Origin of the sequence: Nocardiopsis sp. ATB16-24 (assembly GCF_030271535.1) — a bacterium.
Classification (GTDB): Bacteria; Actinomycetota; Actinomycetes; order Streptosporangiales; family Streptosporangiaceae; genus Nocardiopsis.
The window spans coordinates 115344-173014 of record NZ_JASCXJ010000007.1; the positions used below are offsets into that span (position 1 = coordinate 115344).

The following is a 57671-nucleotide window of genomic DNA, read 5'->3' on the forward strand; positions in this document are numbered from 1 at the left end:
CGGCCGCGCCGAGGCCGGAGCGGCGCAGACCAGGAGGAGGAACGCCGTCGAGAGCAGGAGGACGGCCGCCGAGGGAAGCCGGAGGAGGGGGCTGATGGGGCCGGACATACGGCGAGGATATCGGGTATTTACCACAAATGAGCATGTAGGACCCCTTTGAGGACTCTTCTGGACGTTCTGGGGCTCCGACAGGAGAGACGACACACCGTGCTTCCGCGCGGGCCGGCGACCACTACCCTCCCCGCTCGCCCGGTAACCCGCTCCCCCTCTGCCGGGCCTCCGGTGAATTTGGGAGTTCACGCAGGTCGAAGGTGTTCTTTCTTGGTCACTGCTGGCGCACTCTAGACATCGGGGACAAAGCGGAAGCGTCCCTCCTCAGATGTGAACCGCGTCGAGGGAGGACCACACCCGCACGGCCACTCCCCGAAACAAGCCACGAAGGGAATCCACTGCTATGCAGAAGAAGACCCTGCGCCGAGTCGCTTTCACCGCCGTCATCGCGCCCGCCCTGGCGCTGGGGGCCTCCACCATGGCCTCCGCGGACGCCTACTACGTGTCCGAGACCAACAAGGCCGGCCCCGACGGGGCGTACAGCCACCTGCTCAAGGCCAAGTCCGGGGACGGCGAGACCTGGTTCCACGAGTCTCACTCGAAGGCCAACGAGGACGGTGCTCACTCCTCCTCCACCACCAGCGGCTCCGACTGACCCACGCAGGTCGAAGAACGGGGCCCTCGGTGCCGCCCAGCGGCGCCGAGGGCCCCTTCGCCGGCTCCGCCCCTCCTCACGGAGGTGGCGGAAAGGCTATTGGGGTGGAGTTATAAGGCATTTGCCCCCGATGGCGGAATAAGGCCTCTCTCGCGGCGCCCGCGCTCACCCCTCCGAGCCGCCGCGCGCGCGACAGACCGTGGTACCACGCGGATCCGCCGGTGTCCCTCCCCAGATCGTCCGGGCCGGGAGGCGTCCTCCACGCCCCACCCCCGATTTTGGGGTTTGCGCATACGCCCAGTGTTCCTTCTTGGGCCGCTCCGGCCGCAGTGTGGAGAACGAGGACGACACACGACAGTCCCACACACCTTTTTCTCTCACAGGGTGCCGAAGGAGGACCGACCCGCAGGGCCGCTCTCCGAACAGAAACCGCGAAAGGAACCCGCAGCCATGCAGAAGAAGACTCTGCGTCGCATCGCGTTCACCGTCATCGCCGCACCGGCTCTGGCGGTCGCGACCCCGGCCCTGGCCTCGGCGGACGCCTACTACTCGTCCCACTCCTCGGGGGCCGGCCACCACGGGGCCTACAGCCACACGGTCAAGGCCTACGCCGGAGACGGCCACGCCTGGTACTACGAGTCCTCGTCCCACGCCGGACCTCACGGCGCCTACTCCTACCACGTCAGCAGCGGCAGCCATCGCTGAGGCCCTCTTCGGAAACGGTCCGGCCCCCGCACCGGTGAACGGTGCGGGGGCCGGACCCTCGTCGTCCCACGACCCCACCAGGGGTCCACGGGAGCGGACTACTCGGCGATCAACTGGCGCAGCACGTACTGGAGGATGCCGCCGTTGCGGTAGTAGTCGGCCTCGCCCGGGGTGTCGATGCGCACCACGGCGTCGAACTCCACACCGGTGTCGGTGGTGACCTTCACCGTGGCCGGCACACGGCCCTCGTTCAACTCGGTCACGCCGGTGATGGAGAAGGTCTCCTCACCGGTCAGACCGAGGGAGTCGGCGGACTGTCCCTCGGGGAACTGGAGAGGAAGCACGCCCATACCGATCAGGTTGGAGCGGTGGATGCGCTCGTAGGACTCGGTGATGACCGCGCGCACCCCCAGAAGACGGGTGCCCTTGGCCGCCCAGTCGCGCGAGGAGCCCGAACCGTACTCCTTGCCCCCCAGGATGACCAGCGGGACGTCCTGGGCGGCGTAGTTCTGCGCGGCGTCGTAGATGAACGTCACCGGGGCGTCGGGCCGGGTGAAGTCACGGGTGTAACCGCCCTCGGTACCCGGCGCGATCTGGTTGCGCAGGCGGATGTTGGCGAACGTACCGCGGATCATCACCTCGTGGTTGCCCCGGCGGGAACCGTAGGAGTTGAAGTCACGACGCTCCACGCCGTTGGCCTTGAGGTACTCGGCGGCCGGGGTGCCCGGCTTGATGGCACCGGCCGGGGAGATGTGGTCGGTGGTGACCGAGTCGCCCAGCTTGGCCAGCACGCGGGCACCGGTGATGTCGGTGACCGGCTCCGGCGTGGTGCCCATGCCCTCGAAGTAGGGAGGCTTACGGACGTAGGTGGAGTCCTCCTCCCACTCGAAGGTGTTGCCCGTGGGCGTGGGCAGGGAGCGCCAGCGCTCGTCACCGGCGAACACGTCGGAGTAGGCGGCCTTGTACATGTCCGAGGCGATCGCGGTGTCCATGACCTCCTGGATCTCCTCGGCGCTCGGCCAGATGTCGGACAGGAAGACGGGCTTACCGTCGGTACCCACGCCCAGGGGCTCGGTGGTGAGGTCCATGTCCATGGACCCCGCCAGCGCGTAGGCGACCACCAGCGGCGGCGAGGCCAGGTAGTTCATCTTCACGTCCGGGTTGATCCGGCCCTCGAAGTTGCGGTTGCCGGAGAGGACCGAGGTGACAGCCAGGTCGTTCTCGTTCACCGCCTTGGAGATCTCCGCCGGCAGCGGACCGGAGTTGCCGATGCAGGTCGTGCATCCGTAACCGACCAGGTTGAAGCCCAGCTTGTCCAGGTACGGGGTCAGGCCGGAGCGCTCGAAGTAGTCGGTGACGACCTTGGAGCCCGGAGCCAGCGAGGTCTTGACCCACGGCTTGCGGCTCAGACCCTTCTCCACCGCCTTCTTGGCCAGCAGGGCGGCGCCCAGCATGACCGAGGGGTTGGAGGTGTTGGTGCAGGAGGTGATCGCGGCGATCACCACGGAGCCGTGGTCGACCTCGGTCTCGGTGCCGTCGGCCAGGGTGACCTTGACCGGCCTGTGCGGACGGTCGCCGTTGGCGCTGTAGGTGGGAGAGTCGGAGGCGGGGAAGGACTCCTCGGCCGCCTCGTCGACGACGTCCTCGACGTAGTCGCGCACGTCGTGGCGCCAGATCCTCCGGGCGCGGGAGAGCTCGATACGGTCCTGCGGGCGCTTGGGGCCGGCAATGGAGGGGACCACGGTGGCCAGGTCGAGCTCGATGTACTCGGAGAACTCGGGCTCCTCGGCCGGGTCGTGCCAGAAGCCGTTGGCCTTGGCGTAGGCCTCGGTCAGGGCCACCTGCTTCTCGGAACGGCCGGTCAACCTCATGTACCGGATGGTCTCGTCGTCGATCGGGAAGATCGCGGCGGTGGAGCCGAACTCCGGGCTCATGTTGCCGATGGTGGCGCGGTTGGCCAGCGGCACGGAGGCCACGCCCTCGCCGTAGAACTCGACGAACTTGCCGACGACACCGTGGTCACGCAGCTTCTCGGTGATGGTGAGCACCAGGTCGGTGGCGGTGGTGCCGGGCGGGAGCTCACCGGTCAGCTTGAAGCCGACCACGCTCGGAATGAGCATGGAGATCGGCTGGCCGAGCATGGCGGCCTCGGCCTCGATGCCGCCCACGCCCCAGCCCAGGATGCCCAGGCCGTTCTGCATGGTGGTGTGGGAGTCGGTGCCCACACAGGTGTCGGGGTAGGCCTGGCCGTCCCGGCTCATGGTGACGCGCGCCAGGTGCTCGATGTTGGCCTGGTGGACGATGCCGGTACCGGGCGGGACGACCTTGAACTCGTCGAAGGCGGTCTGGCCCCAGCGCAGGAACTTGTAGCGCTCGTAGTTGCGCTCGTACTCGATCTCGACGTTGCGCTCGAAGGCGTCGGGACGACCGAAGAGGTCGACCACGACGGAGTGGTCGATCACCAGCTCGGCGGGAGCGAGCGGGTTGATCTTGTCGGGGTCGCCCCCCATGTCGCGCACGGCCTCGCGCATGGTGGCGAGGTCGACGACACAGGGCACGCCGGTGAAGTCCTGCATGATCACCCGCGCGGGGGTGAACTGGATCTCCTGGCTGGGCTGGGCCTTGGCGTCCCAGTCGCCCAGAGCACGGATGTGGTCGGCGGTGACGTTCGCACCGTCCTCGGTGCGCAGGAGGTTCTCCAGCAGCACCTTCAGGCTGTAGGGAAGCCGCTTGGAGCCCTCAACGGCATCCACGCGGAAGATCTCGTACGACTCGTCGCCAACGCGCAACGTGTCACGGGCGCCGAAGCTGTTCGCGGACACGGTGTCTGCCTCCTGATCTCGCCACTTTGTTCCCAGCATCCTGCCTCATGAGGCAGGTGCGGAACCTACTGAGGCCGCCCTGACCGGGTACCGGGCAGAGGGCCGCGGGTGCCCTGGCCGGGGTTCGTCGACCATCACCGGACCCGCTCTGACCTGAGGCGACACCACTCGCCATCGGCCGGCCGACCCACGGGACGCGGGCATCCACGCCATCGGAGTCCGGGCGCCGCCAAGCGATCGACTTCACACACCCGGACCGGCGCGGGCCGGGGAAGCCCCACTTTTATCTTGATGTCAAGCTATCTAACTTGTATCTCGATATCAAGTTATCGGACGGGTACCGCACGCGTGCACCCGCCCCCCGGAAGTGCCCGCCGGTCTCGCCCGTAGGCCTTCCTCCTCCGGGCGTCACACGGCGAACACCGTGTCGGAGCGTTCTGGGGGGGGCGGGACGCCTCGGGTCCTCTCCCACCCCATGCCCACCCGTCACCCTCCACCAACCCTCAATCGCCGGCCTCCGGCCCCAGCACCCCCACCCGTCACCCTCCACCAACCCTCAATCGCCGGCCTCCGGCCCCAGCACCCCCGGCGGCGCGCTCTCAGCCCAACTGCGGAACGACCTGGGACGCGACCAACTCCAAGTGGTCCAGATCGGACATGTCCAGCATCTGTAGGTACATACGTTCAGCCCCCGCCTCGGCGAACCGGCCGATCTTGTCCACCAGTTCGTTCGGGGTACCGGCCAGGCCGTTCTCCCGTAGCTCGGGGACCTGACGACCGATCCTCCCCGCGCGCCGGGCCACCTCCGCCTCGTCCTTGCCCGCACACAGCACCTGGGCGGCCGAGTAGACCATCGGCGTGGTACGCCCGGCGGCCCGCACGGCGGCCCGAGTGCGTTCGAAGGCCGCGGCGGTGTCCTCCACCGAGGTGAAGGGCACGTTGTACTCGTCGGCGTACTTCGCGGCCAGTCGCGGAGTCCGCTTGGGTCCGGTCCCACCGATCAGCACCGGTGGACGGGGTTCCTGCTTCGGCTTGGGCAGAGCGGGCCCCTCCGACAGTCGGTAGTGCTTGCCCTCGTACCGGAAGGTCTCTCCCACCGGGGTCCGCCACAGTCCGGTGATGATGTCCAACTGCTCCTCGTAGCGGTCGAAACGCTCACGGGCCGTGGCCGGAAAGGGAATTCCGTAGGCGGTGTGCTCCTCCTCGAACCAGCCCGCGCCGAAGCCGAACTCCACCCTCCCGCCGCTCATGTGGTCGACCTGGGCGACGGAGACGGCGAGAGGGCCGGGGTAGCGGAAGGTCGCCGCGGTCATCAGTGTGCCCAGGCGGATACGGGAGGTGTCCCGCGCCAGTCCGGCGAGGGTGACCCAGGCATCGGTGGGCCCCGGAAGGCCTCCGCCACGATCCCCCATGTACAGGAAGTGATCGGAACGGAACAGAGCGTCGAAGCCCAGGTCCTCGGCGGCCCTGGCGACGGCGAGCTGGTCCTCGTAGGTGGCCCCCTGTTGGGGCTCAAGGAAGATCCTTAGACGCATACACCCCATTTTCTTCCACCACACGAGGCGAACCGAACTCGCCGCGCGGTCATCGTGGAAAAGGCGGGCCCCGGCCCCGCCCGCCTCCGTAGAACCGAACCGTGCCCCCGTCGCGATAGGCCCCACGTGAAGCTGTTCCGTCGCGCGCGCCGCCGCGCACCCGACCACGGGCCCGACAGCACCGACGCCGTGCTGCTGGCCGCCGTCGCCGCGGGTCAGACCCGAGCGCTGGAGATCCTGCACCACAGGCACGCGCCATGGTTGCGGATGCGACTGCGCTACCGCTGCTCCGACACCGACCAGGTCGACGCCGCCCTCCAGGAGACCTTCCTGGCGGTGTGGCGCAACGCGGGCTCCTTCACCCCCCGCCCCGGCGACGCCGACGCCGGGGCCTGGTTGTGGACCATCGCGATCCGTCAACTCATCTCCCAACTGCGCAAACGCACCAACCAGTGGATAGCCGACGGTGACACCGACTACGAGATCATCGGCGACGCCTCCGCGGAGGACACCGTGCTGCTCAACATCGAGCACGGACCGCTGGGCACCGCCCTGCACTCCCTCTCACCAGAGCTGCGCTCGGCCATTCAGGCCACGGTGCTCGACGGACTCACCGTCCGGGAGGCCGCGCAGATACTCCAGATCCCCGAAGGGACCGTCAAGACACGGGTCATGCGCGCCAAGGCGCGCCTACGGGAGGCACTGACATGAACTGGCACCTGACCCCCGCCCAGGCACACGAATACGCCGCCCACCGCTCCGACGACGTCACCGCCATGTCCGTGGAGGCCCACATCACCGGCTGCGCACCCTGTCGTGCCCTGCTGCCCAGCGACGAGGCCTGGCTGGCCAGGAGCTGGGCGGACCTGCGCGACGTGGTGGACCGTCCCAGGCGCGGAGCCGTCGAGACGTTGCTGTCCTCACTGGGTGTGCGCGAGGACACCGCCAAACTGCTGGCCACCACCCCGGGGCTGTACCGGGCCTGGCTGCTGGCCACGGTCGCGGTGCTGACCGCCGCCCTGCTGGCCGCCCACCACCTGCCACGCGGCTCACTGATGTTCGTCTTCAGCGCCCCGATCGTTCCTCTGGCGGGCGTGGCCATGGCCTACGGGCGCGGTGTGGACCCCGCACACGCGCTGACCTCGGTCACGCCGTTGGCCGGTCCACGGCTGCTGTTCCTGCGCACCTGCGCGGTGCTACTGCCCGCGCTGGTGCTGTGCACCTCGGCGTCGCTGCTGCTGCCCTCGACCCACACGCCGTGGTCGGCGGCCCTGTGGCTGCTGCCGGCGCTCACCCTGGTGACCGGTTCCCTGATCCTCAGCCGCTGGATGCACCTGGGCCTGGCCGGCGCCGTGGTGGGACTGCTGTGGCTGGTCGCCCTGACCATCTTGGGCGTGGTCGAGAACACCACGCCACTACAGCTGATCGCGCCCCGGACACAGATGTGGTGGGCGGGCGCGCTCGCCGCCTTCCTCATGACCCTTCTGTGGCGGGTGAGGACGGCGTGAACACCACGACCGTCCCGTGTCCACGTGCGCGGGCTGGTGCGCCGCTACGGTACGCGCACCGCGCTGAACGGCGTCGACCTGGCCCTGTGCCCGGGGGTGACCGGACTGTTGGGCGTCGAACTCCGGAAGACCTCCTCCCCTCCCGCGTCGGTCGAGGACTGGGAGAGGCTCTATCCCGAACTCGGACACGAGTACCTCTCGATGGCATCCCCAGGCACGCACCGTCACACGTGCCGCTGACGGCCCCTTCCGTCCCGGCCGGGACGGAAGGGGCCGGTGCCCGACGGGTCCGTTCCCGCACGTCCGGTCCTAGGATGGTGGACCGCGTCGACACGCCCGACCCCTCCCGGTCGGACGTGTCCACCGCTCCCCCGCGAAGGCGGCCCCACCGGGTCGAGTGCCGCCGTGTGCCCGTTGCCTCCTCCAACCCCGTGACGAAGGGCCACGACCTTGCCAGAGCGCCTCACACCCCTGCCCCGGGCCTCCGCCACGGCGGCGCTGGGCCGCGGACCCCTGCCGATCCTGGCCTCGGCGGTGTTGTGGGGTACGACCGGCACCGCCGCCTCCTTCGCTCCCGCGGGCGCCACCGCCGCCGCCGTCGGCTCGGCCGGCCTGGTCCTGGGCGGGTTACTGCTGTTCCTGACCGGACGGGGTGCGCTGTCCCTGCTCAGGCGCGGTGACAGAGCCACACGGTGGAAGCTCGTCCTGGGTTCTCTGGCCGTGGCCGGCTATCCGCTGGCCTTCTATCCCGCCGTGGCACAGGCGGGCGTGGCGGTCGCCACGGTGATCACCCTGGGCAGCGCTCCGATCTTCGCCGGCCTGCTGGCCTGGGTGACCGAACGGACCCGACCCACGGCCCGGTGGTCGGCGGCCACTCTGTCGGCGGTGGCGGGCTGCGCGCTGCTCGTGCTGGGCCCGCGCGTCACCGAGGCCGACGCCGCAGCGCACCCCACGGGCGTCCTCCTGGCCCTGGTGGCGGGGGCGTCCTACTCGGTCTACACGCTCATCGCCGAACGACTGATCCGACGCGAGCACCCCTCGAGCGCGGTGATGGGCACGATGTTCGCGGGAGGCGGCCTCACCGTGCTCCCGGTGGTCCTGATCGCCGGACCGGCCTGGTTGGGCACCGTCGGCGGTGCCCTGGTGACCCTGCACCTGGCGGTGTTCACCGTTTTCCTGGCCTACCGGCTGTTCGGGTTCGGGCTGCGGCACACCACCGCGTCGGTGGCCACCACCTTGACGCTGGCCGAACCGGCCGTGGCCGCGCTGTTGGGCGTGTTCGTGGTGGGCGAGCGCCTTCCCGCGGTGTCGTGGGCGGGCCTGGCCGTCCTCGCCCTGGGGTTGACCCTCCTACGCGCTCCGGTCCCACGCCCGTTTCGTGGATGGACGGTGCGGGGCCGCCGGGCGACCCCGCACCGTTCTCAGTCGCGGTGACGACGGGCCGGGTGCACCGGTTCCAGTACCGCCAGGCACTCCACGTGATGCGTCATCGGGAAGGCGTCGAAGGCGCGAAAGTCGACCAGCCGGTACCGCGCACGCTCGAACTCGGCCAGGTCCCGGGCGAGCGTGGCGGGATCACAGGAGACGTAGGCCACCCTGCGGGGACGGGTCGCGGCCAGCGAGCGCACCACCTCGACGCCCGCGCCGGCCCGGGGCGGGTCCAGGACGACCACGTCGGCGCGCACGTCCGCCCACTCCCGCAGCTGGGCGGCCACGTCGCCGTGTTCGACGCGTACCTGCTCCATGTCCTTGAGGTTGTACCGGGCGTCGCGCACGGCGTCGGCTCCGCTCTCCACGCCCATGGCCCGCCCCTCCGGGCCCACGGCCTCGGCCAGGGCCCCGGTGAACAGGCCGGCGCCGCAGTACAGGTCCAGGGCCGTCTCACCGGGCTCGGGTTCCAGGGCACGCATCACCGCGTCGGTGAGGACGTCCGCCGCAGCCGGATGCACCTGCCAGAACCCGCCCGCGCTGACGCGGTGCTCGCGTCCCGCGGCGTTCTCACGCACTCCCCTGCGTCCACGCACCTGCTGGAGGCGTCCGCCCTTGAATCGGCGCAGAACCGCGCTGGAGGTGCCCAGTTCGGGCAGGGCGCCCAGTTTGGCCCCCGTGGGGGTGACGACGACGGCGCGGTCGGCGCAGGAGGCCGAGGCCACCGCCTCCACGTCCCGGACGCCCTTCCAGGTCACGTCGGTCACACCGAGCTCGGTCACTCCGGGGTGGGCGATCAGGCAGCGGTCGACCGGTTCGATGTCGTGGGAGCGGTGACGGCGCAGCCCCGCCCTGCCCTGCGCGTCCACGGCGAAGCGCACCCGGGTGCGCCAGCCCAGTCCGTCGGGCGTCCCCGGCAGCTCCTCCACCACGACCTCGCGGTCGATCCCGGCGATGCGGCGCAACTGGTCGGCGACGACCTTGGCCTTCAGCGCGCGCTGGGCCTCCAGGGAGGCGTGCTGCCAGTCACAACCACCGCACTTGCCGGGACCGGCGAAGGGGCAGGGGGCCTCGACCCGGTCGGGGGAGGCGGTGAGGACCTCGACGGCCTCGCCCCGCAGGAAGCGGGAGGTCTCCTCGGTGACACGGACGCGGACGCGCTCGCCGGGAAGGGCGTGGCGCACGAAGACCACCTGCTCGTCTCGGCGGCCCACACACCAACCCCCATGGGCGACGTCGTCAACGGTCAGTTCGAATTCAGTACCCACACGGGTCATAGACAGGTTCCTCAGAAGGTGATCGGTCCGCGATTCGGGTGACCCTGCGCGCACAGTCACCAACCATCCCCAACCTATCCGCCCCCGGACACCGCCGGTGCCGCCCCCTACGGCCCGGATCCACCGCGCACGACGGTCACATGTGTGCCAAGGTTGGAGATGGACGCGCGCGGTACGCGCGGCGGTCGGCTATCTCGACGGGAGTACGGGCGAGGTGCACATCGTGATCATGGGGTGCGGCCGGGTGGGCTCCACCCTGGCGCACACCCTGGTGGACCTGGGACACACGGTGGCGGTGATCGACCAGGATCCCGAGGCCTTCCGCCGTCTACGCGGGTCCGTGGCCAAGCACGCGGTCCGGGGCGTGGGCCACGACCGGGCGGTCCTGCTCTCGGCCGGGATCGACCACGCGGGGGCCTTCGCCGCGGTCAGCAACGGCGACAACTCCAACATCATCTCGGCCCGGGTGGCGCGCGAGGCCTTCGGGGTCGAGCACGTGGTGGCACGGATCTACGACCCCCGCCGCGCCGAGGTCTACCAACGCCTGGGCATCCCGACCGTGGCGACGGTGCGGTGGACGGCCGACGCGATCCTGCGGCGCATGGTGCCGGGCAACGGACGGCTCACGGTGGGCCCGGAGTGGCAGGACGCCTCCGGGACCCTGGCCATGAACGAACTGACCCTGCCTCTGTGGTGGGCGGGCCGACGCGTCCGCGACGTCGAGGACCGGGCGCCCATGCGGGTGGTCTACCTCACCCGCCGGGGCCGGATCGTCCTCGCCCGCTCCGACGACCTTCTGGAGGAGGGCGACGTCCTGCACGTGGTCTCCCACGGCCGGGACCTGGCGGAGCTTCCCGAACGGCTGCACGATGACGAGACGGGACGTGGGTGAGATGCGGATCGCCATCGCGGGAGCCGGGAGCGTGGGACGCTCCATCGCGGCGGAACTGGCCTCCAGTGGGCACGACGTGCTGCTGATCGACCGGGACACCCGGGCCATCGGGGTGGACGACCTGCCCCAGGTGGAATGGTTGTTGGCCGACGCCTGTGAACTGGCCACCCTGGAGGACGCCCGTCTGGGCGACTTCGACGTGGTGATCGCCGCCAGCAGTGACGACAAGGTGAACCTGGTGGTGTCCCTGCTGTCCAAGACGGAGTTCGCGGTGGAGCGGGTCATCGCCCGCATCAACGACCCCGACAACGAGTGGCTGTTCAACGATTCCTGGGGCGTGGACCTGGCGGTCTCCCCACCCCGTCTGATCGCCGACCTGGTCGAGGGTCTTCCGGAGGAGGAGACGGAGCCGGAGGGGGTTCTGCCCCCGCTGCCGGGTGCGGAGATCGCCGAGTCGGTGCTGCACGCGGAGAGCCCGTTCGCGGGTGGGCCCGAGAGCGACCTGACGGACTCGCTTCCTCCAGGGGCGGCACTGGTGGCGGTGGTCGGCCCCGGCGGTGTGCGTCCGCCCGACCCCGGGAAGACCCTGTCGGTGGGCAACACGGTGGTGTTCCTGGCCGAGCCCGAGGCGCTGACCGCTCTGGAGGAGCTCCTGTCACCCCAGGAGGAGGGAACCCTCGGCACATGAGGGGGAGGCGCCCTCCCTCCGCCGTGCCTCCGGTCTCCGGCGTCCGGGTGTCCACGGACGCCGGGAACCGTTGGACGGATCGTCCTACTCCCCCTCTGCACCACCGGTGTCCCGGTCGGCCAGGGGGGTGCGCCCTCGGGCGAGCAGCCACACCATGGCGCCGAACGCCGCGACCTGTAGCGGCCACCCCATGGCGATCTTGGACAGGCCCAACAGACCGAAGGTGTCGGCCCAGCCGTAGGTGTCGGCCATCCACAGCGGATACTGCACGAGCACGCGGATCACGCACGGCAGCACCAGCAGCCAGGTCAGGCGCGAGGCCAGGGAGACCACGGCCGGATCGGCACGCCAGGAGGTGAAGTCCTCCTTGGCGCCGATGAACGGGCCGATCATCAACCCGATCGCCGGCCAGCGCACCAGGACCGAAAGACTCAGCACCACGGCGTAGACGGCGTTGTAGATGATGCCCGGCAGGAAGGCGTCGGCGGCGTTGCCGCTGCGCATGGCGAAGACCGCGGCGATGCCGATGCCGAAGAGGCTGGTGACCACGTACTGTACCGAGGAGCGCTGGAGGAGTCGGATCGCGCCCAGGAACAGGGCCGCGGCGGCACCGAGGCCGATGGACAGCCGCAGCTCCGAGGTGAGGATGTAGGAGAGGGTGAAGGTCAGGGTGGGTATGGCCGTCTCGACCATGCCGCGTTTGCCGCCCAGCGCCTTGGCCAGTTGGGAGCGTACGAGTGCCTCGACCGTGTCCTCCGTGACCTTGGGCCTGCCGGCCCCCCTCCCGTCGGATCCGTGGTCGGAGCGCCTTTCCCCGGAGTCGTCCACCGCGGGCCGTGCCTCCTCGTCCGCCCCGGTCGCCCGGGTGGCCTCCCCGGCGACCCGCCGTTGCTCAGTCATCCTGCTCCCCGGTCGATCGGTCCATAGGTGGTGGGTCTCCACCGTGTACTGCGGCCGGTGCCGGCCCGACCACAGAAGGCCCAGCCTATGCGACCGGTCACAGAGGGTGCGGCATCTTCGGTAGTCGTGTGACCGCCCTCCGTCCCGCTTGCCCATGCTCGACACCGGATCGTCCCGTACGTCCCCGAAACGGGGCCGCTCCGCTTGCGGTCGGGACCTCCCACCACGATATTTAACTATAATTTTTATAGTTAAATTGCCCTGGCGAAACGACGTCGAGGGGGGAGGGGGAGCATCGCTTCTTCAATACTGCGCACCTCATGCCTTCGTGATCATCGCTTCTTTTCGGAAACAGGGGACTGACGTCGCCCTTCGCCCACCGCACCCTCCGGGCAGCCCTCGGAATCACCTTTGACAGCATGGATGATTTATTTTCTTATAGTCATGTCCTGCTCCTCTCACCTCCGGGAGAGACCACATGACGATCCAGCACACCCCGACCGAGAACACGGGCATCACCGCGTACGTGCCGCCGAACCCGGCGCGTTACAACGACCCCGCGGAGTACATCGACTTCGCCCGACCGATCGCCGAGAACTACCTGCCCTTCGACAGCCGCTCCAACGGCGAGCTGGAGGAGGCGGCCTTCGGCGAGAAGACCGCCCTGGAGCGTGAGCGTGCTCTGTGGGAGCTGGCCGACCGCGCCTCCGCCCAGGCGTTGCCGACCATCGCACGGTTCCTGGCCCAGGAGAGCGACTCCCACGCCCGACAGGGCTCCCTGTGGCTGGCTCTGAAGACCGCGGGAAAGGAGGCGGTGCACCTGCTTCGGGGCCACCGGGACGATGAGGACCCCGAGGTCGCCGACTGGGCGCGCGTCCTGCTCACCGACGCCACCGGCCGCTCCGAGGCCCGGGTCTACACCTCGGCACGGGTCGAGGAGACGGGCGGCTTCGACCAGACGGTTCCGCTGGTGATCAGTGGCAGCGTCATCGTCGACCTGCCCGAGACCGGCCCGGTGCGCGCGGTGCTCTCCCCTCAGTGGTTCGAGTCGCTGTTGGGGCGGGTCCTGGCCTCGACCAACGTCGAGACCATCCGTACCGACCTGACCATCGAGAAGCGCATCGAAGGCTTCAACGAGGACGGGTCGCCGCACCTGGAGATCTATCCCTTCCGCGGCACCTCCGTGCCCTACGGAGACCGCTACCTGGAACACACCTATCTCTCCGAGACCCTGCGCCCCTACTTCCCGAGTGGGATCGTCGGCCAGGGCGAGGCGGTGGACGTCCCCATCGCCCTGTCCCGGGTCGCCATGACCGGCTTCGCCCGACGGGGCGAGGTCGACATCCAAGGCTCCGGTGTCCGGGCCGACCGCCTGCGCGCCGCCGAGATGCCGTTCGTCCAGAGCGTCCGTGGCCGTTACTTCGGCTGGGCCGCCGTGAACCTGGAGGCGACCATGGAGGCGGGCCGGGTCGAGGCCGGCCACGTGCAGTTGGGCAACCCCACCGACCCCATCGCGGGCGAGCGCACCAACGCCCGTCTCTACGGGACCTTCCGCGGTAAGTCGGGCGATTACACCGGCGAGGGCCGGCAGATGACCCTCAACACCGAGAAGTGCCACGGTTCCCCGGACGGCCGTATCGACGTCCTGTCCGAGGAGGAGGCTCAGGCCTGACCCTCATGTGAAGGCGGCCCGCGCCGGGCGTTCGCCCGGCGCGGGTCCTTCGCGCGCTCTGGACACGACCACGGACACCGGACAGGAGACGATCGATGACCGACACCACGGAGAGATCCGAGAGCCCCTACAGCGGGCTGGCCGCGGTCTATGACCGATGGATGGCCGCCGACCGCGTTCCCTATCAGGCCTGGGCCGCCTACATCATCGACCGGTTGAAGGAGGCCGACAGGCCCGTACGCAGCGTCCTGGACCTTTGCTGCGGCACCGGGATGACGTTGGCGATGCTCCAAAAGCACGGTTACGAGGTGACGGGAGTGGACGCCTCGGCGGAGATGCTCGCTCACGCGCGCCGTCGTGCGGCTTCGGGAACACGGTTCCACCAGGCCTCACTGCCCTCGCCGTTGCTCACCGAGATCGGCCCTTTCGACGCGGCCACCTGCTGCTACGACGGGATCAACTACTTCGTTTCACCGGGCCAGATGGCATCGGTCCTCGCCCAGGTGTACGAGGCGCTCCGGCCCGGCGGCGTGTTCGTGTTCGACCTGAGCACCAGACTCACCTTCCAGGAGATGACCGCGCTCGGCCGTACGGGTGAGGATTTCGGCGACTTCGCCTATCTGTGGGACACCCGCCCGGTGGAGGGGGCGCCCTGCTTCGACTACCTGGTCACCGTGTTCACCAAGGGTGAGGACGGCCGCTACTCGCGCACGGACGAGATCCACCACCAGCGCTGGTTCTCCCGCGAGGAACTGGAGGAAGCGGTCACGGCCGCGGGGCTGCGGACGGTGTGCGTGAGCGAAGACTACGGAACGAAGGAACCCACCGCCGACACCCGTCGAGAGACGTGGACCGTACGGCGTCCGCTCTGAGGGGCCCGCACACGGCACTCGTGCCCGGCCATGGCCGGGCACGAGCGGGACGGACCCCGCCGCCCACCTTCGGGTCAATGAGCGCCGGCCCCGTCGCCCGCCCTGGTCGCCGCGCGCAGATCGCGGTCGACCTCGACGATGGAACGGTCGAAGGCCAAAGCCACGGTGAGCACACCGCAGATCAGGACCAGGACCATGGCCATGTCCAACGAGGTCCACTCCGCCAACCACCCGTAGACGGTGGGCGAGAGGATGAAGGCACCGTAGGCGGGCATCATGATGGCCCCGGCGATCGCGCCGGTGTGCGCCGGTGCGATGCGTGAGGCGGCACTGATACCGGTGGGCTGGACCCCGGCGTTGGCCAGACCTGCCAGGGTGAAGGCCAGGAGTGAGGTCCACACCCCGGCACCCAGCATGAGCACCGCACCGGCGACCGCCATGCCCGCCCCCGAGAGCAGGAAGGACATGCGCACACCGGCTCGGGCCACGAGCCAGGCGTTGCCCATACGGCCGATCAACATGGTGAAACTGAACATCGCGAAGGCGGCGCCACCGACCACGATCGGGACGTTCATCAACTGGTCGACGTAGATCACCACCCATACCTGGACGATGCTCTCCACCGCGATGCCCAGGGCGGTCAGCGCGAACACGACCCGGAACAGGCGACTGTCGGCCATCAACGCGCGTACCCCGAAGTCGGGCGCGTCGGCCTGCTCCGCTTCGGGGGCGTCCTGAGGCACGGGGTAGCGGACCACGAAGGTGGCGATGAGGAACGGGGCCATCACCACCGCGCCGACCAGCAGTACCCAGCGGTAGTCCATGCCCAGACTGATCAGGGCTCCGCAGCCCAAGGCGCTGATGACCGTTCCACCGCTGTTGACCGCGTACATCACGTTCGCGACATCGCGTCCGGAACTGTTCTCCAGGTCCATGAAAACGCTGTTGGTGGAGGTGTCGATCAGCGCGCTGGCGACACCGGCCAGCGCGAAGGCCGCCAACAGACCGCCAACGCCGTCCGCCCACGCCAGGGTCATGAACATGGCGATCATCGCCACCTGTCCCCAGACCGCGAGATCACGGTTGCCATAACGGCGGTAGAGGTACTTGGTGCCCAGGAGCGTCAGCAGCGCGGCAATGGGCAGCAGGAGGTGCACCGTGCCGAACAGGCCCTCGCTCAGGTCCAGGGCGATGAGCACTTCCGCCCACATGACGGTCATGACCCCGATGGCGAAACCGAAGGCCAGGAACTGTCCCCCTGAGACCCAGGCCAGGGCCCGAGTGCTCGAAGGCGGCCGGACGGACCGGTCAGGGCTGTTCTGCATGATCGGGCTCCTCGGGGATCCTGGACTTCCACACGGGCTGGGGCGCGGTGAGATAGGTACGGAACTCCTCGGAGTTCATCACATGGTAGAGGCTGGAGAACTCACCTCGTACGATGCGCCCGATATCGGTCATGGCCACCAGTTCGTCGTAGAGCCGCCCCAACTCGGGATCGGCGTCGACCAAGGGCATGACCCTGTCGAAGTGGGCCCGGTCGTGGAAATAGTTGAGCTCGGCGTAGATCGCCTCGTCCGGTCTGATCTCGACCGAGTCCTGGATCGCCCCGCAGCCGTACTTGGCCTGGGGGTCGGCGACCTCGAACACACTCCCGCCGAGTGCTCCGTGCCTCACGAAGACCTCGATCGCCTCGTGAACGAGATCGGCGAAGGCGGCGGACCGCCGAAGGGGGACGCGGTGGAGGAACCAGATGATGTACATGGGGCCGCCTTCGCTCCGAAGTCAATGAACTCATCGCAGGACGACGCTATAAGAACAGATAGTATCCTGCAAGACATGATGACCATTCAGGCAGGGAACCCAGGAACGTCATGACCAACAAGCGCGACTACGGCCAGTTCTGCGGCCTGGCCGCCGGTTTGGACATCGTGGGCGAGCGCTGGACGCTGCTCATCGTGCGCCAACTCCTCATCGGCCCCGCCCGGTTCAACGAACTTCTGCACGACCTTCCGGGGTTGGCCCCGAACCTGTTGTCGGAGCGACTGCGCACCCTGACCGCCTACGGTCTGGTCAGCGTCTCGGCCGCCCCGGGGGATGCCCGTGGAAAGGTCTACGAACTGACGGAGGAGGGAGTGAGCCTGCGCGAGCCGGTACTCGCCCTGGCACGGTGGGGACTGAGTCAACTGAGCAAGAAGGAGGTCATCGGCGGCGTGGTACGGGCCGGCTGGGGCTTCCTCGCGATCCAGGCCATGACCATTCCCGAGTTCATTCCACAGATCAGTGAACGATACGAGTTCCACATCGACGATGAGGTGTTCGGTGTCCGCGTGGGCGGTGGCGAGGCCGAGTTCGTCCGCGGCCCCCTTTCCCCTCCCGACCTGGTGATCCACAGCTCCGCGGAGACCTTCGTCCGTGTCGGAACCAAGATGCTGACCCCGTTCGAGGCCCTGGCCACCGGCGACATGCGGGTGGAGGGCTCGGCGGAGGCCGTCCACCGGTGCAGCCGCATGCTCGGCCTGGCCTGAGAACGGCGGGCGGGACACGCGCCCGAACACAGGGTGTTGAACTTCTTCGCTATAGATGATTATAGTGACCTGGCTTACGAGCGAGCGTAACAGGCCCTGTCCCCACCGGGGACGGCCGGAGATCGTGGTGCGGGCCCCTGTCCACCGGTGGAGGAGCCGGCCCCCGTGTTCGGTCTCGCCGTCGGTACCGAGCACGCCCGAGGAGGTGACACGTTGACCGCGTTCCACGCGGACCGGAGAAGCCGCCAGGACACACCCTTCCGCCGTTCCGCCACGGATTCCACGCCGGCGGTGTCGTCGCCGGACGGTGCGACCCTCCCAGAACGCGAGGACACGGCGGACAGAGGAGGGCGCCCTCCACGGTCCCCGACCGTTTCCACCAAGAACTCTCGGACAAGCCCGTCTCCGCCTCCGCGGACGAACGGCCACACCCACACCACACAGAAGGAGGCAGGGGCCTCCTCCGCCTGAAAGGCGGGGGCGTTCGCCCCGTACACCGGATGAACACTCCCACGCTCTACTCGACGGTCGCCCCTGATCGCACCTCGATGCGTCTGGTGCGACGCCTGCCCGCGCCTCCCGAACAGGTGTGGGCCGCGTGGACCCGGAACGAACTGCTCGAACTGTGGTTCGGTCCCGCCCTGAGCGGCGAACCGGGCCCCGACAGCCGCTTCGTCCTGGAGGGGCGAGGACAGCACGGTGACACCATCGCCTGCGAGGTACTCGTGTGGAAGCCGCCCCACCAGATGGAGATCACCTGGCGCTACACCGGGGAGCACGACTCCAGGGTCAGGCTGAACCTGGCCCCCGCGGGCGAGGACCACACCGATCTCACCCTGGAACACCACCAGCTCACCGCACCGGCCGACCCGGTCGACTACGCCGCAGGGTGGCACATGTACAGCGACTCGCTCCACGCCCATCTCACCGGCCGCCCACCGCTGGTCGACTCCGACGCGCGCTATGCGGAACTGTTCCCCGAGTACGCCAAGCTCGCCGGGAGCTGACCCACGCCGTCCTCCGCACGCGACCCCACCCCCCACTCTCTCGCCGCGAGGAGCACAAGAGCATGCACGACAACCCGACCGCGGACTCCAGGTCGACCCCCATCGACGGCACCGGGCGAACCGCCCTTGTGACCGGTGCGGGGCGTGGACTCGGCGCCACTCTCACCACTCTCCTGTGCGCACGGGGCTGGAACGTGGTGGCGACCTCCCGTTCCGGTGACGAACTCGCCGCCGTCGCCGGAAAACTCAACGCGGAAGGACCCGGCAGGGTCGTCGCGATACCCGGAGACGTCTGCGATCCCGGCCACCGCGCCCGCCTGGTGGCGGAGGCGGGCGCACTCCCCGGCTTCGGCATCGTGGTGAACAACGCCGCCCTCATGGGGGTGAGCCCGATCGCACCGCTGCTCGAAGCACCCGTCGACGTCTACCGGCGGGTGATGGAGACCAACGTGGTCGCTCCCTTGGCCCTGATCCGGGAGTCCGTCCCCCACCTTGGCTCCGGATCACTGATCGTCAACATCTCCAGCGAGTCCGCGGTACAGGCCTTCCCCTGCGCGGGAGTCTACGGAGCCAGCAAGGCCGCGATGGACCAGGCCGGACGCATCCTGGCCCTGGAGTTGGCCGAGGCCGGGATCGGTGTCGTGGCGGTCGACCCCGGCGACATGGGCACCCGCATGTACGCCGAGGCCGAGCCCGGCGCCGACCTGTCCGCGCTTCCCTCCCCCGAGAGCACCCTCCCCTTCTGGCACTGGCTCCTGGGCCGGCACCCGACCGACGTCAGCGGCGGGCGCTTCCTCGCCCAGGAACACACGCGCTGACCCCTTCCGAAGACATCTTCGCCGGATCCACCACGGCCTTCCCACCCATGCCCGATCTCCACGGAGCCCCCCATGCCCCTGTCGGTAGGACGCACTCTCAGCCTGGCTGCGGTAGCAGCCCTCGTCACGGCCTTCGCCGCGCCTTCAACGGCCACGGCCATCGAAAAGGACCTCAGCTCCCAGGCGAGTCTGGAGGTCGTCTACGAAGGTCTCGACAACCCCCGCAAGATCGTGTGGGACCCGCTGCGCAAACGGATGCTGGTCGCTGAGGCGGGCACCGGAGGAGCGGGCCCGTGTTCACCCGGCGTGGGCGGTTATCCCGCCTGCTACGGCTCCACCGGCGCGGTCTTCTCCTACACACCCGCCACGGACACCTCCACCCGTTTCGCGGTGCGTCTGCCCTCGGTGGACAACGAGGTCACGGTGATGGGCCCGCACGGTGTGGACGTGTACCGGGGACAGGTGCACGTGGCGTTCGGGTTGGCCGGGAGCCTGTCCACCCGCGACGGCATCGGTGGGCCGGCTCTGCCCCTGGGACAGGTCGCCAGGGTCGGGCCGAGCAGCAGGGTGTTCCCCTACGGCGACCTCGCCACGTTCGAGGAGGAGAACGACCCCCATCCGGTGGAGCTCAACTCCAACCCCTACGGCCTCGCGGTGGGCCCCTCGGGAACCGTGGCCGTCGACGCGGGAGGGAACACGGTCCTGCACGTCTCCCCGGAGGGCGACGTACGGATGCTCGCCCTCCTTCCCGACCATCAGGTGGACGGTGGAGCGGTCGAGGCCGTGCCGAGCTCGGTCGTGGAGGGCCCCGACGGGGCCTACTACGTGAGCGAGTTCAGCGCGGAGCAGGAGACCGGCACCGCACGTATCTGGCGTCTGACGCTCAGCGGCGACCTGGAGTTGTACGCCGAGGGGTTCACGGCCGTCAACGACATCGCCTTCGACCATCAGGGACGCCTGCTCGTCCTGGAGATGGCCGCAGAGGGGCTGGAGTCGCCGAACCAGACGGGGCGTCTTCTCCGGATCGAACCGGACGGGACACACGTGGTACTGGCCTCTGAGGGACTGGAACACCCGGGAGGTGTCGCGGTGGCCCCCGACGGCGACCTCTACGTCACCACGCGTTCTTGGGATCTCGTCAGCCAGGGCCCGGGGCAGCTCGTCCGCATCAGCATCGAGGCCTGATCGAGCGGGGCCGCGGCCCCTTCCTCCAGAGCGGTCCGCGGCCCCGCTCGATCACCCAGATGAGATATGACCATGGAAAAAGGGCATTCGGCGGCTAATACCACCGAAACACCCGGTCCGGCCATTTCTGCACGCATCGGGAAAGACCCTTTCCGCGCGTTCTCACCGACCTGAAAAGGAAGATCGTGCTCCATACACATCTCGTGTCGTTCTCCCTTTTCATGGCACACGACCCGAAAAGGACGCGACGAAGAACCCCTTCGACGCCATGAGTCCACGGAGACCCGATCCGCGGTCACGCTCCGTACTGATCGATGTCGCGGCCCGGCTACTGGCCGCGGAAGGGCCGGCCGCCCTGTCCACCCGACGCATCGCCAGGGAGGCCGGCTGCTCCACCATGGCTCTGTACACCCATTTCGGTGGAATGGGGGGGCTGGTCCGCGCGATGGTGGAAGAGGGTTTCCACCGCCTCCAGGAACACCTGACCCAGGTGGTGGCCACCGACGACCCCGTCACCGATCTGGCCCGGCTCGGTCGGGCCTTCCGCTGGAACGCCGTGTGCAACGAACACCTGTACGCGGTGATGTTCGGAGGGGGTTCCCTGGCCGGTTTCCGGCTCTCGGAGGAGGACCGGCAGCACGGCCGATACACCCTGCGTAACGTGACCGCCTGCGTGAGCCGCTGCCTGACGGCCCGGCGCTTCAGCCCCGCCGACCCCGAGTTGATCGCGCACCGTCTCTGGTGCGCGATCCACGGCTTCACCATGCTGGAGCTGGGCCACTACCTCGTCCCGCCCTACGACGCGGACCGATGCTTCGAGGACCAACTCGTGTTCTTCATGGTGGGCTGCGGCGACGAGCCGGAGGCCGCCCGAAGATCGGTGGCGGACTCCGTCGGACGTGTTCCGCCCCAGGGCACCGTAAGCGCCTGACGGAGGGACACGTCCGACGAGCATCAATCCGCGGCCGCCTCAGCCGCCGAGACCCGCCGCATCCTGTGAAAGGCACTGCCGTGGAACACCAGGGCCGGACCGACCCCGCCCGTGGTGGCGTCGAGCACCCTCGCGATGAACACCGAATGGTCCCCGGCTACCGTCTCCTGGACGACCCGGCACTCCAACCAGGCCAGAGCCCCGGCGAGCAGGGGCGACCCGGTGTACGGTCCAAGGCGCCACTCCGGTGGGCCGAACTGCTCCCAGCCGTGAGGGCGGGAGGGATGGGCGAAACGACGCGCCACATCCTCCTGATCCGAGTTCAACACCGACACCGCGAAACCTCCCCCCGTGGAGAGGGATCCGTGCATGCGCGCCGTACGGGACACGCAGCACAGCACCAGAGGGGGGTCCAGTGAGACCGACCCGAAGGCGTTGACCGTCATGCCGTTGGGAGAGTCTCCCCCGACCGTGATCACCGTGACCCCGGTGGCGAAGGCGGACATCACCCGGCGCAGATCCTCCATCCTCAGACCACCCCCGCTCGTACCGTGGTGGAGCCGACGAGGTACGGAGCGAGCGCCTCCCTCAGTTCCCCGGGTACCCGGACCGGTACGGTCTCGGTTCCGGACCCCCGCATACAGGCGATCCGCTGCCGCCCGCGCGCCACGAGGAGCTCCTCCTCCCCAAGACGGACGTAGTCGAAGGAGAACTGGATCTGGGTCCGTGTCAGCTCCTCCAAACGCATCCGGACGCAGATGTCGTCGAACGCGGTGATCTCGGCGAAGAAATCGCACTCCGCCCGTAGGGTGAAGAGCTTCAGGCCGTCCCGCACGTCCGCCAGGACGCCCGGAGCCCGGTCCCGCAGGAACATCTCCCGACAGCGTCCCTGCCAACTCAGGTAGTTGACGTAGTAGACGTTGCCCACCAGATTCGTCTCCTCGAAGCCGACGGTGTGGCGGATCTCGTAGTAGTCGGACATCATCACTCCCCTTCGTGCAGAACCGCGAAGACCACCGGTGCGGGCCGGCCTTCCAGAACGGTCGTCCAGGTGGCCACCCGCGCGCCACCACAGGCGAACACGACCCACCCGTGTTCACCGACCGAGCCGAGAGTCAGGGAACGGCCCGGTTCGCCGGCCTTGCGCAAACACTCCAGCGCGCCCCACACCCGGGTGCCCGCGGTGTCGGAGGACTCCTCGGCCTCCACGGTCACCAGATCACGCAGAGGCATCAGGTCTCCGCCGAGCAGTCCGGCCCAGTCCTGTTCGGAACGCCGTGCCACGGTCTCCACATCACAGGCCAAGCGATGTCCTCCGGCCACCACCAGGGTCACGCCGGCCCCGTGGGCGGCCGAGACCAGGGCACCGGCCACCTCAGGGCGACCGTCGGGTCTGTGGCTCACCCGGACCGGGTGGCCCAAGGCACGGCCGACCGCCAGCTCGGTGCGTTGCCGGCGTTCCTCCAGCCCACCGTCCGACGATGGCGGGGCGGGTTCGACGACCACCGCCCTGGTACCGCCGAGCACCTGCTCCAAACGCCGTTCCAGGTACGGGCCGAGCAGCGAGGGGATCCACGGACCTGATCCGTCGCCCGTGCGCACCGCCCGTAGCCGCAGGCCTTCCCAACTCTCGACCACGGCCCCCGAGGGTCCGCGCAATTCCACGTCGTAGACATAGGAGTCGCCCTCCTGGAAACGCTCCTTCGCGTGGAGCAGCACTCGCCCGGCCGCGGCTCCGGGCTCGGCCGGGTGGAGGCGCTCCACCCCCTCCGGGAGGAGGGTCCCGTGTGGAACGCACACCTGGAGCGCGTGCATCACCGCGTCGCGTGTCCCGGGATCCGCGAGCCTCCGTTCCTGGGGCATGAAGGTGCCGAACCAGTCCTCCTGGATCTCGCTGGACAGCTCGGCGATCACAGAACGGGCGCCGGCCCGTCGGTAGGAGAGCAACCGGTGGAACCTCTTGCCTTGGAAGAGCACGTCCTCGTAGAGGTCGGAGGGTTCCAGCGGTACACGGGGTAGGTGGTCCGGAGCGTGGACGGCCGGTCGGAGCGGAAGCGGCCGGGCACCCTCCTCCGGCCAGCGTAGACGTGCGCGGAAGTGCTCGGCGGCGTATCCCGTCTCCTCGCTGAAGAGGGCGACGTCCACGCTCCGCGCGTCACGGACGAGAGCCGCCACCCGGATCGTGGTCGTACTTCCCGGACGGACGGTCACCGGGCGGGTGAAGCGCACCGATTCCATGACGGGCGCCCCGGCATGGCCGCTCACCGCGGCCGCCACCTGGGCCATCGCCTCCATGCCCAGGACCGCGGGGAAGAGCAGGTCGCCGTCGATCCCGTGGTCGGCCAGATAGGGGTCGTCGTCGACGGAGAGCACCGCTTCGGTGATGAGCTCCACCCACGGATAATGGACGAGGATCCGTTCGGTGAACCGTCCCAACGGGACTTCCGGCCGCTCCATGGTGATCGTGGGAAGCGCACCGGTCCGACCGCTGACGACCAGGACAGGGCCCACGGACCGGTCGGAAAGGACCCGGTGCAGTACGGCGGTGCCCTCCTCCACGGAGATCGGGGCGATACCGTCACGCATCAGCGTCTCCACCACACCCATCCGCTCCCCCATCCCGGTCCCCGCCCAGACCGACCACTCCAACGCCAGGACGCGGACGTGCGGGTGGGTACGGCCGTATTCGACGACCATCTCGGTGAGCCAGTCGTTGGCCGTGGAGTAATGGGCCTCACCGCGCAGTCCGGCGCGTCCGATGATGCTGCCGAAGGAGACCAGCAGCCGAAGCCGCTCCGGAGCCAGGGCCTGGAGAACCGCGTCCAGCCCGTCGACCTTGGGCGCCAAGGCGTCGTGGAACGCCCGTTCCGTCAGCCCGTGCAGGGCCGCCGGTTCGTTGCGTCCGGCGCCGTGGAACACCGCGGTGATCTCTCCCAGCCGCTCCCGGACGTCGCGCACGGCTTCACGGACCTCCTCAGGGCGGGTCACGTCGGCGCGGACGTAGGTCAGACGCGCACCCGCCCGAGTCATCCGCTCCAGGTTGGCGGCGAGTTCAGGATCCTTCTCCGAGGCACGCCCTACCAGGGCCAAGGCCGCCCCGTACTCCGTGGCCAGGGACAGGGCGCACTCAGCGGTGATGCCCTTGCCTCCGCCGGTGACCAGGACGACGTCCTCAGGGCCGAGGGGAGCCTCCCCCTCAGGGTCCTTCTGCGGAAGGGCCCTGAGGACGGACACGGTGCGCCGCCGGTCCGCGTCATAGCACACCTCCGTGAACCCGGTGGTGGCCGCGACCTCGGCGGCCACGAGGCCTACGACCTCGTCGTGGTCCGCCTCGTTCCGCGGTTCCGGATTCTCCAAGGTGACCAGGGTGGTCACCACGCCGGGGGCCTCCTGGTGCAGTGTCCGAGCGACGCCGGCGGCTCCGCGACGGCCTTGGACCACCACGAACCGGCTCCCCGAATCCGCGGCCACGGCGGCGCGTGCGGCGTCGAGGAGGAGCCTCACCTGCTTCGAACCGCCCACCTGAGGCAGGCACAACAGGACACCGGGGCCCATACCGGAGAGGCCCTGGCGAAGGGGTTCGGCCAAAGGATGGCCGAGCGGTGCGTACACACTCCATCCGTCCCCGTCTCCATCCCCGTTGACGGGATCGGGCCCGTTCCCACGGACCGGTGGAGCACTCACATGGCAGACCTCGAAGGCGCGAACCCAAGGAGCGACGCCCGGCACTTCGGTTTCCCCTGTGTCTCCTGGGGGCACTTCGGAGAGGGCGTCGATCATCCCGGCCAATTCGCCCAGGGTCGCGGTGGCGTAACCGCTGACGGCCTCCAACGGCGGCAGTTCCAGGTGTCGGGTGACCTCGTTGACCATCTGACCGACCGTGATGGAGCTGAGGTGGAGGTCGTCGAGCGGTCGGGTGTGCTCTCCCACCATGGACGGAGGAAGTTCGGCCCGGGCCGCGACACGGGCCCGGAGGAGTTCCAGGGTGTCGCCCCCGTCGTGCCCTCCCTTCCCAGGACCGTCGCCTCCGGAGGTGTCCGCGACGCGTTCGGTGCGGCCCAGAGCCGTGCTGGGCACGGACTCGCACGGGTTGGCCAGGAAGGTGAACCTCTCCGGCAGTGGGCGGAAGAGCCGACCGGTGAACAGAGCCCGCGTGTCGACCGGGGCCCCCAGGACGTAGGCCGCGGCCACCGCCCGAAGGAAGGGGGCCAGGGACGCGGCGTCCGTGTCGGTGGAGACCACCGGCACATCCGGCATCATCGCCGAGGCCAGGCCCGTCAACACCTGTCCCGGCCCCACCTCCACCATCAGGTCCGCGCCGTCCGCCAGGCGGACGAGTGCGTCGTGGAAACGCACCGGCAGCACGATCTGCTCCCGGAGCAGGAGACGGACATCGGTGTCGGGTTCCATCTGTCGGCCCGTCACGGTGGAGACGGCGCCCCGGGTCGGTCCGTCGAACACGGTCCGGTCGAGTCTGCGACCGAACTCCTCGGCCGCGTCGGCCACCAGGGGCGAGTGAAAGGCGTGCGAGACGTTGAGACGTGTGCTGTCCACCCCTGCCGCGCGAGCCCGTTCCCGGACCCTTTCCACCGCGCCCTCGACGCCGGAGACCACCGTCTGCCGAGGTCCGTTGTACCCGGCGACGACCACGTCGGCCTCCCCGTCGAGCAGTGCCGCCGCCACCTCCGCCGAACAGGCCAGACCGGCCATGGCTCCGTCCGGACGACCGGACCCCGCCATGGCCCGGCCTCGCGCGACCGCCAGTGCCAGGGTCTCCCTGGCGTCCACCGCGCCCGCCCAGTGCAGACTCGTCAACTCTCCCAGGCTGTGGCCGGTGGCGCCGTCGGCCCGGATTCCCAGGTCGGCCAGCACGCTCAGGGCCGCCAGGGAAGCGGAGACGATACGGGGTTGAGCCACTTCTGTGGCCACATGGTCCCCTCCCTCGAGGATGCCGGCCTCCCCGAGCATGCGGTCCAACGCTGCGAAACGCCTGCGGAACGCACCGTTCCCACCGTCGCCCGACCCTTGGCCCGGAAAGAGATAACGGATGACCGGAGGGGTGGTCCGGTGCGCCAGGTAGAGACCGCGTTCCGTGTCGAGCACCTCGGTCTCCCCCGCGTCCAACCGTTCCACGAGCGTGTTCACGGCCCGGTGGGCGGCCTCGGGGGAGGAGGCGACCACGGCGGCGCGTGCCGGCCGTCCCTCGTTACGCTCCGCGAACGAGGCCGCCAGGTCCGTGAGCTCGGCGTAGGAGAGCAGAGGCAGCGTCTCGGCGAGTTCCAGTAGGCGGTGGCGCACCTCACCGAGGTCGGTACCGTCCACGAAGAGCACCTCGGCGTCCTGGCGTCCGGCCTCGACGGCACGCACACGGGAGGTGAGGCCTGCGCCACGATGCTCCGCCACCGCCTCGATCGTGACGTGTGTGTTGACGCCCCCGAACCCCATCGCCGAGACGCCCGCGCGCACCGGCCGGTCCTCGGGCCAGGTCAACGCCCGGTCGGGTACCCGCAGCGCCGTCGACTCCGTCAGCAGCGGGTGCGGGTCGTGATGACCGCTGGCCGGTGGGATGACCCTGTGGTACACCGACAGTGCCGCCTTGATCAGACCCGCGACACCCGCGGCCGCCTTCGTGTGCCCGATGTTGGCCTTGATGGAACCGAGCGCCGCAGGCGGGGCCGTGGAGGACGCGCGAGCGCGGGCACCGGAGAGAGCCGCGATCTCGGTCGCGTCTCCCAGCGCGGTCCCGGTGCCGTGGCCCTCGAAGTAGCCGACCGTGTCGATGCCGTACCCGGCTCTGCGGTAGGCGCGCTCCAGTGCCAGGCGGTGCCCCTCCTCCTCCGGCCGGGTGATACCACCCCGTCCGTCGGAGGAGACCCCCCAGCCCGTGATCAGGGCGTAGGAACGCAGTCTCCGGGCGATCGCGTCCTCCTCACGGAGCAGGACCAGCGCACCCGCGCCCTCCCCTGGCCAAAAACCGTTGGACGCCTTGTCGTAGACCCTCATGTCACCGGTGGCCAGCGCCCCCGTCCTGGCGAAGCCGACCATCTCGAAGGGGTCGATGGACAGGTCCACCCCACCCGCGATCGCGACGTCGAGATCACCCTGCGCCAGAGCCGTGGCCGCGGTGGCGACCGACAGCAGTGAGGAGGAGCAGGCCCCGTCCACCGTGTATCCGCCGCCGGCGAGGTCGAAGTGATTACACACCCGCCCCGCGATGGTGTTGGAAAGACCCCCCGCCAGGCTGTCCTCGTCCATCCGTGGGAAGGGAGCCTTGTAGGAGCTCTCCAGTTCCACCAGGAAACGGTCGGCGTCCTCCTCGTCCCATCCCCGTTCGAGCAGGGCGGCGGACACGGTCTTGCGGACGTAGGGCCACCGTAGGCGCAGGACGTTGGCTCGGGAGAACTCCCCGGTGAGACTGTTGCCGATGACCACACCGGTGGTCCTGCGAGGCAACCCCTCCCCTTCCGGAAAGCCGGCATCCGCCAAGGCGCGGGACACCGTCTCCAGCGCGAGCCAGTGGGTCATGTCCGTCGAACGGAACGAGGATCCTGACACACGGTAACGAAGACGGTCGAAGGAGAAGCCCTGGAGAACCGCGGCCCTGTCCGTGTAAAAACGGTCCTCCGCGTTCTGGTCACGAGACCAATAATCATCCAGATCCATCCTCTCCGGAGGTATTCTCCGGAAAGCCCTGCGCCCGGCGAGAACATTATCCCACAAATCGTCTGGGCCATCCGCATCAGGATAACAAAGGCCCATTCCCACGACAGCTATTCGGACGGTTCCCACGACCCACCCCAAACAGGATCAGTGAATTAACAGCGGCATGAACCAACACCAATCATGAGAGGCCACGCAAAAATTATCTTCTCCTCCCCTGCTATTCCATTTCATAACAGTGTGATTCTTTCTGCGCGGAAATATGTCCGTTCGTGCTGGTCAGGGCGGCACCGCCCGGTGACGAAAGACCGGCCGGTCACCCTGGAAGCATCGAGGAAGACGGCGTCCGCGTCTGGTGCCCGTACATCGACGAAGGGTCCCGAAGGACGGCCTCGCAGCGGCGCACACACGCCCTCAGGGGGGCGAGCCTCTCCCGACTCGGCCACCAGACGCGGCCGGGCGGCGGCGCCCCCATGAACGCCACCGCCCGGATCGACCTCGCCGATTCCGCTCCCGTGTCTTCGACTCAACCCGCGGGGACGCGGTCGGCCACCCGCCAGGAGCGGATCGCCCAACACCCCAGCCCCACCCCGAACAGGATCATCCCCGCCGTCATGACCCACTCGTTGGAGCCCTCGGGGCCGTAGACACGGCTGGCCGCTCCCACGTCCACCGCCGGGGTCTCCTCCTCCAGCGGACAGGACTGCCGATTTCGGCCGTAGAGGTAGACGTCGGTCCGTTCCGGTCCCCCGTCGTCGGGTACGTAGGTGCCGTAACAGGTACACGACTCGTGCCCGGGGTGCTGGACACAGTCCAGTCGGGTCCCGATGAAGGTGCCGGGGCTTCCCTCCGCGCGCGCCGCCCGTATGCTCCGGTCGGCGTTGCCCACCCCCAGGAAGACGACGAGGAGGGCGACCAGGAGCAGCACCACGGTGAAGGCCGGAACCCGGCGCCGCCCGGAACTCATCCGCCCGCCCTCCCGGAGTCACCGGCACACGAACACCAGGGGGCCTCGCGCCCGGCCGTGACCGGCCGGGAATGCAGGTACATCGCCACGACCATCGGCACGAAGACGATGGTGTTGTAGAGCAGGTGCAGCTCCACCCTGGGGATCAACATCTGGACGAGACTGATCGGCACCTCTCCCCCACCGATGTTGACCCCGTTGATCGCCTGGACGACCAGAACCAGGTGTTCGAAGTGATGCCAGATCTGGAGCACCAGGGCCGCGGACCACCACATCCTGCTCCGGCCGGAGAAACCGGGCAGGAGCAGCAGGAAGCCGACCAGCATGATGAAGGCGTAGCCGTAGTGCATCCACTCGGAGGTGACCAGCCAGGGGAAGGGGATACCGAGGAGGCCCCGGGCCTCCGGCACCGGCCAGTCCATCACGTAGATCTGGACCGCCTGGACGATGTGCTCGGCCCAGTGGGCGAGGACGATCACCGTGTAGAGCTTCAGGGCCAGCTCGTGCCGTCCTGTGTTCATAGCGCGCAGTACGCGGTTGCGTGGGCCCGTGTACGAGGTGCTCTTCACCGGATGTCTGGTGTCGGTGCTCACTTCACACTCCTTCTCTCCGTCGAACTCCGACGATGGTTCGCCGTGCCGGAGACCTCCCGGACGGTCTTGTGTCCCCGTGCGACCAAGGGAGCGCACAGCAGGACCGCTCCTCGCAGCACACAGGTGATGACGAGGGCGAAGAACAGGCCGAACACGATCCCCTTGACGACCAGGAGCCCGTATACCGCGGCGGTGGTCAGTCCGAAGACCACCTGGTTGCGGGGCTTGGAGGGCGTCGTGCCGGGGTCGGTGATCATGTAGTTGGTGAAGAGGATGAAAGCGACACCGGTCATCGGAAGCAGCGCGGCCAGGAGCATGTGGTCCAGGAGCAACCACCTGAGCACGGCCTGGAGCACGAATCCGCCGACCCATCCGAGGATCAGAGGCCAACGCTTGGTCAGGTTGACGTTGAGCATGGTCCCGGCCATGAGGATGCCCAAGGGGATCAGCCAGTCCAGGGCCCCGGTGGTGTTGTTCGTGAAGTGGTAGGGCGGGGCGATCCCCACCCACGGGAAGAGCAACAGGGTCGCCACGATCCCGAAGTTGGACGGATTGAGGAAATGCCTCCTGCGCTCTCCGACCGGGATACGGAACAGGTACTTGCTGCTCACCGCCACCGACACCGCGAACAGGTACGGCCAGAGCGAGGCGTTGCCCCACAGGAGCATCGCGCAGGCCAGGCCCGCGATGTGCGTGGGGAGCAGATAGTCCACCATTCTCCCGACGCCGCCCGTGTACCCCGCCTCACGACCGGAGGCCCTCGCGTCCAGGGTCTCCAGGACCAGGTCCAGCGCATAACCGAACAACACGGCCATGACAGGGGTGAGGGGAGATTGCTCGAACCCCAGGAACAGGTGCCCCAGAACAGTGAAAGCGGTGATGGAGGTGGCGAACATGCGCAGCGCCTTGACCCGCCGGTCGGGCCGGGGAACGCTCGACCCTCCGTCGGCCCGATGCGAGGAGACCGGGGTCACGGCGGTCTCGGCCGGGCCGGTGTGAGGTCTGGTCGCGGTCATCGAACGCTCACCGTCCCGTCGTCGTCGAGAATGACCATGTGGGTTCCGGGCTCCACCGTCAGTTCCGCGGTGTGCCGTCCGCCGTCGGCGTCCCGCCAGGAGACGGTGACGGGCAGAGGAGCCTGCGGGACCGCCAGGTGGACGATCGCGTCGGAGACTCCCACGTGACCGTTGGCGGGGTAGAGCTGGTGGCGCTGCTCGGGCTGTCCCGAGCCGCCCGCCCGTACCGAGGCCCCTATCGCGGGGACCAGTGCGTCGTCTCCGACCACGCCCGGCCGCATCAGACGCAGGACCGCGGCCGGACCGGCGTCCGGGGCACGGTTCAGCAGGAGACGGGAGTCCTGCCATTGGTTGGCGACCACGACGTCCAGCAGCCCGTCGCCGTTGACGTCCCCGAAGGCGAAGGAACGGGTGACGTCGTACTCCGCGAGGCCCAAGGGGGCGGCGAGGTCGGTGTAGCGTCCGTCGTCGGCCAGTACCCAGAAGGGGTTGGTCTCGTGCCCCGAGAGGTCGCTGCCCTCGGAGAAGTCGGGCCACGCCTGCGGATACTTGAGCATCTGGTCGTTGCCCATGGCGATCTCCTGGAGCTCCGGCCAGCGATTCCGCTCCCCCTGGAGGAAGCCGGTGGCCTGAAGGATCTCGTCGGTGCCGTCGTTGTCGAAGTCGCCCGCCTTGATGTCCCAAGCCCAGCCGCTGCGTGCTATCCCCAGTGCCTCGCTGTTCTCCGTGTAGGGCACCGTGCCGTCGAGGAACGCCGAACCCTCACCGGTCGGTACGAACGCCAGGTTGCTCTCGTGGAGCGCGTAGGGGGTGGTGATGTTACTGACGAGGATCTTGGGCAGGTCCGCTCCGTCGTCATACGTGAAGGCGACGCCCATGCCCTTGAAGGAGCCGTTTCCCATGACCTGGGACTTGGGAGTCACCATGTCCCGGTCGCCCTTCACCAGTTCCAAGGAGAGTTCTCCCGGGGTGGAGCGGTTGACGAGCATGTTGTCGTTGCCGAAGTCGTTGGCCAGGTAGATGTCGGGGACCCCGTTACCGCTGAGATCCTGGAAGCCGATGGCAAGGGTCCAGGCGGTGGCCACCCGTGCGGGGAGCGCGGTGCCGGCGTCGGTGAACATCGGTGGCGTGTCCCTGTCTCCGACGGGAGTACTCAGCAGGACCCTGTTGTGCCCGCCGTTGGTGGCCAGTCCCATGCTCTGCTGCATCTCCATCCGCGTGTCGGTCCCCGCTTCGGGGTCCAGCACGCGTGCGCCATCGGGGAAGTAGTTGCCGACGAACACGTCGAGGCTGCCCGAGCCGTCCAGGTCCGCGACGTTCAGGGCGGTCGTGTTCCACACCTGCATCGGCTCGACCATCTCGTGGGCCGTGAAACCCTCCGACTCCGGTATCGCTTCGGGACCGGCCGTATTCATGAACAGGACCGGCGAGCGCCCCCAGTAGTAGACGATGATGTCCAGGTCACCGTCCTCGTCGATATCGGCGGGCACGCACCCCATGGGAGCCATGGTGTGGTCATAGGGCAGCCCCTCCGGCACCAGCGTCACGACGGGGTAGTCCCGCGCGCCGCTCCCCGGGGCGTTGCGCAGGGTCACACTGTCGTCCCTCGGATCGACCAGACACACGTCCGCGGATCTGCCCAGCCCGCGCAGGTCGAGAAGGGTCCCGCCCGCCCCCACCGCCGAGATCCAGCCCGCGTAGTGTTCCAGCCCCGGTGCGGTCCGGCGTTCGGCCCGCGCGCCCTCCGGCTCCGAGTTGAGCTGTAGGACCTCGAAGCCGAAGGACTTCGCCAGTTCGGCCCGCGCCGGGTCGCTCAGGGAAGGACGCACGGTCAGAGTGCCCAGCACACCCATCAGCGCCAATGCGAGCGCGAGCGCCGCCAAACGGTACATCAGCCGCATAAGGGCTCCTTGGAAAAGATAGCGATACCGACTTTCGGGTTCACGACGCCATCCAGACTCAAGGAGAACGGGACTTCTTCTCCATATTCATTCTTGCTTTCCTGGAGAGGAGCGAAGACCTCGTGCTCCACATGATCGAGAACCGCCGAAGAAGAGGAGGACTTCGTATCAGGGCATGACAAAAACCACCTCATAGGTACTTTGACCTGGGGTTTCATGGAAACAGGAGACGACGGCTCCTCTTCACTCCATGGCGGGATGTCCACGAATCCTTTGACGGAGACGACCCTCAGGATATCTAGGAGAAGAGGATCTGAATGTTCTTCAGAACCCTTCTCTTTCCGACCTCATACTCCCCCTTCACCGCCTTGGGAGAAGGCATCGGCCAAAAGAGTGCGCCACAGCTCGTAGCGGGGGCGGGTCGGGTCGGATTCCGGAGTCTCGACCGTGGGCCACAGCTCGCGGCACAGACGTGCGGCCTTGTCCACACCGGTTCCGCAGAACACGTTCGTGGCGATCTCGCAGTGCGAGAGCACGAGCCCGGCCCGCACCCTGGCCTCAGCGGCGAAGGCGCTCCCCTGAGCCAGGTTCCACCGGTACTCCCGCGCACCGTCCCGAAGCCGGTCCAGCTCCTTCTCTTCGGCACCGCCCGCGTAGGTGGCGGCCAACCCGACCCCCGAGTAGAGATCGGCCCTGCGCTCGGGTGGAAAGGTCTCCACCAAGGAGACGGCGATGTCCGGGTCCGCTCCGGCGACGAACCACAGGGCCCGTCCCACACCCTGGTCGGCCGCCCGAAGCGCGTAGGCGCCGTCCGATGTGGCCTTTGCCGCACGATCGTCGCGCACCTTGCCGTGAACGTACTTTTCGGTATGGAAATATGCCTGGTGGAAGCCGTAACCGTCGTACACCAGCCAACGGAGCACCGGGTCGAGAGACCGGGTGTCGGGCCACAGCGGTCGGGGCAGGCGGGCCATCGCCCAGCCGATGCCGATGTAGACCATGTAGACGTGGTCGGAAGCGGGTCCGTCGAGAAAACGCCGGGTCCTGCCGGTCCCGGGGAAGAGGCCGTCCATCAGGGCGAATCCCATCGCCGCGCCTTCGTATGCGAAGCCCCGGTGGCGACGGTCCACCTCCCGGAGCCTTGCGTCCGTGCGCTCCGGTGACGCGCTCTCCACCGCCTCCCCCAGGCCGAGGAGGAAGGACTCCCCCACCGTCTCCAGGACAGCACGTGCGTCCGCTCCCTTGTCATGGAAACCCCGGGTCCCGAGCTTGACCGCCCCTGGATTCGGAGTCATGGCCCAACGTCGGAACGCTCCCATCACACCGGACAAGCCGTCCTCCCGCCCTTGCGAAGGATGTCTTCCTTCCCTTCGTCCATGCTGTCCGCCGTGGGAGCCGGACTCTACTCCACGATTGCCTTTGTAGGCGTCCACGGCATCAGACCGTCTGTGGAAGGGCTCTGGCTCCCACGAGCACCGGGGCCTCGGCGAGGGTCACCGCCACCGGCGGGTTCGTCACTTCGAAAGGACGCAGTGACAGGACGACGCCGGTGTCGAGCCCGGGTCCGATGGTGACGTGCCTTCGCGTGGTCGCGGTGAGCATGGGCATGTACGCTCTCCCTCTCCGGGGCGCCGCCATGGCGAGGATGTGGTAGGAGCCGATGGGTACTCCCGACACTTCGAACTCCCTCCGCCCGGACAGGGCCAGGGGCTGGAAGACCACCGGTGAGCGTTGTGGTGCCGCCTCGGAGAACACGCAGATCACCGTGTCCGTCACCCCCGCCGCGGCAGGAGCCTCGATCACTCCTCGGAGCGTGGTCGTGTACCGCTCGGGCAGGAGGCGATACCTGCTCGCGGCCACCATCTCCTCCAGGTCCGGCATCCGGAAGAAGTCATGGGAGGCGGCGACGAACAGTCTGGACACATCGGGGTCCCGGTACTGGGTCGGCGACATCCCCACCAGACGGGTGAACCTGCTGGTGAAGGTCCCCACGCTGTTGTACCCGACACTGCACACGATGTCGGAGACGGTCAGCTCCGTCGTCAGGAGCAGGCGTTTGGCCGCGAAGAGGCGAACGGCGGTGAGGTAGCGACCGGGGGTCAGGCCGACATCACGCGAGAATATCCGAGAAAAATGATACGGGCTCACGAACACCTCTGCCGCGATCTCGTTCAGAGTAATGGGCTCCGAATACCGGAGCTTGATTATTTCGGTAGCCCGACGCACAGACTCTTCCAATTTCACCCTCCTAAAAATTCCCAAAGGGGAACCGCAACACGAGACAATGACTCCTCCTTGAGAGCAAGAAGGAAAAACAGAGGATCCGGAACGGGAACAAGGAGGGGTCTCGGACTCCTCCAACCAGAGAGGAAAGACGCCCGACACTCCTTTGACATAACGCGCCTTCACTACGCTGAGTCAACGAACATCCTCCCTCATTCGACGGCAGGCATACCTGGAAGACCGGACGCGACATCGCTCCATGCTCACACCCCCTCCGGGGGGCTTCATCTTCCAGATTGCTGCATTCCATGCAATGAACCTCCGAAAACCTTGAAACCACGGCCTACATCAAAAACACAAAGCAACCAAAGGGGCACGGTGAGCCGCATCAAAACAACATCCCTTAGGTGCGTTTCAACAGAAGATCCACTGGGAACCGAAGATCATCTTTCCTTGGAAACCCAGATCTGATCAGCGGAGATACCTGATCGACTTCTTCCGAGACGAACCAGAGCCTCACTCGGTTCGGAACACACAGACTTTCGGGATGGGTTTCCATTCATCCGGTGGGACTCCTGTTCCTGGTGTGAACGAAGCCCTCACTTTCTCTCCACGCCCCGTCTCGCCCCGGGTGGCCGGGGCGTCGCTCCCCACCTTCTGGACGCCCTTCGGCTCCCTCACCGGAACAGGCGTCCTGGCACCCGCGGTCGATGGTCCGTACGCTGGCGGCCAGAGTCACCGGATCCGACAGCGAGCGAGGAGCCCATGCGATCGAACACGTCCCCCCGACGGGACCACCTGGAGTTCGCCGCCGCCCTGGACGGGGCTCTGACCCGGCCCGGACGGTCACACGTGTGGTCCCCGCACTCCGTGGGCACCGTGCTGGCCCTGTTGGCCACAGGCGCGGCGGAGCGGACGCTGGCCGAACTCCAGGACCTGCTGGGCGAGGACACCGAAGGCCAACTGAGGTCCTTGGACGAGGCCGTGGCGAGCGCCGACGACTCCGGACCGGACCTGGCCACGCTCAACGGCCTGTACGTACCCGCCGACCTGAAGGTGGTGCCGGGTTTCGAGGCGCGGATGGGCGAACGCTCGGGCGCCGAAGTGGAACACGCCGACTTCGCGCACGACGCCGAGGGGGTGCGCTCGCGGATCAACGCCAAGGTGGCGGAGGTGACCCGCGGTCTGATCGAGGAGCTGCTCCCTCCCGGCAGCGTCCACCCCGACGTGCGGCTGCTCTTGGTCAACGCGCTGTGGGTGAAGGTGGTCTGGCCCGACCCCTTCGATCCCCGACAGACCCGTGATCGGCCCTTCCACATGCCTTCGGGGAGGCGACGGGTACCCACCATGCACAGGTCGGCCCGTATGCCCCACGCGAGTGCGCACGGATGGAGCATGGTGAGCCTGGAGGGTGACCACGAGCTGAGCCTGGACGTGCTGTTGCCCGAGGAGCGCACCACCGATCCCGGACCGATCTCGGCCCGCACGCTCGTGGAGTTGTACCGCCAGGCCTCCCCGCAGCAGGTCGACCTGGCGCTGCCACGCTTCGAGGTGGAGAGCGACGTGTCCCTGTTGGAGCCCCTGGCCACCTTGGGGGTACGCCGGTTGGCCACGGACACCGCCCGCTTCGACGGGATCAGCGAGGAGCCGCTCAGAGCCGACGAGATCCTGCACCAGTCGGTGCTGCGGGTGGACGAGAAGGGCGCGGAGGGGGCGGCCGCCACAGCGGTGATGATGCTCATGGCGGCGGCCGTACCGTCCCGACCGATCCGCTTCACGGTGGACCGGCCGTTCGTGTTCGTCCTGCGCCGTCGCGAGGCGATCCTCTTCCTGGGACGGATCACCGAGCCCGTGGACCCCGGTCCGGCCCTCTGAGACCGGACCTCCGGTCACACCTCGAAGACCTCGAAGCCGGTGGCGAGCGGGACGCCCGCCCACTCCCCCGCCTCGGCCGCGGCCCGGGGCAGGAAGGCCTCCTGGTCGAACCCCGACAGGTTGGCCAGGTAGACCTCGTGGGCGGCCAACGAGGCCACGCCGGCGGCCAGGTCGCCCTCGCTCAACTCCACGTAATGGGTGGAGCGAGGAGAACCGCCGAAGGCCACGAAACGCACTCCCGTCCAGGGCTGGAGGCCCTCCTCGAACTGCTCGCGGAACACCCAGCGGTTGGCGGCGTCGCGTACCGCGTCCAGCAGGGCCGGTCCCAGTACCCGGTGGTCGGCGTGGTTGAACCCGCCCCCGCCGGCGAAGTGCTCACGGAAGTTGATGGAGACGACCACCTCGGGCCTGTGCCGCCGGATCGCGGCGGCCAGCGCCGCACGCAGTTCCAGCCCGTACTCCAGGGTGCCGTCGGGGAAGTCGAGGAACTCCACGGTGGCCACGCCCACGGCCTCCGCCGACGCACGCTGCTCGGCCATGCGCAGCGGGGCGCACTCCTCCGGGGCCATGCTCTCGATACCGGCCTCGCCCTTGGTGACCAGCAGTTCCACCACGTCCTTGCCCTGGCCGGTCCACCTCGCGATCGCCGAGGAGGCACCGAACTCCAGGTCGTCGGGGTGCGCCACCACGGCGAGGGCGCGGTCCCAGTCCTCGGGAAGCACCTGGGGCACACCGATCTGCGTTGTCTGTGTCATGCGACACAGCCTACGGAAGACGGGTGCCCGTGGTGCCTCCTCCACGCCCCCGGCTCAGGACCGTCCGGATCCCTCCGGGGGGCCACCGGGCGCCGCGCCGTTCGGCGAGCGACCCGCGTTGCCCCGTTGTGCCGCCTGCTGGGCCGCACGCGTCCGGGCGGCCTGGGCCATCTGCTCCTGGATCTGTTTGGGCACGGTGATCGGCAGCAACTCGCTCGGGGGCGCCGGCTGGTCGCCGCGTACCACCACGATGCCCGCGAAGAGCTGTTCGACCTCGGCCATCGTCTCGGGCTTGGAGGCGCCGTCACCGCGGATCACTCCCCGCAGCACCCACCGGGGACCGTCCACACCGATGAAGCGCACGCGTTGGGCGAGTTGTCTGCCGTCCTCGGTCTTGCGCCCCTTGACCGGGATCAGGGCCTTGAGCTCGGGGCCGAAGGTACCGTCGTGCTCCTCGGCCTTACCGCCCTGCTTGGTGACCTGCTCGCGCAGTTCCTCGCGCATCTCGTCCCACAGTCCGGAGGACTTGGGCGCGGCGAAGGGCTGCACCTGCAACGCGCTCTTTCCCCGCACCAGGGTCACACCGATGATCTTCTGCTTGCCCTGGGCGTCCTGGGCGACGTTGACCTGGATCTCGGTGCCCTGCTCCATGGGCAGGAGCATGCTGCCCAGGTCCATGCGCTTGGCCTCGGGAAAATCCTCCTCGGAGTCCCACGGCCCGGTGGCACGGTGTCGGTCGGCCTCCTTGGCCGGCCCCGGCACGGGTTTCTCGGGCTCGACCTCGTTACCGAAGGAGACCGCCCCGGCCCCTCCCTCACGCTGGGGCGCGGCCTCCGTCCCCGTTCTCTCCGTCTGCTCGTCCCGCTTCTTGCGGCGGCGTCCGAACACGCCTTCACCTCTCGCTTCACGTTGGTCCCGGAATGACACCGGGGATGGGGGCACCGTCACCGTTGTGCGGCATGACCCCCGGTCGAACCGAAACCGCCTGTCCCCCGGGGCGACTCCGGCAGGGAGTCCGCCTCGGTGAACACCGCCCGTTCCACGCGCTGGACGACCAGCTGCGCGATCCGGTCACCCCTGGCCAGCTTGACCGGGGTGGTCCTGTCGGTGTTGATGAGGGTCACTCTGATCTCACCTCGGTACCCGGCGTCGACCGTTCCCGGTGCGTTGACGAGGGTGAGTCCGCATCGCGCGGCCAGCCCCGAACGCGGATGCACGAAGGCGGCGTACCCGTCGGGAAGTGCGATGGCCAGTCCGGTGGGGACCGTGGCGCGCTCCCCCGGGTCCAGGACGATGTCGACGGCGGTGCACAGATCCGCGCCCGCATCACCGGGATGAGCGTAGGCGGGCAAGGGAAGGTCAGGGTCCAGGCGCTGGACCGTGACCGCGATCCGTCCGTCTGCCAAGGATGTGGTACTCACATTGGCCGAGCCTATCGCCCCTCGGGCGTTGAAACGGTTCTCCGTCACCACCGCGCGGGGGCGGGACCGGGTTCCACCGGTCCCGCCCCCGCGCGCTGCTCCTCCTCCGGGTTCCACCTCGGCCCTCTGAGCCCCGCGAGGACGAGGGGCCGGGGCTCCCACGACGCCTCGGCCCGTGCTCACGCCCCCGTCCGCGGCACCCGTCACGGTCCCGTCCCGCGACGGCACTACTCCTCGGTGGGCGCGGGCAGCGCCACCTCGACGGTGAGCTCGGCGTCGTCGGTGGTGTGGAAGTCGATCGCGGCGGTGCGTCCCGCGGCGGCGATGTCGCCACTGGCTGCGCGGGCGGCCTCGGCCTGCTTGCCCGACACCCTGACGTGCTCGACCTCGGCTCGCATGGACAACTTGGCCTCGGACTTGGTCTTGCGCACGGCGCGCAGCACCTCGGCGGTCGCGGCCAGGACGGCCGCCTCGCCGTCCGCCGCGGCGGCACGGTACTCGTCGGCCCGGGGCCAGTCCTGGACGTGGACCGATCCCTCCTGCCACCAGCTCCAGACCTCTTCGGAGACGAAGGGCAGGAAGGGCGCGAAGAGTCGGTGCAGGGCGCTCAGGGCGATCAGCAGTGCGGCCCGGGCGGAGGCGCCCTCGGCGGAGTCGGTGTCGTAGGCGCGAGCCTTGACCAGCTCCAGGTAGTCGTCGCACAGGTCCCAGAAGAAGCGCTCGGTGCAGTCCAGGGCCCGGGTGTGGTCGTAGGCCTGGAAGGCCGCGGTGGCCTCCTCCACCACGTCGGCCAGCGCGGCCAGCATCGCCCGGTCCAGCGGCTGGGTGACCCGAGCGGGGTCGGCGGAGGTCTCCTCGCCCGCCACGGACATGACGAACTTGCTGGCGTTGAGGATCTTGATGGCCAGCCTGCGGCCGACCTTCATCTGACCCTCGTCCATGGCGGTGTCGGTGCCCAGACGTCCGCTGGCGGCCCAGTAACGGACCGCGTCGGAGCCGTACTTCTCCAGCAACGCCAACGGGGTGACGACGTTGCCCTTGGACTTGGACATCTTCTTACGGTCGGGGTCCAGGATCCAACCGGAGATGCCGGCGGTCCTCCAGGGCAGGGTGTCGTTCTCGAAGTGGGCCCGGACCACGGTGGAGAACAACCAGGTACGGATGATGTCCTGCCCCTGCGGACGGTAGTCCATGGGGAAGACGCGTGCGTAGAGGTCGGGGTCGCGCTCCCAGCCGGAGGCGATCTGCGGGGACAGCGAGGAGGTCGCCCAGGTGTCCATGACGTCGGGGTCGCCCATGAACCCGTTCGCCCGCCCACGCTGGTCCTCGGTGTAGCCCGGAGGGGCCTGGGAGCTGGGGTCGACCGGAAGCCGGTCCTCGGTCGGCAGGATCGGTTCGTCGTAGCGCGGGTTGCCGTCGGCGTCCAACGGATACCAGACGGGGAACGGCACACCGAAGAAGCGCTGGCGACTGATGAGCCAGTCGCCGTTGAGCCCCTCGACCCAGTTCTCGTAACGGGCGCGCATGTGCTCGGGGTGCCATTCGAGCTCGCGACCGCGCTGGACGAGTCGACGGCGCAGGTCCTCGTCCCGTCCGCCGTTGCGGATGTACCACTGGCGGGTGGTGACGATCTCCAGGGGCTTGTCGCCCTTCTCGAAGAACTTCACGGGGTGGGTGATCGGCGTGGGCTCACCGACCAGGTCACCGCTCTCCCTGAGCAGGGACACGATGCGCTCTCGGGCGGTGTGCACGGTGGCGCCCACGAGCTCGTCGTAGGCCTCACGGGCGGCGCCGGCCTCCAGCCCCCTGGGCGGTTCGGCCACGATGCGACCGTCCCAGCCGATGATGGGGCGGGTCTCCAGCTGCAACTCCCGCCACCAGGTGACGTCGGTGGTGTCGCCGAAGGTGCAGATCATGGCGATGCCCGACCCCTTCTCGGGATCGGCGAGGCGGTGGGCCTTGACCGGGACCTCGACACCGAAGAGCGGGGTGCGCACGGTGGTGCCGAACAGGTCCTGGTAACGCTCGTCGTCCGGGTGGGCGACCAGCGCGACGCAGGCGGCCAGCAGCTCGGGCCGGGTGGTCTCGATGTGGACCGGGGAGCCGTCGGGCTTGTGGAAGGCGAGCTTGTGGTAGGCGCTGGGGCGCTCGCGGTCCTCGAGTTCGGCCTGGGCGACCGCCGTGCGGAAGGTGACGTCCCACAGAGTGGGCGCCTCCGCCATGTAGGCCTCTCCCCGGGCCAGGTTGCGCAGGAACGCCCGCTGGGCGGCGGTCCGGGAGTCGTCGTCGATGGTGGCGTAGGTGTGACGCCAGTCCACGCTCAGGCCCAGACGACGCCAGATGGACTCGAAGACCTTCTCGTCCTCGACGGTGAGCCTGTCGCACAGCTCGATGAAGTTGCCCCGAGAGACGGGGACCTGCCGCTTGGGGTCGGGCTTGGCCGGCGGCTGGAAGTCCGGGTCGTAGGGGATCGACGGATCGCAGCGCACGCCGTAGTAGTTCTGGACCCGGCGTTCCGTGGGCAGGCCGTTGTCGTCCCACCCCATCGGGTAGAAGACGGCCTTGCCCCGCATGCGTTGGAAACGCGCGACGGTGTCGGTGTGCGTGTAGGAGAACACGTGGCCGATGTGCAGCGACCCCGAGACCGTGGGCGGCGGGGTGTCGATGGAGTAGACGTCCTCGCGGTCACGGGTGCGGTCGAAGTGGTAGACGCCGGACTCATCCCATACGTCGTCCCACTTCGCCTCGATACCGTCCAGCGAAGGCTTGTCGGGCATGCGGAAGGAATGAGAGCGGTTGGTCATGGGGCCAATGGTAGTGCGCTCCCGAGCGTGTTCGCTCCGTGGTTTCGATCATCACACGAGGCTCCGCCCCGAAGGCGGGCACGCCGAGTTCGGTCCACCGTCCGCCATGGTGACGTGAAAGGATCACCCTTGTACGAACATGAGGGTGCGCGCCCCACGCGCGTCCTCGTACGCCCAACGGAAACGGTGAACGATTCGATGGCCAAGAAGGACGGCGGTGACATCGGCCCGGTGCTCGCTGGTCTCCTGGCGGGGATGGCCGCGCAGTACGTCATGCGCAAGGCACTGAACTTCGCCTGGACCAAGGCGACGGGCGAGGAACCGCCCACGGACGTGGACTCCCCCGACATCGGTCTGGGCCAGGCACTGGGCTGGGCGGTGATGGCCGGTGTCGGTACGGAGGTGGCCCGGGTTCTGGCCGTACGCGCCGCCCGCGCCAAGCTGGTGAGCAGGCGTCCCAAGGAACTGGGGCTCTGAGGGCCGGGACACGGCCCCCTGTGACGACGGCGGGCGGTCGACCGCACCGGAGTGCGGTCGGCCGTCCGCCGTCGTGTTCGGCCGCACCTTCCGGAGGAGGAGACGCGAGCCGGGGAGAGCGGCGCGTTCACGGAACGCGCCGGATCTCGATGGGGTTCGCCCGCGCGGAAGGGAGTTGTCGGAACTGGAGGGTTCAGACGCGGTCCCGTCCGCTCAGGCGCATTCCCTACAGACCAGCTGGCCTGCGCGCTGCTCGGCGAGCTGACTGCGGTGCTGCACCAGGAAGCAACGCGAGCAGGTGAACTCGTCGGCCTGACGTGGGAGCACACGCACCGCGAGCTCTTCGCCCGACAGGTCCGCACCGGGCAGTTCCATGCCCTCGGCGACCTCGTCGGGGTCGACGTCGATCGTGCCGGTTCCCTTGTCCACTCGCCGTGCCTGCAACTCCTGGAGGCTATCTTCGTTGATGTCCTCGTCGGTCTTGCGCGGGCTGTCGTAGTCGGTGGCCATCTCTGCTAACTCCATCCCCCTCGTTCAGTGCCTCGTCGCGCGGGTGTAACGCTTGAGAGACCTTCGTTGTGCCCGGTTCGGCCGATGAATTCTCCCGACTTCAGCGGACCATGTCCCCCTCCCGGGCCACTGTCCACGGACCGGCAGTACTTCCACTGGGTCATGACCGAAGGCGGACACGTGCGGATACCGCCCAAGGGATCGATTTCCCTGTGTACTACCCAGCGTCGGGTGGCTCATAGACCTGGAGAATCCGTTTCCGCTCATCCCGGACAAAGCGCGAAACACATCCGGGAGCAGGCGAAAACCCGAACATGCCCACGTCAGGAGGTATTCCTTCCGTGTCCACGCCGGGGGAAGCATACCCACCCGAGACCGGCACCCGTGACACGGGTGGACGTGTCTTCGGACACGTATAGATACCACGAAGCGTGGTCGAGCGCAGCTTGGCCTCGTGAGGCCGGAGATCACCCGCGCGGTACGGGCAGACAGACCGTGACGACGAGCCCGCCCGCGGCGCGCGGCCAGGCGGTCACCATGCCCTCATGGGCGCGTACCACCGAGCGGACGATGGACAACCCCAGTCCCGCGCTGCGGCCGGAACCGAGCCGGTCGCCGGAGCCGCGGCGGAAGGGTTCGAAGAGGCCCTCGATCTCGTAGGCGGGGATGACCTTACCGGAGTTCTCCACCTGCACGGCGGGCATGCCCTCGTACATGCCGCTGCGGACGGTGATCTCGCCCTGGTCGACGTTGTACTTGAGGGCGTTCTCCACCAGGTTGCCCACAAGGCGTTCCAAGAGCACGGGATCACCGATCACGGGAGCGGGTCTCAGGTCCTGGTTCAGGCGCAGACCGGACTCCGACAACTCCTTGTCCATCTGGCTGAGCACCGTACCGGCCACCTCCCCCAGGTCGACCCGGGCGCGGACCTCCAGCTCCCGGTCGCTCTTGGCGAGGAAGAGCAGTCCGTCGATGAGGCGTTCGTGGCGGGCGTTGGTCTCCAGCAGGGTCTGCCCGACGGTCTTGAGGTCGGGAGAGACGTCCGGGGCGCTGAGCGCCACCTCCAACAGGGTGCGGTTGATCGCCAGCGGGGTGCGCAGTTCGTGCGAGGCGTTGGCGACGAAGCGCCGTTGACCGTCGAAGGCCCGGTCCAGACGCTCCAGCATGCCGTCGAAGGTGTCGGCGAGTTCGCGGATCTCGTCGTCGGGGCCGGACAGGGCGATGCGCTCGTGCAAGGAGCGCTCCGACAGATGGCGCGCGATACGGGTGATCTTCTGCAACGGGGACAGCGCACGTCCCGCCACGGCGTAGCCCAGAGCGACCGCCAACAGGCCCACCAGGAACAACGCGAGCAGCGAGAACCGGGTGACGTGGGTGAGCACCTCTTCGATGAGGTAGCGGTGGGCGATCAGCTCCGAGACGTTCTCCTCGTCCAGGAGGGCGTTGAGCAGAAGCGCGACGATCAGGTAGTTGACCAGGACCAGCACCGACCCGGCCGCGAAGAACAGCATCCCGTAGATGAGTGTGAGCCGTGCCCGCAGGCTGAGGTTGTCGGTGAAACGACGGACCTGGTCCGCGGACCGCTCGCCCTTCCCCGGCACCGGGGCGTTCAGGCGTCGCCACCCGCCGGTGTCGCCGGGGCGGCCGGGGCCCGCCCGCTCCGGTCCCGGCCGTTCCTCGTGGCTCACAGCCGATACCCCGCACCGGGGACGGTGTGGATGACCGGCGGCTCGCCGAGCTTCTTGCGCAGGGTCATGACGGTGACGCGGACGACGTTGGTGAAGGGGTCGGCGTTCTCGTCCCAGGCCTTCTCCAGCAGCCCCTCGGCGCTGACCACGGTCCCCTGCGCGCGCATGAGCACTTGCAGGACGGCGAACTCCTTCGGTGTGAGGGAAACCTCCCGACCGTCACGGTGCACACGGTGGTTGGCCGGGTCCAGGGTGATGCCGTGACGCTCCAGGACGGGGGGCAGCGGAGGAGCCGAGCGACGGCCCAGAGCACGTATCCGGGCGATGAGTTCGGCGAAGGCGAAGGGTTTGGCCAGGTAGTCGTCCGCGCCGATGGTCAGACCCTCGACCTTGTCCTGGACACCACCGGAGGCGGTGAGCATCAGGATCCGGCCGTTGTAGTTCTCCTGGACCAGGGAGCGGGCGACGTCGTCACCGTGGACACCGGGCAGGTCGCGGTCGAGCACGATCACGTCGTAGTCGTTGATCATGGTGTGCTCCAGAGCGGTGTCGCCGTCGTAGACCACGTCCACGGCCATCGCCTCGCGTCTCAGACCGACCGCCACGGCATCGGCCAGGACCCGTTCGTCTTCGACCACGAGTACGCGCACGTCGCCCTTCCACAGCGTCGTTCCGAGAGGGAAAGGGGGCCGCTGCCGGCGCATCCCCCAACACACCGGCAGCGGCGTTCTTGGTCCCGGCCGCGTCATCCGTTCTCTCACAGCCGGGGTAAGGAGACGGTAAACCCGTCGCGGTGGTCCCGCGAACCGAGCCGCTCTCCTCGCCCCGCACCGGCACGGGCGCTGGGCCGGGAGCTCCATGGCTCCCCTGCGCACGGGGAGGCGCTGCCGGCGAATCCCCCAACCGCCGGCAGCGACCCAACCCCGCACGTCTCGAATCTGACACATCAAGAATAAGGAACAAGTAAGCGTGGGCGTTCTTTTGGGAGTGTGTCCTGTGCCACCCTTGACCGCCTTTTGGGTCGGCGGGAGCGACCGGCACGGCGCACGGCGTCACGGATCCCGTGGTGGGCGGTCTTCCCGAGCCCCGCGGCCGGGAGCGCCTCCGGTCACCCGGCTGGACACGGAAAAATCATGTGGAATTGGTGGTTTGGGTCTCAACACGGTGCGGTAGAGATAGAAAGCGCGCGCGTGGACACCGGCCTTCCGCCGGACCGCGACGGGCACGCATGTCACGGGGATGTGACTACTTCGATCGTGCGGACGCTTCGGCGTGCGCTGAGCGACTCGCGCCGGGACACGGTCGTGCCCCGGTGCCTACCCCTGAAAGAGGTGCAATGGGCGAGTTCCACGCGGAGATCAAGGGCCGTATCAACGAGACCCACCAGTCGCTCCAAGCCGCCAGAGCGGCCGGAGACGACTTCCTCGCCGACACGCACGCGTCGGAGCTGGAAGACCTTTACCGCATCGCGGCTCGTAACGGCGTCGACACCTACGCCTAGGGTCCGGCAAGGTCCCCCGAGCCACCGCGAGCGGGGAGAACGCCCAGGGGTCGCGCGCCCCGGGCGCCCGTACGCGAAGCCGCGTGCGGCGGAGGTTCGAGGAGGACACCACCCGTATCGTCCCCCGGGCGGGGCGTGGAGCACGACTCCACGCCCCGCCCTTCGTCCGTCCGGGCCAAACGCCGGTCCCACCGACCGTCTCATCCGTCGGTGTCGGCTCCCAGCGGGGCGAGGAGTTCGTCCAGTGCCTCGTAGAGCCCGGGGGGCCCCGCGATGACCAGGTCCTCACTGGGCGGTCCGCCGCGCGCCCCCGCCACGCGTACGCCCGCCTCCTGCGCGATCAGACTGGGAGCGGCCCAGTCCCAGAGGTTGAGACCCCGTTCGTAGTAGGCGTTGTAGTAACCTTCCGCCAACCCGACCAGGTCCAGGGCGGCCGAGCCGCCTCTGCGAATGTCCCGGACGTAGGGGATCACCCCCTGAAGGACCTGGGCCTGCCGGAGACGGCGCCGGGAGGAATAACCGAAGCCGGTGGCGACCAGGGCCCGCTCCAGCGGCACGGCCGGTGGCGCCTGGAGCACGCGGCCGTCACGGCGCGCGCCTCCGCCGAGCACGGCCTCGTACATCCGGCCCCGCCCGGGGACGTTCACGGCGGCCGCGACGACCACGCCGTCCACCTCCGCCGCGACGCACACGCCCCAGTCGGGCTGTCCGTAGAGATAGTTGACGGTGCCGTCGATGGGATCGACGACCCAACGCACTCCGCTGGTGCCCTCCTCGTCATCGCCCTCCTCCCCCAGGACCGCGTCGTCGGGACGCGCGGCGAGCAGACGGGTGCGGATGAGGTCCTCGGTGGCCCGGTCCATCTCTGTGACGACGTCGGTGGGGCTGGACTTGGTGTCGAGCACGGTGATGCCCTCCTGCCCCCGCGCGGCGAGTTCGCCCGCCTCCGCCGCCACGGCGACGGCCAGGTCGCGCAGGCTCTCCCGTTCGGATACGGCGTCGGTGGTGCCCAAAGGATGTCCTCCCGGTCGTGGAGTGGTCTGGTGTACGGGATCGCCTCCCGGACGTGGACCCGGCCGGGCATCGCGGTGACACCCGGCCGGGACACGGCGGATCAGAGCAGTTCGGGCCTGCTCCACTCCTTGCCGTGCACATGGTGGTCGAGGAAGGCGAACACCGTCTCGTACCAGATCCGGGCGTTCCCCGGCGTGAGTATCCAGTGGTTCTCGTCGGGGAAGTAGAGGAACTTGGCGTCCACCTCGTGCAGCATCAGGTCGCGCCACAGGCGCAGGCCCTCGGAGATGGGCACCCGGTAGTCCTTGTCACCGTGGATGACGAGCATCGGTGTACGGATGTCGCTCGCGCGCAGGTGCGGTGAGTTCAGGGTGTAGCGTTCGGGACGCTCCACCGGGGTGCCGAACTCGTGCTCCCACACCGGCGGGTAGTCGGTGGTCCCGCTGAAGGCGTCCAGGCCCCACAGGGAGGCGTGGGAGACGATGGCCCGGAAGCGGTCGGTGTGGCCGGCGATCCAGTTGGCCATGTAGCCGCCGAAGGAGCCGCCCATCATGGCGGTGCGTTCGGCGTCGATGTCCTCACGCGCCTCGGCGGCGTCGGTGATGGCCATGACGTCGGCGAAGGTGCGCGGTCCCCACTTGCCCCAGGCCCGGCGCAGCATGTCCTGCCCGTAGCCGGTGGACAGGGCGGGGTCCGGCAGCAGGACGGCGTAGCCGCGGGCGGCGAGCAGCCAGGGGTTCCAGCGCCAGGACCACCCGTTGAAGCTCATGTAGGGGCCTCCGTGGACCCAGAGCATGAGCGGGGCGGGTGACTCCGCGGACGCCTCCTCGGGCAGCACCAGCCAGGCGCGGACGCGTGTGCCGTCGTCGACGGTGGTCTCGATCTCGGTGAGCGTGCCGGGCATGCTCAGCTCCGACCCGGGCGTGCGCAGGCGGGTGGGCTGGCCGTCGGTGGCGTCGGCCGCCAGTCGCACGGGGGCCGGCGGGGAGTCCCAGGCGTCACGCAGGGCGTACACGTACCGGCCGTCGGGGGAGGGGTTGATGTTGCTGTAGGCACCGTGGTCACCGGTGATACGGGTGACCTCCCCGCTGTCCAGATCGATCCGGAAGACGGGACGACGGCCGTTCTCGTCGGCCACCATGAAGACCGCACCGGAGTCGGCGGCCCAGGCGAGTTCGCGCGGCCACAGCTCGTGCTCGGGAAGCAGGTCACGTCCCTGTCCGGTGGCCAGGTCGATGAGCCAGGCGGTCTGGTCACGGGGCTCACCGTCGTACTCGCCTTCGGAACCGCGGACGAGCAGGACGTGGCGTCCGTCCGGAGAGACGAGCGGACCGCCGAAGTCGTGGTCGGGGTCGGAGGCCAGGGTACGACGCTCCCCGGTGGCGGTGTCGATGGCGACGATGTCGGAACGGTGGGCGCCCCTGCCGACGGGGACCCGCCACTCGGTGAGCAGGAGGCCGCCGTCGGGGCTCAGCGCGGCACCGGCGTTGAGCAGGGCCGTCCCGGCGTCGGGGGTCAGGTCCCGCAACTCGCCCAGACGGGCGTCGTCGTCGGCGGGCGGATCGGCGACGAAGTGACGGGGATGGTCGGGACCGACGTCGCTGTCCCAGGAGCGCACGGGCAGCGTCTCGTGGAGGATCGCGGTGACTCCGGCCTCCTCACGTGCCTTGCGTGCCTGCTTGTCGGCCTCCTCGTCCTGGCTGCCCGGGAGGGTCTTGGAGGTCAGGGCGACCAGGCCCGAGTTCCGGGCGACGGTGAAGGAGCCGATCCCGCCGGGCCGGGAGGCGACCTGGCGGGCCTCGCCGCCGTCGGCGGGCAGCAGCCACAGGGCGGCCCCGGTCCCCTCCTCCTTGGACTCGGGGTCGGGTCGACCGGTGGTGAACAGGACCGAACCGTCGGGGAGGAAGCCGACGGTGCCCTCGCCCTTGGCCGAGCGGGTCAGGCGCCTGGGGGCGCCTCCGCCCTCGGACTCGGGAAGGACGTCGATCTCCCACAGGGCGCTGCGGAAGGAGGTGGAGTCGGGGGCGAGGCCACTGACGGGTGCCACCAGGCGGGTGCCGTCCGGTGACAGGCGTAGCCCGTTGACACGGCGGAGGCGGACGTACTCCGGTAGTTCATACCAGGAACGGACCAAGACACATGCTCCTACGTCTACTCGTGCTCCGGCCCGTCCCGATCGGGGAGGACCGTGGGGGAGCCGACTCCCCTCACCCGCACCGAGGTGGGGTCATCAGCGTTTACCCCACCCTGTCACACCCGGCTCCCCCCGTGCTCGGCCTCCTACCGACGGTCCGGTTCGAAGGAGTGCCGCGAGCGTCACGCCCGCCGCGGACCGGTGGCGCGACCTACCGGCCGCACCGGCCCTCACGCCGGGCAGGAGCAGTCCGTGCACCGTGCCAGGGTGCTCAGGCGCCGGGGTTCGGCCTGACCGGTGTACTCGCGGACCAGGTCGGTGACCATGGTCACGAACGCGGGATGCATGCCGGAGCTGAGCGCGCGCTCATAGCCCAGGCCCACCTTCCTGGCCGTCTCCCGTGCCTCCACGTCCAGGTCGAACTTGACCTCCATGTGGTCGGAGACGAAGCCGTGCGGGACCACGACCACCGCCGGAACGCCCTCGGCCGCCAGCTCCTCCATGCGGTCGTTGATGTCCGGCTCCAGCCAGGGCTGGCTGGGAGGACCGCTGCGGCTCTGGTAGACGACCTCGTGGTCGTGGTCACCGCCGAGTCGCTCCACCACCAGGCGCGCCGCCTCGGCGAGCTGGGCCCCGTAGGCCCCTTCGGGGCCGAACGCGTGGCCCGGACCACCGCTGGCCTCGGCCATGGAGGTCGGGATGGAATGGGCGGAGAAGAGCAGGCGGGCGCCCTCGCGTTGACCGTCGGGCAGGGCGTCCAAGGCCGCGCGGGTGTGCTCGACCAACGGCTCGATGAATCCCGGGTGGTCGTAGAAGGGGCGGATGAGGTCCACTTCGGGGGCGTCCTCGCCCAACGCGGCGCGGGCCCGGGCGATGTCCTCCTCGTAGGCGGTACGGCTGGACCAGTTGCAGTAGGCGGAGGTGGCCAGTGCCAGCACCCGGCGCACCCCGTCCTCCTTCATCCGGGCGAGGGTGTCGGTGAGCATCGGCGCCCAGAAACGGTTGCCCCAGTAGACCGGCAACTCGATCCCCTTGGCGGAGAAGTCCGCGGTGATCGCGGAGAGGAGATCACGGCACTGCTGGTTGATGGGACTCACACCACCGAAGAGGAAGTAGTGCTCACCGACCTCGGCGAGCCGTTCGCGCGGGATGTTGCGGCCACGGGTGACGTTCTCCAGGAACGGGATGACCTCGTCCTCGCCCTCCGGTCCGCCGAAGGAGATCAGCAAAAACGCGTCGTAGTAGCTCATGTGCCCTATGAAACCAGCTCCTGGGCGCCTGACCACGTCGGCTCCCGCAAAGCCGCGCTGTGGTCTTGGACTCTCCCCCGCCCGGACGACTCCGGGCCGTTGGGGCCCTGGCCACCCGGGTCCCCGGTCGCTAGGGTCTGCCCATGACGGATGTGGTGTGGCAGACGTGGGCGAGCACCCACCAGGCTCGGCCCAGGCGTACGGTGACCCCCGGCAGTGTCGCCCAGGTCACCGAGGCGGTCTCCTCGGCCGCCGCCGAGGGCCTACGGGTCCGCATGGTCGGTGCGGGGCACTCCTTCACCGACGTGGCGGTCACCGACGGTCTGCTGCTCTCCCCCACCTCCTTGACCCGCGTGCGCTCGGTCGACCCGTCCGCGGGCACCGCCACGGTCGAGGCGGGCCTTCCTCTGTGCGACTTCAACGACGTACTGGCCCGGCACGGCGTGGCCTTGGCCAACATGGGCGACATCGCCGTGCAGACGATGGCGGGCGCGGTGCAGACCGGCACCCACGGCACCGGGCGCGACACCGGTGGACTGGCCGACCAGGTGGTCGGCATGGAGATGGTGCTCGCCGACGGCTCGGTGGTGGAGTGCTCCGCCGACGAGGAACCCGACCTGTTCCATGCGGCGCGGGTGGGTCTGGGCGCCTTCGGCGTGGTCACGGCCCTGACGATGGCGGTGCGCCCGGCGTTCCTGCTGCACGCTCGTGAGGAGCCCATGCCGCTGGAGGAGGTGCTGGAGCGCCTGCCCGAACTGCGTGCGGACAACGACCACTTCGAGTTCTTCTGGTTCCCGCACACCGGCAACACCAACACCAAACGCAACAACGTCAGCGCGGGACCGGCCCGGCCGTTGACGCCCTTCCGGGCCTGGCTGGACGATGAGTTCCTGTCCAACACGCTCTTCGAGAGGGTCAACCGCGTGTGTCGTCGGTTCCCCGCCATGGTGCCCGCGGTGAACCACGTCAGTTCGCGGGCGCTGTCCGCGCGCGTCTACACCGACGCCTCCTACCGGGTCTTCGCCTCGGTGCGCGACGTGCGTTTCGTGGAGATGGAGTACGCGATCCCCGTCGAGCACGTGGTGGACGTCCTGCGTGAGGCGCGCTCCATCCTGGAACGAGGCCGACATCGGGTGAGTTTCCCCGTCGAGGTGCGCTTCGCCCCGGCCGACGACGTGTGGCTGTCCACCGCCTACGGACGTGAGACGGCCTATGTGGCGGTGCACGTGTACCAGGGCACACCCCATGAGGCCTACTTCGCCGACATGGAGGCCCTCTTCACGTCCGTGGGAGGGCGTCCCCACTGGGGCAAGACGCACACTCGCGACCGTTCCTACCTGGAGAGCGTCTACCCGATGTTGGACGAGGCCATGGCGGTGCGCGAGCGGGTCGATCCCGGGCGTCGGTTCACCAACGCCTACCTGGACCGGGTCCTGGGCTGAGTCGCCGCCGGCGGAGTCCGGGGAGGGCGAGGACCGGCGGTCTCACCCCTCCGGTGGTGCGGCGGGGTCGGGAGCCGGAGCCGGGTCCGGTGCGGGAGCCTCTCCGCCCTGTTCCCCGCCCCCTGGAGCGGGAACCTGCTCGCCCGGGGCCTGGGGCTCCTCCACCGGCGGGTCCGCGGGTGTCGGAACGGTGTCGTCCCGGGCTCCGCCGCCCTCGGGTTCCTCCGGAGCGGGGGTCGGCCCCCCTTCCGTACCGGGGGCCTGTTCCTCCGGTCGTCCCGGGAGGACGTCGGGTCCCTCCGGCGGGGTGTCGGGCGCTTCCGGGCCCTCCTCGGGGTGGACGGGAGCGGAGACGCTGCCGCCGAACAGGGTGGGGGTGCTGGGCTCTTCGCTACCGCGCGTCCACGAGGTCAGCGAGCGTCCGGTGAAGAGTTCGAACACCAGGATCACCAGCATCACCAGGATGAACACCACCGCGGCCGGAACGACCAGGGAGCGCCATCCGCGCCTCCCCTGGGGTTCGGAGGGCGGGTCCTGAACGTCGATGTCCCCGGTGACGGTGTCCCCGGCCGCCTCGGACGGCTCCCGTGTTCGCTCGACCTCGCTCGCCCGCCCGCTCCCGTGCCCCGCCTCCGTGTCGGAGGCGCTCTTGGCCCCCGTCAGGTGCGGGAGGGGCAGGCCGCCGCGGGCGGCGGCCTTCTCGGCCAGCTGTCTGGCCTGTTCGCCGCTGCGCGAGAACCAGTGCTGGAGCATGGGACTGACGAGGGTACTGAGCGTGGCCATGACGGCGGCACCGATGACCGTGCCGTACACGTTCAGGTAGGAGGCGGCGGTCGCGGCCGCCAGCGTGGCGGCGCCGGCCCCCGTGACCTGGGAGAAGCTCAGGCTGATCCGTTTCTTCTTGCCGCCTTCCTCCTCCTCTTCCTCCACGTCCTCATGATGTCCGGTTCGAGCCATCCGACCCTCTCTTCGTCGACCGTGCCCGGGGATGGCGCAGGGGCATGCCGGGAGTCGCCGGGCACGGGATGGGCGTGTGGCGGGGCAGATGACCCCACAAGCACCAAAGGGGACGTTTCCCCCATAGAGGGATAACTCAGACCAAGGCGACAAGGTTCCGGTAACACCATCAAATAAGAATCATCACCCTTTGGCGAACCTCGGCGTGTCGAGTTGCGCACCAGAGAATCCCAGCAACCGAAGAACATGCCGAGATCGGAGTTTTTCCCAGGCCTGGGGTGATTCGAGGTGCGCGGGATACCATCACGGCGGAGCCTTCGCACGGGATCTGCGACATTCCCCCGCGATCGCTCCCGGTCGGTGAAGGGTCGGCGTGTCAAGATTGGCAACGAAGAGCGACCGTGAGGGCTCCGGGACACCCGGGGCATCTCCCACCGCGGCACGCGCCGCGGATCGGGAGGCGGGCACAGTTCGGACATGCCGGACGCGGTAGTGGCCGAACAGTTGTCGGCCGACCAGACTTGGAGAACGCGGGGGCCGGTCTCGGGACCTGCCCTCGACGGGACGCGAAAGGGAGGGCGATGCACGAGCTTCGCCTCGTGGCCGTGAGCGAGGACGGCACCTACCTGGTGCTCGCCAGCGCCGGCCGTGGAACCCGTTTCACGCTGCCCGTCGACGACCGCCTCCGCGCCGCAGTACGCGGCCAGTTCTCCCGGCTCGGCCAGTACGAGATCGAAGTGGAGAATCCGTTGCGCCCCAAGGAAATCCAGGCCCGTATCCGGTCCGGCGAAACCGCGGAGGCCATCTCCGAGATCTCCGGTATACCGATCGAACGGGTCCGCTGGTTCGAGGGCCCTGTCCTCCAGGAACGCGAGTACATCGCCCAGCAGGCCCAGCGCGCCAGTGTGCGCGCCGACGGCGACGCCGCTCCGGGAACCTCCCTGGAGGAGTTGGTCACCAAGCGGATCGGCGCCCACCAACTGGAGACCGGTGATGCGGTGTGGGACTCGTGGAGGCGCGAGGACCGCACATGGCAGATCAAGCTCGTCTTTCTGCACGGCGGTGAGGAACGCGTCGCCCACTGGCTGTACGAACCCAGACACAACACCGTCACCCCGGCCGACGAGGAGGCCGCCCGGTTCTCCTCCCCCGGTCCCGAACCCGCGCCCGCCCCCGGTGCGAACGTGACCCCCTTCGCACCACGCCGTACCGAGGCCGGCGCCGACCCGTCACGTCCCGACCCCCGTCCCGAACCTCGATCGGACCGCTCCGCGCCCGGGGGCCTGCTCGCCGACACGCCCCTGGGAGAGCCGATGCGTCCCGCGCGGGCCTCCCGTTCGGGACCTCTGCACAGAGCCGAGCCCGCGCCCTCCGAACGCCACCCGGCCCAGCACGGGGAGACCCGGAGCGCCGAGGCGTACGTGGAGGGCGAGCACTCCCCGTCCCCGGCCGAACCCGCCCCGTACCAGCGCCCCGAACCCGCGGAGCGGCTCCGTCGGCGACCGGAGGCCGAGCAGTGGGTCCGGCCCACGGTGGGCGCCGAACCGGTGGAGCGTCCTCGACGGCCCGAGCGTCGTCCCGTCTCCGACCGGCCCCTGGAGACCCGGAGCACGCGAGCCGTCGACCCCGAGATCGCCCCTCCCGCCGGGGAGACGCCTCCGCGTCCGGCGCCGCGTCGCCGCCGGGCCACCATCGACCTCAACGACAACGGCGCCCCGCGTCGTGCCGCGGACCAGCCCGCGGTCCCGGCCACCGCCCACGCGGCCGACGACGGCGCCGCGGCCAAGCGCAAGGGACGCGGTCGTCGCGCCTCGGTGCCCTCATGGGACGAGATCATGTTCGGTTCCAAGAAGGACGAGTAGGCACCGGCCCGTCGCCACGTCCGGGGCGGTCGCACCCGAGGGTGCGACCGCCCCGGCGCGTGCGGGTCCGCTCCCGCCCCGTCCTCACGACCTCGACGGGGGCCGGACGGCATCACGCTCCGCCGTCCCACCCTCCGAAGAGGGGTCGATCAGGAAGGGACGCACCATCTCGGGCGTGACCCGCCCGGCGAAGGCCACCGAAGCCGCCAGTGAGGCGTCCTGGGCGGTGTAGCCTCCCAGCCCCGCCCCCACGGTGACCTGGAGGTCCGCCAGGCCCGAACGGCGCTGGAAGAGGGTCTGGGTCCATCTCCACCCGATCACCGCCGAACGTTCCACCGTCGCCTGCTGTCGGCGCAGTGAACCCGAGCGCACGCTCACGCGTTCGCCGTCGTAGCCGTGCCCCAGGGAACGGTAGCGGTCCACGCCCAAGGGGATGCCCAGAACGCCCAGGAACGCGGACACCCAGGCCAGCCAGGTCACCTCCATGGCCAGGGAGACCACCAGGACCAGCACGAAGGGGCCCACCGAGCGCGTCAGGCGACGGTACAACGCCGCGCGCGGGTGGCGCCGCAGAACCCCCCGGAACAGGGCCAGGGCACGGTCCACGACCTGTTCGACCCTCGCGCGCCGACCGGTCGGCAGCAGCACCGCGCGGTTGGCGGCGTCCCCCAGTCCCGTGACGATGGCCCGCAGCCGTACCGCACCACGGGTACGTTCCAGGGGGTTGTCCAGGAGCTCGTACCCGCGGATGCGTCGCTTCTCCAACGTCACGCTACGGCGGGTGAACAGACCACGCTCGGCGACCAGGGAGCCGTCCCTCTCCTTCAGCGTGAAGCCCCAGTGGGTGAGGGAGTAGGAGATCACCGCGAACACCGGCATCAGCAGGACCAGCACGCCGACCAGGACCGCCGCGAGGACCGTCAGGAACCCGCGGTCGGAGGCGGTCACCCAGTCCACGAGGTAGTCGGTGGCCAGCTCGCCCGCGGTCTGCTGGACCATGCCGAACAGGGTGGCCAGGACCACGAAGGGGGTCAACAGGTACCCCAGGCTCAGCGCCCCGTACAAGTACCACGAGTGCGGCATGGTGAAGTGGGTGACGGTCCCGTCCCCTCCGGCGGGCTCGACCCCGTGGGGGTCCGTTTCCGTCCGCTCCTCGCTCGGATCGGGCCGCGACTCGGGTCCCTCACCGGTGAGCACCGCCTTGCGGTGCAGCAGCACCCGTCGCAGCCGGTCGGCCTCGGCCGTCTCCACGGCGTCGAGTTTGCCGTCCTCACCGGCGCCCACCGCCCCCGAGGCCGCCTCGATACGGACCACGGCCACGCCGAGCAGCCGGTGCAGGAGCGTACTGGTGACGTCCACACCGCGTACCCGCTCCAGGGGGATGGTGCGCTGAGAGCGGCGGACGAGCCCCCTGCGTATCTCCAACCGGTCTTCGCCGACCTCGTAGCGGGTGGTCTGCCAGGCGACGAATCCGCCCACCAACAGGGCCACGACGGTCACGCCGGTGGCGGCCAGCACCCAGGCGTTGAAGCCGCCGAGCACCAGACCCGCCACGATCGGCAGCAGCAGACCCCGGAGCTGGTTGATGGGACCGACGACCATGCTACGGGGGCTGAGTCGACGCGCGCGCTCGACCATCGGCGGGGGCGGAGCCGCCGCGTCCTGCCCCGACCACCAGTCGCGGGCGGGGCCCCAAGGGTCGGACCTCGCTCCCCCCGACTCCCGCGCGTCGGCGCCGGGCGCCGTGCCACCGGTGGGGACCTCCCCTTCCCCCAGGTGGGCCTCCCGCCACGGGGAGCCGTGGTCGGGTGCTCCCGGCGGCCACCCCGGATACCGGTGGGCCGGTTCTCCTCCGGTGCGGCCCGGTCCTTCGGACGCGCTCCCGGGAGCGACCCAGCCGCCCTCCTCGTCCCGGGTCGGGTTCTGGTCGTTCTCGGCGTTCTCTTCGCTCATCAGGTCGCGTCGTCTCGCAGTGTCCCGGCGCGTACGGCCAGTTCCTCGCTCAGTCGGCGGGCCTCTTCCGCGTCCAGCCCCTCGATCGTGGACGACCCGGCGTAGGAGGCGGTCTGTACCTCCAACGTCGCCACGTCGAACACACGCTCAAGCCACCCCTGGGTGTGGTCGACCGTCTGGAGTCGGTTGACCGGGACCAGCTGCCAGGACCTGCTGACCCAGCCGGTCCGGGTGTAGATGACGTCGTCGGTCACCTCCCACCGGTGGACGCGGTAACGCCATGAGGGCACGATCGCCACCTTCGACAGCGCGTAGACCAGGTAGAGGACCGGCAGAAGCCAGGCCCTGTCCTTCGCCCACGTCGGAATCCATCCCCAGGGCAGGGTCGAGGCTCCCCATGCCAGGGCGGAGAACAACGCCAGGGTGAGGACGCTGCCGAAGAGCAGGCGGAGGGTCCACACCCCCACCGCGCGTCCGCTCACACGACGTTCCGGCGGGCGCAGCAGAGCGGTCTCCTCCGGGGCGGATCCGGGGGATCGCGGCTCCTCACCGGGTCCTGGAGCGGCATCGTAAGGCGGCGGGGTGTTCGTCACGTGCCCGAGTCTAGGGGCTGCGGCGGCGGGGCCACCGCCCACATGGGACTGACGGCCCACGGACGGGAAGGCACAGGTCCTTGTCAGCGTTCTGTCAGACCACTTCGCCACACTTGAGGACAGACGTTGACATAGGGAGGACCACATGACTGACGCCATCCGCGCGGAGGGTCTGGTCAAGCAGTTCAAGGGCGAACGGGCCCTGGACGGTGTGGACCTGACCGCCAGGACGGGGGCGGTGTTGGGCGTCCTGGGTCCCAACGGATCCGGCAAGACCACCACCGTGCGCATTCTGGCCACCCTGCTGCGCCCGGACGCGGGACACGCCGAGGTCGGGGGGTTCGACGTGGTACGCAGGCCCCACGAGGTGCGTCGCCTGATCGGGTTGACCGGACAGTACGCGGCGGTCGACGAGGATCTGACCGGTACCCAGAACCTGGTGCTCATCGCACGTCTGCTGGGACTGGACCGGGCCGGTGCCCGTACGCGCGCGGCCGAGCTGCTGGAGCGCTTCGGGCTCACCGACGCCGCCGACCGCCCCGTCAAGACCTACTCCGGCGGTATGCGCCGGCGGCTGGACCTGTCCGCGAGCCTGGTCGGACGG

General features: G+C 69.1%; 50 protein-coding genes and 1 pseudogene (2 of these 51 cut by a window edge). 21 read left to right on the plus strand and 30 right to left on the minus strand.

Annotated elements, in window-relative coordinates; translation table 11 throughout:
- On the minus strand, nt 1–108 hold the 5' portion of the coding sequence (locus PFX91_RS10435; RefSeq protein WP_285731245.1) for a hypothetical protein. 1884 nt of this gene lie to the left of the window's left edge; only the first 108 of its 1992 coding nucleotides appear in the window; it begins with the start codon at nt 106–108; its stop codon lies beyond the left edge, outside the window.
- A gap of 346 nt (nt 109–454) precedes the next feature.
- Here PFX91_RS10435 and PFX91_RS10440 point away from each other — a divergent pair, with 346 nt between their 5' ends.
- Both PFX91_RS10440 and PFX91_RS10445 read left to right on the plus strand, forming a co-directional pair.
- Complete coding sequence (locus PFX91_RS10440) at nt 455–706, plus strand: hypothetical protein (RefSeq protein ID WP_285731246.1); 252 nt, start codon at nt 455–457, stop codon at nt 704–706.
- Between the two features lie 450 nt (nt 707–1156).
- On the plus strand, nt 1157–1411 hold the full coding sequence (locus tag PFX91_RS10445; protein WP_285731247.1) for a hypothetical protein: 255 nt from the start codon (nt 1157–1159) through the stop codon (nt 1409–1411).
- Between the two features lie 98 nt (nt 1412–1509).
- Here PFX91_RS10445 and acnA read toward each other — a convergent pair whose 3' ends face one another.
- Both acnA and PFX91_RS10455 read right to left on the minus strand, forming a co-directional pair.
- Nucleotides 1510–4233, minus strand: a complete 2724-nt coding sequence (gene acnA / locus PFX91_RS10450; RefSeq protein ID WP_285731249.1) for an aconitate hydratase AcnA — start codon at nt 4231–4233, stop codon at nt 1510–1512.
- 599 nt (nt 4234–4832) lie between these two features.
- A complete protein-coding gene (locus PFX91_RS10455) occupies nt 4833–5768 on the minus strand; it encodes an LLM class F420-dependent oxidoreductase (protein WP_285731250.1) in 936 nt (311 codons plus the stop codon).
- 126 nt (nt 5769–5894) lie between these two features.
- Here PFX91_RS10455 and PFX91_RS10460 point away from each other — a divergent pair, with 126 nt between their 5' ends.
- From PFX91_RS10460 to PFX91_RS10475, 4 genes and pseudogenes are all read left to right on the plus strand, one after another.
- Entirely contained in the window at nt 5895–6479 is a 585-nt protein-coding gene (locus PFX91_RS10460) for an RNA polymerase sigma factor (RefSeq protein ID WP_285731251.1), read from the plus strand.
- Nucleotides 6476–7276, plus strand: a complete 801-nt coding sequence (locus PFX91_RS10465) for a zf-HC2 domain-containing protein (protein ID WP_285731252.1) — start codon at nt 6476–6478, stop codon at nt 7274–7276. Before PFX91_RS10460 ends, PFX91_RS10465 begins: the two co-directional genes overlap by 4 nt.
- A gap of 24 nt (nt 7277–7300) precedes the next feature.
- A pseudogene (locus tag PFX91_RS23260) lies at nt 7301–7390 on the plus strand (ABC transporter ATP-binding protein); the annotation flags it as partial.
- 336 nt (nt 7391–7726) lie between these two features.
- The gene (locus PFX91_RS10475; RefSeq protein WP_285731253.1) at nt 7727–8710 is read left to right on the plus strand and encodes an EamA family transporter; all 984 of its coding nucleotides are present in this window, start codon (nt 7727–7729) and stop codon (nt 8708–8710) included.
- Here PFX91_RS10475 and PFX91_RS10480 read toward each other — a convergent pair.
- Entirely contained in the window at nt 8698–9981 is a 1284-nt protein-coding gene (locus PFX91_RS10480; protein ID WP_285731254.1) for a class I SAM-dependent RNA methyltransferase, read from the minus strand. The two genes, PFX91_RS10475 and PFX91_RS10480, sit on opposite strands and share 13 nt — an antisense overlap.
- A 214-nt stretch (nt 9982–10195) precedes the next feature.
- On the opposite strand from PFX91_RS10480, the gene PFX91_RS10485 reads away from it, so the two are divergent.
- On the plus strand, nt 10196–10873 hold the full coding sequence (locus PFX91_RS10485) for a potassium channel family protein (RefSeq protein WP_285731255.1): 678 nt from the start codon (nt 10196–10198) through the stop codon (nt 10871–10873).
- Entirely contained in the window at nt 10866–11561 is a 696-nt protein-coding gene (locus PFX91_RS10490; protein ID WP_285731360.1) for a potassium channel family protein, read from the plus strand. Before PFX91_RS10485 ends, PFX91_RS10490 begins: the two co-directional genes overlap by 8 nt.
- 84 nt (nt 11562–11645) lie before the next feature.
- Here PFX91_RS10490 and PFX91_RS10495 read toward each other — a convergent pair whose 3' ends face one another.
- A complete protein-coding gene (locus PFX91_RS10495; RefSeq protein WP_285731256.1) occupies nt 11646–12461 on the minus strand; it encodes a DUF3159 domain-containing protein in 816 nt (271 codons plus the stop codon).
- Nucleotides 12462–12939: 478 nt separating this feature from the next.
- Between PFX91_RS10495 and PFX91_RS10500 the strand changes: the two genes are divergently transcribed.
- Complete coding sequence (locus PFX91_RS10500; RefSeq protein WP_285731257.1) at nt 12940–14133, plus strand: PBS lyase; 1194 nt, start codon at nt 12940–12942, stop codon at nt 14131–14133.
- A 95-nt stretch (nt 14134–14228) separates the two neighbouring features.
- Entirely contained in the window at nt 14229–15005 is a 777-nt protein-coding gene (locus PFX91_RS10505; RefSeq protein ID WP_285731258.1) for a class I SAM-dependent DNA methyltransferase, read from the plus strand.
- A 74-nt stretch (nt 15006–15079) separates the two neighbouring features.
- Here the strand turns inward: PFX91_RS10505 and PFX91_RS10510 are convergent, their stop codons facing one another.
- On the minus strand, nt 15080–16330 hold the full coding sequence (locus tag PFX91_RS10510; RefSeq protein WP_285731259.1) for an MFS transporter: 1251 nt from the start codon (nt 16328–16330) through the stop codon (nt 15080–15082).
- Nucleotides 16314–16766: a DUF1428 family protein gene (locus tag PFX91_RS10515; RefSeq protein WP_285731261.1), complete on the minus strand. Its 453-nt coding sequence runs from the start codon at nt 16764–16766 to the stop codon at nt 16314–16316. Before PFX91_RS10515 ends, PFX91_RS10510 begins: the two co-directional genes overlap by 17 nt.
- Before the next feature lie 110 nt (nt 16767–16876).
- On the opposite strand from PFX91_RS10515, the gene PFX91_RS10520 reads away from it, so the two are divergent.
- The 5 genes from PFX91_RS10520 to PFX91_RS10540 all read left to right on the plus strand — a co-directional run bounded on the left by PFX91_RS10520 (nt 16877) and on the right by PFX91_RS10540 (nt 21471).
- Complete coding sequence (locus tag PFX91_RS10520; RefSeq protein WP_285731263.1) at nt 16877–17530, plus strand: winged helix-turn-helix transcriptional regulator; 654 nt, start codon at nt 16877–16879, stop codon at nt 17528–17530.
- A gap of 500 nt (nt 17531–18030) precedes the next feature.
- Nucleotides 18031–18537 (plus strand): SRPBCC family protein, encoded by a 507-nt coding sequence (locus tag PFX91_RS10525; RefSeq protein WP_285731264.1) that lies wholly within the window; start codon nt 18031–18033, stop codon nt 18535–18537.
- A 62-nt stretch (nt 18538–18599) separates the two neighbouring features.
- Nucleotides 18600–19355, plus strand: a complete 756-nt coding sequence (locus tag PFX91_RS10530; RefSeq protein ID WP_285731265.1) for an SDR family NAD(P)-dependent oxidoreductase — start codon at nt 18600–18602, stop codon at nt 19353–19355.
- Nucleotides 19356–19427: 72 nt separating this feature from the next.
- Nucleotides 19428–20540, plus strand: coding sequence for a ScyD/ScyE family protein (locus PFX91_RS10535; protein WP_285731266.1), 1113 nt, complete (start codon nt 19428–19430; stop codon nt 20538–20540).
- 268 nt (nt 20541–20808) lie between these two features.
- Nucleotides 20809–21471 (plus strand): TetR/AcrR family transcriptional regulator, encoded by a 663-nt coding sequence (locus tag PFX91_RS10540; RefSeq protein ID WP_285731267.1) that lies wholly within the window; start codon nt 20809–20811, stop codon nt 21469–21471.
- Between the two features lie 23 nt (nt 21472–21494).
- On the opposite strand, the gene PFX91_RS10545 is transcribed toward PFX91_RS10540, so the two are convergent.
- The 10 genes from PFX91_RS10545 to PFX91_RS10590 form a co-directional block, all read right to left on the minus strand.
- On the minus strand, nt 21495–21998 hold the full coding sequence (locus tag PFX91_RS10545; protein ID WP_285731268.1) for a flavin reductase family protein: 504 nt from the start codon (nt 21996–21998) through the stop codon (nt 21495–21497).
- Nucleotides 21999–22000: 2 nt separating this feature from the next.
- Nucleotides 22001–22453 (minus strand): acyl-CoA thioesterase, encoded by a 453-nt coding sequence (locus tag PFX91_RS10550; RefSeq protein ID WP_285731269.1) that lies wholly within the window; start codon nt 22451–22453, stop codon nt 22001–22003.
- A gap of 2 nt (nt 22454–22455) precedes the next feature.
- A complete protein-coding gene (locus tag PFX91_RS10555; RefSeq protein ID WP_285731270.1) occupies nt 22456–28260 on the minus strand; it encodes a type I polyketide synthase in 5805 nt (1934 codons plus the stop codon).
- 397 nt (nt 28261–28657) lie between these two features.
- Complete coding sequence (locus tag PFX91_RS10560; protein ID WP_285731271.1) at nt 28658–29098, minus strand: hypothetical protein; 441 nt, start codon at nt 29096–29098, stop codon at nt 28658–28660.
- The gene (locus PFX91_RS10565) at nt 29095–29691 is read right to left on the minus strand and encodes a hypothetical protein (RefSeq protein WP_285731272.1); all 597 of its coding nucleotides are present in this window, start codon (nt 29689–29691) and stop codon (nt 29095–29097) included. Before PFX91_RS10565 ends, PFX91_RS10560 begins: the two co-directional genes overlap by 4 nt.
- The gene (locus tag PFX91_RS10570) at nt 29688–30707 is read right to left on the minus strand and encodes an enediyne biosynthesis protein UnbU (RefSeq protein ID WP_285731274.1); all 1020 of its coding nucleotides are present in this window, start codon (nt 30705–30707) and stop codon (nt 29688–29690) included. Before PFX91_RS10570 ends, PFX91_RS10565 begins: the two co-directional genes overlap by 4 nt.
- The gene (locus PFX91_RS10575) at nt 30704–32608 is read right to left on the minus strand and encodes an FG-GAP repeat domain-containing protein (RefSeq protein ID WP_285731275.1); all 1905 of its coding nucleotides are present in this window, start codon (nt 32606–32608) and stop codon (nt 30704–30706) included. Before PFX91_RS10575 ends, PFX91_RS10570 begins: the two co-directional genes overlap by 4 nt.
- Nucleotides 32599–32874 (minus strand): hypothetical protein, encoded by a 276-nt coding sequence (locus PFX91_RS10580; RefSeq protein WP_285731276.1) that lies wholly within the window; start codon nt 32872–32874, stop codon nt 32599–32601. The genes PFX91_RS10575 and PFX91_RS10580 overlap by 10 nt, the downstream gene beginning before the upstream one ends.
- An 81-nt stretch (nt 32875–32955) precedes the next feature.
- Complete coding sequence (locus PFX91_RS10585; RefSeq protein ID WP_285731362.1) at nt 32956–33927, minus strand: DUF1702 family protein; 972 nt, start codon at nt 33925–33927, stop codon at nt 32956–32958.
- Nucleotides 33928–34045: 118 nt separating this feature from the next.
- On the minus strand, nt 34046–34756 hold the full coding sequence (locus PFX91_RS10590; RefSeq protein ID WP_502888297.1) for a helix-turn-helix domain-containing protein: 711 nt from the start codon (nt 34754–34756) through the stop codon (nt 34046–34048).
- Nucleotides 34757–35596: 840 nt separating this feature from the next.
- Between PFX91_RS10590 and PFX91_RS10595 the strand changes: the two genes are divergently transcribed.
- Nucleotides 35597–36706 carry a serpin family protein gene (locus tag PFX91_RS10595; protein WP_285731278.1) on the plus strand — a complete coding sequence of 370 codons (1110 nt, stop codon included), beginning with the start codon at nt 35597–35599 and terminating at the stop codon, nt 36704–36706.
- A 14-nt stretch (nt 36707–36720) separates the two neighbouring features.
- Here PFX91_RS10595 and PFX91_RS10600 read toward each other — a convergent pair whose 3' ends face one another.
- From PFX91_RS10600 to valS, 4 genes are all read right to left on the minus strand, one after another.
- Nucleotides 36721–37461, minus strand: a complete 741-nt coding sequence (locus PFX91_RS10600; RefSeq protein WP_285731280.1) for a PIG-L deacetylase family protein — start codon at nt 37459–37461, stop codon at nt 36721–36723.
- 54 nt (nt 37462–37515) lie between these two features.
- Nucleotides 37516–38349, minus strand: coding sequence for a DUF3710 domain-containing protein (locus PFX91_RS10605; protein ID WP_285731282.1), 834 nt, complete (start codon nt 38347–38349; stop codon nt 37516–37518).
- Between the two features lie 56 nt (nt 38350–38405).
- A complete protein-coding gene (gene dut, locus PFX91_RS10610) occupies nt 38406–38882 on the minus strand; it encodes a dUTP diphosphatase (RefSeq protein ID WP_285731284.1) in 477 nt (158 codons plus the stop codon).
- Nucleotides 38883–39109: 227 nt separating this feature from the next.
- Nucleotides 39110–41686, minus strand: coding sequence for a valine--tRNA ligase (gene valS / locus PFX91_RS10615; RefSeq protein ID WP_285731286.1), 2577 nt, complete (start codon nt 41684–41686; stop codon nt 39110–39112).
- 198 nt (nt 41687–41884) lie between these two features.
- Here valS and PFX91_RS10620 point away from each other — a divergent pair, with 198 nt between their 5' ends.
- Nucleotides 41885–42163: a DUF4235 domain-containing protein gene (locus tag PFX91_RS10620; RefSeq protein ID WP_285731364.1), complete on the plus strand. Its 279-nt coding sequence runs from the start codon at nt 41885–41887 to the stop codon at nt 42161–42163.
- A 213-nt stretch (nt 42164–42376) separates the two neighbouring features.
- Here PFX91_RS10620 and PFX91_RS10625 read toward each other — a convergent pair whose 3' ends face one another.
- From PFX91_RS10625 to PFX91_RS10635, 3 genes are all read right to left on the minus strand, one after another.
- Nucleotides 42377–42673: a DUF4193 domain-containing protein gene (locus tag PFX91_RS10625; RefSeq protein ID WP_285731365.1), complete on the minus strand. Its 297-nt coding sequence runs from the start codon at nt 42671–42673 to the stop codon at nt 42377–42379.
- A 467-nt stretch (nt 42674–43140) separates the two neighbouring features.
- Nucleotides 43141–44361, minus strand: coding sequence for a sensor histidine kinase (locus tag PFX91_RS10630; protein ID WP_285731287.1), 1221 nt, complete (start codon nt 44359–44361; stop codon nt 43141–43143).
- Entirely contained in the window at nt 44358–45011 is a 654-nt protein-coding gene (locus tag PFX91_RS10635) for a response regulator transcription factor (RefSeq protein ID WP_285731288.1), read from the minus strand. The genes PFX91_RS10630 and PFX91_RS10635 overlap by 4 nt, the downstream gene beginning before the upstream one ends.
- A gap of 686 nt (nt 45012–45697) precedes the next feature.
- Between PFX91_RS10635 and PFX91_RS10640 the strand changes: the two genes are divergently transcribed.
- Nucleotides 45698–45862, plus strand: coding sequence for a hypothetical protein (locus PFX91_RS10640; protein WP_285731289.1), 165 nt, complete (start codon nt 45698–45700; stop codon nt 45860–45862).
- Between the two features lie 200 nt (nt 45863–46062).
- Here PFX91_RS10640 and PFX91_RS10645 read toward each other — a convergent pair whose 3' ends face one another.
- The 3 genes from PFX91_RS10645 to PFX91_RS10655 form a co-directional block, all read right to left on the minus strand.
- Nucleotides 46063–46875 (minus strand): inositol monophosphatase family protein, encoded by an 813-nt coding sequence (locus PFX91_RS10645; RefSeq protein WP_285731290.1) that lies wholly within the window; start codon nt 46873–46875, stop codon nt 46063–46065.
- A 101-nt stretch (nt 46876–46976) separates the two neighbouring features.
- Nucleotides 46977–49010: a S9 family peptidase gene (locus PFX91_RS10650; protein ID WP_285731291.1), complete on the minus strand. Its 2034-nt coding sequence runs from the start codon at nt 49008–49010 to the stop codon at nt 46977–46979.
- A 230-nt stretch (nt 49011–49240) separates the two neighbouring features.
- Complete coding sequence (locus tag PFX91_RS10655; RefSeq protein ID WP_285731292.1) at nt 49241–50260, minus strand: ferrochelatase; 1020 nt, start codon at nt 50258–50260, stop codon at nt 49241–49243.
- A gap of 143 nt (nt 50261–50403) precedes the next feature.
- Between PFX91_RS10655 and PFX91_RS10660 the strand changes: the two genes are divergently transcribed.
- The gene (locus PFX91_RS10660) at nt 50404–51702 is read left to right on the plus strand and encodes a D-arabinono-1,4-lactone oxidase (RefSeq protein WP_285731293.1); all 1299 of its coding nucleotides are present in this window, start codon (nt 50404–50406) and stop codon (nt 51700–51702) included.
- Nucleotides 51703–51744: 42 nt separating this feature from the next.
- On the opposite strand, the gene PFX91_RS10665 is transcribed toward PFX91_RS10660, so the two are convergent.
- On the minus strand, nt 51745–52659 hold the full coding sequence (locus tag PFX91_RS10665; protein WP_285731294.1) for a hypothetical protein: 915 nt from the start codon (nt 52657–52659) through the stop codon (nt 51745–51747).
- Between the two features lie 581 nt (nt 52660–53240).
- Here PFX91_RS10665 and sepH point away from each other — a divergent pair.
- Nucleotides 53241–54521 carry a septation protein SepH gene (gene sepH, locus PFX91_RS10670; RefSeq protein WP_285731295.1) on the plus strand — a complete coding sequence of 427 codons (1281 nt, stop codon included), beginning with the start codon at nt 53241–53243 and terminating at the stop codon, nt 54519–54521.
- An 84-nt stretch (nt 54522–54605) separates the two neighbouring features.
- On the opposite strand, the gene PFX91_RS10675 is transcribed toward sepH, so the two are convergent.
- Together PFX91_RS10675 and PFX91_RS10680 are read right to left on the minus strand one after the other, a co-directional pair.
- Nucleotides 54606–56474, minus strand: coding sequence for a PH domain-containing protein (locus tag PFX91_RS10675; RefSeq protein ID WP_502888298.1), 1869 nt, complete (start codon nt 56472–56474; stop codon nt 54606–54608).
- A complete protein-coding gene (locus PFX91_RS10680; RefSeq protein WP_285731297.1) occupies nt 56474–57067 on the minus strand; it encodes a PH domain-containing protein in 594 nt (197 codons plus the stop codon). The genes PFX91_RS10675 and PFX91_RS10680 overlap by 1 nt, the downstream gene beginning before the upstream one ends.
- Nucleotides 57068–57212: 145 nt before the next feature.
- Here PFX91_RS10680 and PFX91_RS10685 point away from each other — a divergent pair, with 145 nt between their 5' ends.
- Nucleotides 57213–57671, plus strand: the 5' portion of a protein-coding gene (locus PFX91_RS10685; protein WP_285731298.1) for an ATP-binding cassette domain-containing protein. 510 nt of this gene lie beyond the right edge of the window; 459 of the gene's 969 nt are visible here — the first part of the coding sequence; it begins with the start codon at nt 57213–57215; the stop codon falls past the right edge of the window.

Coding starts and splice junctions, on each gene's coding strand:
- PFX91_RS10515 (WP_285731261.1), bottom strand. CDS start 16,766: ATGTACATCATCTGGTTCCTCCACCGCGTCCCCCTTCGGCGGTCCGCC.
- PFX91_RS10510 (WP_285731259.1), bottom strand. CDS start 16,330: ATGCAGAACAGCCCTGACCGGTCCGTCCGGCCGCCTTCGAGCACTCGG.
- PFX91_RS10585 (WP_285731362.1), bottom strand. CDS start 33,927: ATGGGAGCGTTCCGACGTTGGGCCATGACTCCGAATCCAGGGGCGGTC.
- PFX91_RS10620 (WP_285731364.1), top strand. CDS start 41,885: ATGGCCAAGAAGGACGGCGGTGACATCGGCCCGGTGCTCGCTGGTCTC.
- PFX91_RS10530 (WP_285731265.1), top strand. CDS start 18,600: ATGCACGACAACCCGACCGCGGACTCCAGGTCGACCCCCATCGACGGC.
- PFX91_RS10550 (WP_285731269.1), bottom strand. CDS start 22,453: ATGTCCGACTACTACGAGATCCGCCACACCGTCGGCTTCGAGGAGACG.
- PFX91_RS10665 (WP_285731294.1), bottom strand. CDS start 52,659: ATGGCTCGAACCGGACATCATGAGGACGTGGAGGAAGAGGAGGAGGAA.
- PFX91_RS10540 (WP_285731267.1), top strand. CDS start 20,809: ATGAGTCCACGGAGACCCGATCCGCGGTCACGCTCCGTACTGATCGAT.
- PFX91_RS10545 (WP_285731268.1), bottom strand. CDS start 21,998: ATGGAGGATCTGCGCCGGGTGATGTCCGCCTTCGCCACCGGGGTCACG.
- PFX91_RS10495 (WP_285731256.1), bottom strand. CDS start 12,461: ATGACTGAGCAACGGCGGGTCGCCGGGGAGGCCACCCGGGCGACCGGG.
- PFX91_RS10655 (WP_285731292.1), bottom strand. CDS start 50,260: ATGAGCTACTACGACGCGTTTTTGCTGATCTCCTTCGGCGGACCGGAG.
- PFX91_RS10640 (WP_285731289.1), top strand. CDS start 45,698: ATGGGCGAGTTCCACGCGGAGATCAAGGGCCGTATCAACGAGACCCAC.
- PFX91_RS10660 (WP_285731293.1), top strand. CDS start 50,404: ATGACGGATGTGGTGTGGCAGACGTGGGCGAGCACCCACCAGGCTCGG.
- PFX91_RS10570 (WP_285731274.1), bottom strand. CDS start 30,707: ATGACCGCGACCAGACCTCACACCGGCCCGGCCGAGACCGCCGTGACC.
- PFX91_RS10675 (WP_502888298.1), bottom strand. CDS start 56,474: ATGAGCGAAGAGAACGCCGAGAACGACCAGAACCCGACCCGGGACGAG.
- PFX91_RS10480 (WP_285731254.1), bottom strand. CDS start 9,981: ATGACCCGTGTGGGTACTGAATTCGAACTGACCGTTGACGACGTCGCC.
- PFX91_RS10600 (WP_285731280.1), bottom strand. CDS start 37,461: ATGACACAGACAACGCAGATCGGTGTGCCCCAGGTGCTTCCCGAGGAC.
- PFX91_RS10500 (WP_285731257.1), top strand. CDS start 12,940: ATGACGATCCAGCACACCCCGACCGAGAACACGGGCATCACCGCGTAC.
- sepH (WP_285731295.1), top strand. CDS start 53,241: ATGCACGAGCTTCGCCTCGTGGCCGTGAGCGAGGACGGCACCTACCTG.
- PFX91_RS10440 (WP_285731246.1), top strand. CDS start 455: ATGCAGAAGAAGACCCTGCGCCGAGTCGCTTTCACCGCCGTCATCGCG.
- PFX91_RS10595 (WP_285731278.1), top strand. CDS start 35,597: ATGCGATCGAACACGTCCCCCCGACGGGACCACCTGGAGTTCGCCGCC.
- PFX91_RS10625 (WP_285731365.1), bottom strand. CDS start 42,673: ATGGCCACCGACTACGACAGCCCGCGCAAGACCGACGAGGACATCAAC.
- PFX91_RS10560 (WP_285731271.1), bottom strand. CDS start 29,098: ATGAGTTCCGGGCGGCGCCGGGTTCCGGCCTTCACCGTGGTGCTGCTC.
- PFX91_RS10535 (WP_285731266.1), top strand. CDS start 19,428: ATGCCCCTGTCGGTAGGACGCACTCTCAGCCTGGCTGCGGTAGCAGCC.
- PFX91_RS10520 (WP_285731263.1), top strand. CDS start 16,877: ATGACCAACAAGCGCGACTACGGCCAGTTCTGCGGCCTGGCCGCCGGT.
- valS (WP_285731286.1), bottom strand. CDS start 41,686: ATGACCAACCGCTCTCATTCCTTCCGCATGCCCGACAAGCCTTCGCTG.
- PFX91_RS10575 (WP_285731275.1), bottom strand. CDS start 32,608: ATGCGGCTGATGTACCGTTTGGCGGCGCTCGCGCTCGCATTGGCGCTG.
- PFX91_RS10455 (WP_285731250.1), bottom strand. CDS start 5,768: ATGCGTCTAAGGATCTTCCTTGAGCCCCAACAGGGGGCCACCTACGAG.
- PFX91_RS10445 (WP_285731247.1), top strand. CDS start 1,157: ATGCAGAAGAAGACTCTGCGTCGCATCGCGTTCACCGTCATCGCCGCA.
- PFX91_RS10525 (WP_285731264.1), top strand. CDS start 18,031: ATGAACACTCCCACGCTCTACTCGACGGTCGCCCCTGATCGCACCTCG.
- PFX91_RS10505 (WP_285731258.1), top strand. CDS start 14,229: ATGACCGACACCACGGAGAGATCCGAGAGCCCCTACAGCGGGCTGGCC.
- PFX91_RS10465 (WP_285731252.1), top strand. CDS start 6,476: ATGAACTGGCACCTGACCCCCGCCCAGGCACACGAATACGCCGCCCAC.